42 protein-coding genes are annotated in these 41,684 nt (G+C 66.7%); 24 read left to right on the top strand and 18 right to left on the bottom strand.

Annotation, left to right across the window (positions count from 1 at the left end):
* From WBB14_RS29590 to WBB14_RS29550, 9 genes are all read left to right on the top strand, one after another.
* The coding region (locus WBB14_RS29590; RefSeq protein ID WP_424242915.1) for an MlrC C-terminal domain-containing protein at positions 1 to 803 on the top strand (803 nt) is incomplete at its 5' end.
* A gap of 57 nt (positions 804 to 860) precedes the next feature.
* Entirely contained in the window at positions 861 to 2,441 is a 1,581-nt protein-coding gene (locus tag WBB14_RS29585; RefSeq protein WP_424242914.1) for an ABC transporter substrate-binding protein, read from the top strand.
* A gap of 34 nt (positions 2,442 to 2,475) precedes the next feature.
* Positions 2,476 to 3,411, top strand: a complete 936-nt coding sequence (locus WBB14_RS29580; protein WP_424242913.1) for an ABC transporter permease — start codon at positions 2,476 to 2,478, stop codon at positions 3,409 to 3,411.
* A 19-nt stretch (positions 3,412 to 3,430) separates the two neighbouring features.
* A complete protein-coding gene (locus WBB14_RS29575) occupies positions 3,431 to 4,324 on the top strand; it encodes an ABC transporter permease (protein ID WP_424242912.1) in 894 nt (297 codons plus the stop codon).
* A gap of 16 nt (positions 4,325 to 4,340) precedes the next feature.
* A complete protein-coding gene (locus WBB14_RS29570; RefSeq protein ID WP_424242911.1) occupies positions 4,341 to 5,411 on the top strand; it encodes an ABC transporter ATP-binding protein in 1,071 nt (356 codons plus the stop codon).
* Entirely contained in the window at positions 5,408 to 6,415 is a 1,008-nt protein-coding gene (locus WBB14_RS29565) for an ABC transporter ATP-binding protein (protein ID WP_424242910.1), read from the top strand. Before WBB14_RS29570 ends, WBB14_RS29565 begins: the two co-directional genes overlap by 4 nt.
* Entirely contained in the window at positions 6,412 to 7,824 is a 1,413-nt protein-coding gene (locus WBB14_RS29560) for an amidase (RefSeq protein WP_424242909.1), read from the top strand. Before WBB14_RS29565 ends, WBB14_RS29560 begins: the two co-directional genes overlap by 4 nt.
* A gap of 159 nt (positions 7,825 to 7,983) precedes the next feature.
* On the top strand, positions 7,984 to 8,607 hold the full coding sequence (locus WBB14_RS29555) for a glutathione S-transferase family protein (protein ID WP_424242908.1): 624 nt from the start codon (positions 7,984 to 7,986) through the stop codon (positions 8,605 to 8,607).
* 95 nt (positions 8,608 to 8,702) lie between these two features.
* Positions 8,703 to 9,662, top strand: a complete 960-nt coding sequence (locus tag WBB14_RS29550; RefSeq protein ID WP_424242916.1) for an LLM class oxidoreductase — start codon at positions 8,703 to 8,705, stop codon at positions 9,660 to 9,662.
* A 35-nt stretch (positions 9,663 to 9,697) separates the two neighbouring features.
* On the opposite strand, the gene WBB14_RS29545 is transcribed toward WBB14_RS29550, so the two are convergent.
* Together WBB14_RS29545 and WBB14_RS29540 are read right to left on the bottom strand one after the other, a co-directional pair.
* On the bottom strand, positions 9,698 to 10,924 hold the full coding sequence (locus WBB14_RS29545; protein WP_424242907.1) for a hypothetical protein: 1,227 nt from the start codon (positions 10,922 to 10,924) through the stop codon (positions 9,698 to 9,700).
* Between the two features lie 49 nt (positions 10,925 to 10,973).
* Positions 10,974 to 12,023 (bottom strand): hypothetical protein, encoded by a 1,050-nt coding sequence (locus tag WBB14_RS29540; protein ID WP_424242906.1) that lies wholly within the window; start codon positions 12,021 to 12,023, stop codon positions 10,974 to 10,976.
* A 321-nt stretch (positions 12,024 to 12,344) separates the two neighbouring features.
* Here WBB14_RS29540 and WBB14_RS29535 point away from each other — a divergent pair, with 321 nt between their 5' ends.
* Entirely contained in the window at positions 12,345 to 13,004 is a 660-nt protein-coding gene (locus tag WBB14_RS29535; protein WP_424242905.1) for a glutathione S-transferase family protein, read from the top strand.
* Between the two features lie 19 nt (positions 13,005 to 13,023).
* On the opposite strand, the gene WBB14_RS29530 is transcribed toward WBB14_RS29535, so the two are convergent.
* The 7 genes from WBB14_RS29530 to WBB14_RS29500 all read right to left on the bottom strand — a co-directional run bounded on the left by WBB14_RS29530 (position 13,024) and on the right by WBB14_RS29500 (position 20,927).
* Positions 13,024 to 13,770, bottom strand: a complete 747-nt coding sequence (locus WBB14_RS29530; protein ID WP_424242904.1) for a citryl-CoA lyase — start codon at positions 13,768 to 13,770, stop codon at positions 13,024 to 13,026.
* A gap of 64 nt (positions 13,771 to 13,834) precedes the next feature.
* The gene (locus WBB14_RS29525; RefSeq protein WP_424242903.1) at positions 13,835 to 15,970 is read right to left on the bottom strand and encodes an acetate--CoA ligase family protein; all 2,136 of its coding nucleotides are present in this window, start codon (positions 15,968 to 15,970) and stop codon (positions 13,835 to 13,837) included.
* Positions 15,967 to 16,464 (bottom strand): MaoC/PaaZ C-terminal domain-containing protein, encoded by a 498-nt coding sequence (locus tag WBB14_RS29520; RefSeq protein ID WP_424242902.1) that lies wholly within the window; start codon positions 16,462 to 16,464, stop codon positions 15,967 to 15,969. The genes WBB14_RS29525 and WBB14_RS29520 overlap by 4 nt, the downstream gene beginning before the upstream one ends.
* The gene (locus WBB14_RS29515; protein ID WP_424242901.1) at positions 16,461 to 17,210 is read right to left on the bottom strand and encodes an SDR family NAD(P)-dependent oxidoreductase; all 750 of its coding nucleotides are present in this window, start codon (positions 17,208 to 17,210) and stop codon (positions 16,461 to 16,463) included. Before WBB14_RS29515 ends, WBB14_RS29520 begins: the two co-directional genes overlap by 4 nt.
* Positions 17,211 to 17,270: 60 nt before the next feature.
* Entirely contained in the window at positions 17,271 to 18,236 is a 966-nt protein-coding gene (locus WBB14_RS29510) for a Bug family tripartite tricarboxylate transporter substrate binding protein (protein ID WP_424242900.1), read from the bottom strand.
* A 22-nt stretch (positions 18,237 to 18,258) separates the two neighbouring features.
* Positions 18,259 to 19,722, bottom strand: coding sequence for an aldehyde dehydrogenase family protein (locus WBB14_RS29505; protein ID WP_424242899.1), 1,464 nt, complete (start codon positions 19,720 to 19,722; stop codon positions 18,259 to 18,261).
* 11 nt (positions 19,723 to 19,733) lie between these two features.
* Complete coding sequence (locus WBB14_RS29500; protein WP_424242898.1) at positions 19,734 to 20,927, bottom strand: iron-containing alcohol dehydrogenase family protein; 1,194 nt, start codon at positions 20,925 to 20,927, stop codon at positions 19,734 to 19,736.
* Positions 20,928 to 21,008: 81 nt separating this feature from the next.
* Between WBB14_RS29500 and WBB14_RS29495 the strand changes: the two genes are divergently transcribed.
* The 4 genes from WBB14_RS29495 (at position 21,009) to WBB14_RS29480 (ending at position 25,243) form a co-directional block, all read left to right on the top strand.
* On the top strand, positions 21,009 to 21,830 hold the full coding sequence (locus tag WBB14_RS29495) for an IclR family transcriptional regulator (protein WP_424242897.1): 822 nt from the start codon (positions 21,009 to 21,011) through the stop codon (positions 21,828 to 21,830).
* On the top strand, positions 21,827 to 22,858 hold the full coding sequence (locus WBB14_RS29490) for an NAD(P)H-dependent flavin oxidoreductase (RefSeq protein ID WP_424242896.1): 1,032 nt from the start codon (positions 21,827 to 21,829) through the stop codon (positions 22,856 to 22,858). The genes WBB14_RS29495 and WBB14_RS29490 overlap by 4 nt, the downstream gene beginning before the upstream one ends.
* A 257-nt stretch (positions 22,859 to 23,115) precedes the next feature.
* Positions 23,116 to 24,087: a Bug family tripartite tricarboxylate transporter substrate binding protein gene (locus WBB14_RS29485; protein WP_013396081.1), complete on the top strand. Its 972-nt coding sequence runs from the start codon at positions 23,116 to 23,118 to the stop codon at positions 24,085 to 24,087.
* Positions 24,088 to 24,091: 4 nt separating this feature from the next.
* Positions 24,092 to 25,243 (top strand): acyl-CoA dehydrogenase family protein, encoded by a 1,152-nt coding sequence (locus WBB14_RS29480; protein WP_424242895.1) that lies wholly within the window; start codon positions 24,092 to 24,094, stop codon positions 25,241 to 25,243.
* A 13-nt stretch (positions 25,244 to 25,256) separates the two neighbouring features.
* Here WBB14_RS29480 and WBB14_RS29475 read toward each other — a convergent pair whose 3' ends face one another.
* A complete protein-coding gene (locus tag WBB14_RS29475; protein ID WP_424242894.1) occupies positions 25,257 to 25,745 on the bottom strand; it encodes a sigma-70 family RNA polymerase sigma factor in 489 nt (162 codons plus the stop codon).
* 137 nt (positions 25,746 to 25,882) lie between these two features.
* On the opposite strand from WBB14_RS29475, the gene WBB14_RS29470 reads away from it, so the two are divergent.
* The gene (locus tag WBB14_RS29470; protein ID WP_424242893.1) at positions 25,883 to 26,869 is read left to right on the top strand and encodes a FecR family protein; all 987 of its coding nucleotides are present in this window, start codon (positions 25,883 to 25,885) and stop codon (positions 26,867 to 26,869) included.
* A 126-nt stretch (positions 26,870 to 26,995) separates the two neighbouring features.
* Positions 26,996 to 29,404, top strand: a complete 2,409-nt coding sequence (locus WBB14_RS29465) for a TonB-dependent siderophore receptor (RefSeq protein WP_424242892.1) — start codon at positions 26,996 to 26,998, stop codon at positions 29,402 to 29,404.
* A 10-nt stretch (positions 29,405 to 29,414) separates the two neighbouring features.
* Here WBB14_RS29465 and WBB14_RS29460 read toward each other — a convergent pair whose 3' ends face one another.
* Together WBB14_RS29460 and WBB14_RS29455 are read right to left on the bottom strand one after the other, a co-directional pair.
* Positions 29,415 to 30,401: a Bug family tripartite tricarboxylate transporter substrate binding protein gene (locus tag WBB14_RS29460; RefSeq protein ID WP_424242891.1), complete on the bottom strand. Its 987-nt coding sequence runs from the start codon at positions 30,399 to 30,401 to the stop codon at positions 29,415 to 29,417.
* Positions 30,398 to 30,604, bottom strand: a complete 207-nt coding sequence (locus WBB14_RS29455; RefSeq protein ID WP_424242890.1) for a hypothetical protein — start codon at positions 30,602 to 30,604, stop codon at positions 30,398 to 30,400. The genes WBB14_RS29460 and WBB14_RS29455 overlap by 4 nt, the downstream gene beginning before the upstream one ends.
* Before the next feature lie 109 nt (positions 30,605 to 30,713).
* Here WBB14_RS29455 and WBB14_RS29450 point away from each other — a divergent pair, with 109 nt between their 5' ends.
* The 3 genes from WBB14_RS29450 to WBB14_RS29440 all read left to right on the top strand — a co-directional run bounded on the left by WBB14_RS29450 (position 30,714) and on the right by WBB14_RS29440 (position 32,784).
* Positions 30,714 to 31,421, top strand: a complete 708-nt coding sequence (locus WBB14_RS29450; protein WP_424242889.1) for a GntR family transcriptional regulator — start codon at positions 30,714 to 30,716, stop codon at positions 31,419 to 31,421.
* A gap of 134 nt (positions 31,422 to 31,555) precedes the next feature.
* Positions 31,556 to 32,176 carry an NAD(P)H-dependent oxidoreductase gene (locus WBB14_RS29445; RefSeq protein WP_424242888.1) on the top strand — a complete coding sequence of 207 codons (621 nt, stop codon included), beginning with the start codon at positions 31,556 to 31,558 and terminating at the stop codon, positions 32,174 to 32,176.
* Entirely contained in the window at positions 32,173 to 32,784 is a 612-nt protein-coding gene (locus WBB14_RS29440; protein WP_424242887.1) for a TetR/AcrR family transcriptional regulator, read from the top strand. The genes WBB14_RS29445 and WBB14_RS29440 overlap by 4 nt, the downstream gene beginning before the upstream one ends.
* 10 nt (positions 32,785 to 32,794) lie before the next feature.
* Here the strand turns inward: WBB14_RS29440 and WBB14_RS29435 are convergent, their stop codons facing one another.
* From WBB14_RS29435 to WBB14_RS29420, 4 genes are all read right to left on the bottom strand, one after another.
* The gene (locus WBB14_RS29435; RefSeq protein ID WP_424242886.1) at positions 32,795 to 33,808 is read right to left on the bottom strand and encodes a cyclase family protein; all 1,014 of its coding nucleotides are present in this window, start codon (positions 33,806 to 33,808) and stop codon (positions 32,795 to 32,797) included.
* An 86-nt stretch (positions 33,809 to 33,894) separates the two neighbouring features.
* The gene (locus WBB14_RS29430) at positions 33,895 to 34,575 is read right to left on the bottom strand and encodes a DsbA family oxidoreductase (RefSeq protein WP_424242885.1); all 681 of its coding nucleotides are present in this window, start codon (positions 34,573 to 34,575) and stop codon (positions 33,895 to 33,897) included.
* An 80-nt stretch (positions 34,576 to 34,655) separates the two neighbouring features.
* Complete coding sequence (locus WBB14_RS29425; protein ID WP_424242884.1) at positions 34,656 to 35,564, bottom strand: LysR family transcriptional regulator; 909 nt, start codon at positions 35,562 to 35,564, stop codon at positions 34,656 to 34,658.
* A 9-nt stretch (positions 35,565 to 35,573) separates the two neighbouring features.
* Positions 35,574 to 36,542, bottom strand: coding sequence for a LysR family transcriptional regulator (locus WBB14_RS29420; protein WP_424242883.1), 969 nt, complete (start codon positions 36,540 to 36,542; stop codon positions 35,574 to 35,576).
* A gap of 164 nt (positions 36,543 to 36,706) precedes the next feature.
* On the opposite strand from WBB14_RS29420, the gene WBB14_RS29415 reads away from it, so the two are divergent.
* Positions 36,707 to 37,549: an oxidoreductase gene (locus tag WBB14_RS29415; protein ID WP_424242882.1), complete on the top strand. Its 843-nt coding sequence runs from the start codon at positions 36,707 to 36,709 to the stop codon at positions 37,547 to 37,549.
* Positions 37,550 to 37,625: 76 nt separating this feature from the next.
* On the opposite strand, the gene WBB14_RS29410 is transcribed toward WBB14_RS29415, so the two are convergent.
* A complete protein-coding gene (locus WBB14_RS29410; protein WP_424242881.1) occupies positions 37,626 to 38,387 on the bottom strand; it encodes a sulfite exporter TauE/SafE family protein in 762 nt (253 codons plus the stop codon).
* Positions 38,388 to 38,468: 81 nt separating this feature from the next.
* On the opposite strand from WBB14_RS29410, the gene WBB14_RS29405 reads away from it, so the two are divergent.
* Entirely contained in the window at positions 38,469 to 39,800 is a 1,332-nt protein-coding gene (locus tag WBB14_RS29405; protein WP_424242880.1) for a PLP-dependent aminotransferase family protein, read from the top strand.
* 12 nt (positions 39,801 to 39,812) lie between these two features.
* On the opposite strand, the gene WBB14_RS29400 is transcribed toward WBB14_RS29405, so the two are convergent.
* Positions 39,813 to 40,280, bottom strand: coding sequence for a MarR family winged helix-turn-helix transcriptional regulator (locus WBB14_RS29400; RefSeq protein ID WP_424242879.1), 468 nt, complete (start codon positions 40,278 to 40,280; stop codon positions 39,813 to 39,815).
* 188 nt (positions 40,281 to 40,468) lie between these two features.
* Between WBB14_RS29400 and WBB14_RS29395 the strand changes: the two genes are divergently transcribed.
* The 3 genes from WBB14_RS29395 to WBB14_RS29385 all read left to right on the top strand — a co-directional run.
* A complete protein-coding gene (locus WBB14_RS29395) occupies positions 40,469 to 40,921 on the top strand; it encodes an Ohr family peroxiredoxin (protein WP_424242878.1) in 453 nt (150 codons plus the stop codon).
* Between the two features lie 12 nt (positions 40,922 to 40,933).
* A complete protein-coding gene (locus WBB14_RS29390) occupies positions 40,934 to 41,065 on the top strand; it encodes a hypothetical protein (protein WP_424242877.1) in 132 nt (43 codons plus the stop codon).
* A gap of 54 nt (positions 41,066 to 41,119) precedes the next feature.
* The coding region (locus tag WBB14_RS29385) for a cytochrome c biogenesis protein CcdA (RefSeq protein WP_424242876.1) at positions 41,120 to 41,684 on the top strand (565 nt) is incomplete at its 3' end.

Raw genomic sequence — 41,684 nt, 5'->3', positions numbered from 1 at the left:
GCATCAAGGCGCTGGAAGGCCGCGACGGGATCCTGTCGATCTCGGCCGCGCAAGGCTTTGCCACCGGCGACGTGCCGGAGATGGGCACCAAGGTGCTGGTCTACGCCGATGGCGATGCCGCCCGCGCTCAAGCCCTGGCACGCCGCCTGGCCGACGAACTCATCGGCATGCGCGAACAGCTCATGGTGCCGTACCGCAGCGTGGACCAGGCGCTGGACGAAGCCCTGGCCTTCGGCGACGGTCCCATCGTGCTGGCCGACCGGCCGGACAATCCCGGCAGCGGCGCGCCGGGCGACGCCACGTTTGTCCTCGGCCGCATGCTGGAACGCGGCGTCACGAATGCAGCGCTGGGCCCCATGTGGGATCCGGTATCGGCGCGCATTGCCTTCGACGCCGGCCCCGGCGCGGAGCTGGATCTGCGCATCGGCGGCAAGGTCGGCCCGCTGTCCGGCGACCCGCTGGACCTGCGCTGCACGGTCAAGGCGATCAAGGCCGACATGATCATGACAGGCCTATCCGGCGCGCCGGCGGCCATGGGCGATTGCGCGCTGGTCGAGACTCAGGGCATCGAGATCCTGCTGACCTCGCTGCGCAACCAGGCCATCAACATGGACCTGTTCACGCAGCTGGGCTGCGATCTTGCTTCCAAGCAGATCGTGGTGGTCAAGTCCGCCCAGCATTTCCATGCTTCGTTCTCGAAAGTCGCGCGCCACATCATTTATGTCGGCGGCAAGGGCGTCGCCACGCCCGACTGGAAGACGCTCACGTATCGCAACATCCGGCTGCCCAAGTGGCCGCTCTAAGAACCTGCCGGCGCACAGACGCCGGCGCATCCACCAACACGATGGGAGCCTAGCGCGATGAAAAAACGCCTGCTTTGCCTGTTCTCGACGGCCACGCTCGGCCTGGCCTTCACTTTTGGCGCCGCCCCGGCGCACGCGCAGGCCAAGACCCTGCGCATCGTGCCGCACGCCGACCTGAAGGTGCTGGATCCGACCTTCACCACCGCTTACATCACGCGCAACTTCGGCTACATGGTGTACGACACGCTGTTCGCGATGGACTCGCACAGCAAGCCGCAGCCGCAGATGGTCGAGAAGTACTCGGCCAGCGATGACAAGAAGACCTGGACCTTCACCCTGCTGCCCGGCCTGAAGTTCAGCGACGGCCAGGCGCTGACCACCGCCGACGTGATCGCGTCCTTGCAGCGCTGGTCCGCGCGCGACAACATCGGCCAGGCCATCACGCGCGCCGGCGGCAAGTGGGAGGCCGTGGACGACGGCACCTTCAAGCTGACGCTGGACCAGCCGTTCGACCTGGTGCTCGATGGCCTGGCGAAGGTGTCCAGCTACCCCGCGTTCATCCTGCCCAAGCGCCTGGCCTCGCAGCCCGCCGACCGTCCGCTGACCGAAGTCGTCGGCTCCGGCCCCTACGTCTTCAAGCGCGCCGAATGGGTGCCGGGCAGCAAGATCGTGTTCGAGCAGAATCCCAACTACGTCGGTCCCAAGGCGCAGGCCGACGGCTTGGCGGGCAACAAGACCCCGCGTATCCCGCGCGTGGAATGGCGCGTGCTGCCCGACTCCAACAGCGCCACGGCCGCGCTGACCAATGGCGAAGTCGACATGATCGAGCAGGCGCCGGCGGACTACATCGACGCCTTGCGCGGCAACAAGAACGTCAAGATCGGCGTGATGGAACGCGCCCAGGGCTACATCATCCTGAACCAGTCCATGCCGCCCTTCGACAACGAGAAGGCGCGCCAGGCGGTTGCGCATCTGGTGGACCAGGACAAGTTCACCGCCGCCATGGGCTACCCCGACGACCTGCGCATGAAATACTGCGCCACGGTCTTCATCTGCGGCGGACCTTATGACACCGCCGCCGGCGCGGCGCCTTACGCCAAGCCCGACCCCGCCCTGGCCAAGAAGCTGCTGGCCGAAGCCGGATACAAGGGCGAGAAGCTCGCGATCCTGCTGCCCACGGACCTGGCCTACCTGAACTCCGCCACGCTGGTCGCTATCCAGGCGCTGCAGGACATCGGCGTCAATCTCGACATCCAGTCCATGGACTGGGCCACGCTGACTGCCCGCCGCGCCCGCAAGGAGCCCATCGACAAGGGCGGCTGGAACATCTTCCTGTCGGCCGCTTCGGAGTTCAACGTCGACTCGCCCATCAGCAACACCTATCTGGGCGCGGTGTGCGGCAACAGCCTGCCGGGCTGGCCTTGCGACAAGAAGCTGGACGAATTGCGCGCCCAGTGGATCGCGGCCACCAGCTCGGACGAGCGCAAGCGCGTGCTCGACCTGTTCCAGGAGCGCGCCTATGAAGCCTTCCCCGCGATCTCGGTGGGCCAGTACTCGCGCGCGTTCGCCTCGCACAACAGTCTGAAGAACGCGGACAAGATCTGGAGCCTGCCCAACCTGTGGGTGCTGGACAAGTAGTCCGCCGCCAGCCCAATCGATACGCGAGACCACCATGGGTTACATCATCCGGCGAGTGCTAGCCATCGTGCCAGTCATGGCAGTGGTGGCGGTGATCGTCTTCCTCCTGATCCACCTGTCGCCCGGCGACCCGGCGGCACTCATCGCCGGGGACTTCGCTTCCGCGGAAGACATCGCCAAGCTGCGCGTGGCGCTGGGCCTGGACGAGCCGCTGTGGCGGCAGTTCGGCCTGTGGGCGGGCAAGTTGCTGCAAGGCGACCTGGGCACGTCCATCTTCACCCACGTGCCCGTGACGCAGCTGCTGGCGCAGCGGGTGGAACCCACCTTGTCGATCGCCGCGCTCACGATGCTGGTGTCCATCATCGTGGCGGTGCCGCTGGGCGTGCTGGCCGCCTACCGGGCCGGCACCTGGATCGACCGGCTGGTCATGCTGTTCGCGGTGCTGGCGTTCTCCGTGCCGGTTTTCCTGGTGGGCTACCTGCTCATCTACGGCTTCGCCATCAAGCTGCAATGGCTGCCGGTGCAGGGCTACGTCAGCCTGTCCGAGGGCATCGCCCCCTGGCTGCGCAACCTGACCCTGCCCTGTATCAATCTGGCGCTGGTGTACATCGCGCTGATCACCCGCATGACGCGTGCGACGGTGGTCGAGGTGCTGCACGAGGACTACATCCGCACGGCGCGCGCCAAGGGACTGGCGGTGCTGCCGGTGCTGGAGCACGCGCTGCGCAACGCCGCCATTCCCATCGCCACCACGGTGGGCGTGGGCATCGCGTTGCTGATCGGCGGCGTGGTCGTGACCGAGACGGTGTTCGCCATTCCTGGCATCGGCCGGCTGGTCATCGACGCGGTCCAGCACCACGACTACCCGGTGATCCAGAGCGTGCTGCTGCTGTCGGCTGGCGCCTACGTGCTGATCAATCTGCTGATCGACCTCAGCTACCGGCTGTTCGATCCCCGCATCCGTTACTGAGCCGCCGCAGGAAGAAATCATGTCAGATAGTTCGATTTCCACCAGCCCACCCATCGTGCTGCACGAGGCGCTGAGCGCCAGCGGCCGCCGCTGGCGCTGGATACGCAAGCATCCCACCCTGATCCTCGGTTTGGCGCTGCTGCTGATCGTGGCGGGCCTGGCGCTCGCCGCGCCCTGGATCGCCACACACAACCCCGTCAATATCAATCCCCTGCAACGCATGAAGCCACCCTCGGCCGAGCATTACTTCGGCACCGACGCGTTGGGCCGCGACGTATTCAGCCGCGTGGTCTGGGGTGGCCGCGTGTCCCTCGTGGTCGCCATCGTGGTGGCGCTGGTCGCTACCGCCGTCGGCGTGGTGCTGGGCCTGGTGGCGGGATTCGTGCGCTGGGCCGATGCCATCATCATGCGCATCATGGACGGCATGATGGCCATCCCCGACATCCTGCTGGCCATCGCCCTGATGGCGGTGATCCGCGCCAGCCTGACCACGGTGATCATCGCCATCGCGATTCCGCAGGTGCCGCGCGTGGTGCGGCTGGTACGGTCCCTGGCGCTGACGCTGCGCGAGCAACTCTACGTCGAGGCCGCCCATGCCGTGGGCACGCGCCTGCCCGTGATCCTGCGCCGCCACGTGCTGCCCAACATGGTCACGCCGCTGGTGGTGCAGGCCACGTTCATCGCCGCCACCGCGGTGCTGACCGAGGCCGTGCTGTCGTTCCTGGGCGTAGGCGTGCCGGCCCAGGTTCCCAGCTGGGGCAACATGATGGCCGACGCCCGCAACTACGTGGCGGTGGCGTTCTACACCATCCTGTATCCCGGCATCCTGCTGGCCATCACCGTGCTGGCGATCAACCTGATGGGCGACGGCCTGCGCGACGCGCTCGACCCCCGCCTGACCAACCAACGCTAAGACCCAGGAGCACGCCATGGCAATCTCTCCCGCCGCCGTCGCCCCTGGCGACGTGCTGCTCGAAGTCGACAATCTGCGCACCTACTTCGATACCGTTTCCGGCACTGTGCGCTCAGTGGACGGCGTGTCCTACCAGGTGCGGGCAGGCCGCACGCTGGGCGTGGTCGGCGAGTCTGGCTGCGGCAAGAGCGTCACCGCGCTGTCCATCCTGCGGCTGATTCCGACGCCGCCCGGGCGCTATGCCGGCGGCCAGATCCGCTATCGCGGCACCGACTTGCTGGGCCTGACGGAAAAGCAGATGCGCCAGATCCGCGGCAACCGGATCTCGATGATCTTCCAGGAGCCGATGACCTCGCTGAACCCCGTGCTGACGGTCGGCCGCCAGATCGCGGAAACGGTCATGGTGCACCAGAAGCTCGGCCGCCGCGAGGCCTATCGCCGCGCCGAGGACATGCTGCGCCTGGTGCAGATCGCCGAACCCGAGCGGCGCGTGCACGAGTATCCGTACCAACTGTCCGGCGGCATGCGGCAGCGCGTGATGATTGCGCTGGCCCTGGCCTGCAACCCCGAGGTCCTGATCGCCGACGAGCCGACGACGGCCTTGGATGTGACCATCCAGGCGCAGATCGTCGACCTGCTGCGCAGCCTGCAACAGAGCCTGGGAATGGGCATCGTGCTGATCACCCACGATCTGGGCGTGGTGGCCGAATCCTGTGACCGCGTGGCCGTGATGTATGCCGGCCGCAAGGTCGAGGAAGCGCCCGTCGCCGAATTGTTCGACCGCCCCTTGCACCCGTACACGCGGGCGCTGATGGCGTCGATGCCGTCGATGAACACCTCGAAGCAGCGGCTGGCCGAGATCCCCGGCATGGTGCCCGCGCCCAGCGAACTGGGCAAAGGCTGTAGTTTCGCCCCGCGCTGCGCCTACGCCACCGAGCGCTGCCGCGCCGAAGCGCCGCAACTGATGCAACATGGCAGCGACCACGTGGTGGCCTGCCACGAAGCGGCGCGCGTCGCCGCGCAACCCGCCCCGCAGGCGGCGGCTTCGGCCGCGCCTGGCGCCGCCCACACTGGAGTCCAAGCATGAGCGCCCGCAACGAGCCCGCCGCCGCGGCCACGCCCTTGCTGGAGGTGCGCGACCTGAAGATGCACTACCCCGGCGCGGGCGGCTGGTTCAAGCCGCGCCGCAAGGTCATCCAGGCCGTGGACGGCGTGTCCTTCACCGTGGCCAAGGGCGAAACCCTGGCGCTGGTGGGCGAGTCCGGCTGCGGCAAGACCACCACCGGCAAATCCGTATTGCGGCTGATCCAGCCGACCTCGGGATCGGTGCGGCTGGAAGGCGAGGAAATCCTGGCATTGACGCCCGAGCAGATGCGCGGCCGCCGGCGCGATATGCAGATCATCTTCCAGGATCCGTACGCATCGCTCAACCCGCGCCTGACGGCGGGCGACATCGTCGGCGAACCGCTGCAGAACTTCCCTGCCTCGGGCGGCCGCGCCCGCCCCGACGAGATCGCCTGGCTGTTCTCCAAGGTCGGTCTGCGTCCGGAAGCGATGAAGAAGTTTCCCCATGAATTCTCCGGCGGCCAGCGGCAGCGCCTGGGCATCGCGCGCGCCCTGGCCTTGCGGCCCAAGCTGATCGTGTGCGATGAGCCGGTTTCCGCGCTGGACGTGTCGGTGCAGGCGCAGGTGATCAACCTGCTGATGGACCTGCAGGAAGAGATGGGCATCGCCTACCTGTTCGTCGCCCACGACCTGGCCGTGGTGCGCCACATCAGCCATCGAGTCGCGGTGATGTACCTGGGCCGCATCGTCGAGGTCGCCGACCGCGACACGCTGTTCTCGCGTCCGCTGCATCCCTACACCGAGATCCTGCTGTCCGCAGTGCCGGTCCCGGATCCGCACAAGCCGGCGCAGCGCAAGCTGCTGCAAGGCGATCCGCCCAGCCCGGCGAATCCGCCCAGCGGCTGCCGCTTCCACACGCGCTGTCCGCTGGCGCAGCCGGTCTGCAAGGACCAGCAGCCTGCCTTGACGCAGCGACCCGGCAATTCGGAGGCGGGACAACAGTGGGTAGCGTGCCACTTCCGATGAACGCGCCGCGCCTGCTGGCAGGTCCGCTGCCGGACCACGATCCGGTCTGTGGCCGCGGCATCGCCGAGCTGCGGACGGCCATGGCGGCCGGCAGCCTGAGCGCCATGGACCTGGTGCGCGCCTACCTGGCGCGCATCGCGGTTCATGACCAGGCCGGACCGGCGCTCAATGCGGTGCTCGCCTTGAATGGCCAGGCGCTGGCCGAGGCCGCCACGCGGGATGTGGAGAGGCAACGCGGCGCGCAGCTGGGCGCCCTGCACGGGATTCCCATCCTGCTCAAGGACAACATCGATACCGCGGGCATGCCTACCACCGCAGGCTCGCGGGCGCTGGCTGGCCGCCGGCCGCAGCGCGATGCCGACATCGTGCGCCGGCTGCGCGAGGCCGGGGCCATCGTGCTGGGCAAGACCACGCTGCACGAACTGGCCTGCGGCATCACCAACGTTTCTTCTCTCTCCGGCCGTACGCGCAACGCCTACGATGCCACGCGCGTGCCGGGCGGGTCCAGTGGCGGCAGCGCCGTCGCGGTGGCCTCAAGCTTCGCGGCGGCCGCGATAGGCACGGACACCAGCGGCTCCATCCGCATCCCGGCCGCCTTCAACCAGGTATGGGGGCTGCGGCCCACGGCCGGACGCTACAGCAACGCCGGCGTGGTGCCCCTGTCGCCGACGCTGGATACCGTCGGCCCCATGGCCCGCAGCCATGCCGATCTCGAAATCCTGTGGTCGGTGATGGCGGATCCGGATGGACAAAGCAAAGACGCATGCCGTGCAGGCCAGGGCTGGCGCATCGGCACGCTGGACGCATTCTTCGGTTGTGCCGACGCGGAACCAGAGGTATCCCGGCATGTCCGGGCGGCCCTCGCGGGCTGGCAAGCCGACGGCGCGCACATCCAGCCGGCCGCGCTGCCGCTGGAAGACGCCCGCCTGACCGCCGCCAACGTCACCGGCTACGAATTCCGCGATGCGCTGGCACGCTGCCTGCGCGATGCCGACCTGCCCGTGCGCAGCCTGACCGACATCCTGGACGGCGGTTATGCCCATCCGGAAGTCGCGCCTCTGCTGCGCGAGCGCGATGCGCTGCGCGATCCGGATGGCGGCGCGCGCCTGGCGGTGCTGGCACGCGCCAGGACGCTGCGCGATGACGTGCTGACGGCCATGGACCAAAGCCAGTTGGACCTGCTGGCCTACCCCAGCGTGCGCGGCGCGCCAGTGCTGCTGGGCGAACCACAGCGTGGCGGCAATGGCTTGCTCGCCGCGGTGACGGGACTGCCGGCCTTGAGCGTGCCCATAGGCTTCACGGACAGCGGCATCCCCGTCGGCCTGGAACTGCTGGGCCGCGCGGACGGCGAGCGCCTGCTGTTGCAGGCTGCGCGGCGCTTCGAGACGGGAGAATCCGTCGCGGTGTAGGAACAGGTGCGCGGCGTTTGCAGGGAGACGCCGCAGTCACTTTAGATTTCCTAAATTCAAGACTGAGAAATGATCGTTGTACTCGCTCTCGCATGAGAAGGAGAATTTCCGGATCGCAACGGATCCTGAATATTCAGCCCTTCCTAAATGAGCAAGCGCATGTTGAATCTTTACACCGATAGTTCTCCGAATGGCTACAAGGCCACCATCGCCCTGGAAGAACTGGAACTTCCCTACCGCCTGCATCACGTGCGCATCGCGCAAGGCGAACACCGCCAGCCGAACTTTCTGGCGTTGAACCCGCATGGCCGTATCCCGGCCCTGGCCGATGAAGAAACCGGCGTCGTGCTGTTCGAGTCGGCGGCCATACTGCTTTACCTCGCCGAAAAAACCGGGAAGCTGCTTCCCGCCGACATCCAGGGACGATGGGAAGCCATCAAGTGGCTGCAATTCCATTCCAGCAGCGTCGGCCCCATCATCGGGCAGCGCGTCAATTTCGAAGTGTTCGACAAGGCGCGCAACCCCGCCGCGCTGGAACGCTACCAGCGCCTGACCGAGGACGCGCTCGCGGTGCTGGACCGCAGGCTGGCCAACCATTCCTACCTTGCCGGCGACACCTACTCCATCGCCGACATCGCGCATTTCGGCTGGAGCCATATCGCGCGGATCATCGACTTCGATTTCAGCCATCACCAGCACCTGAGCGCATGGCACGAACGCGTGGCGGCCCGGCCTGCGGTCGCCAAAGGCATCACCGTGCCTGCGCCGGCAACGGGCGCGTAAGAACGAGGACCATCGGAATGGATACCACTCATACGCTCCACGACACGACGGGAGCGTCATACTTCGCCTTCTCCGCGCATCCCGGTTATCGGCGGATGTTCGCGCCAGACCGCCTGACCCTGGGCATCTTCCTGCCGCTGCGCTTTTATGAAGGCAGCATGGCGGTCCTGGCGGGGCAGGCGGAACTGGTGAAACAGATAGACCGGCAGGAATTTGCCGCCGTCTGGGTACGCGACGTGCCCTTGTACGCCTCCTCCTTTGGCGACGCCGGACAGGTCTTCGATCCGTTCACGTATCTGGCTTTTCTGGCGGGGCACACGAAAAATATCGCCTTGGCGACGGGCAGCGCCATCTTTTCCCTGCGCCATCCCATCGATCTGGCGAAGGCTGCGAGCACCATCGACCAATTGTCGGGCGGCCGGCTGGTGCTGGGCATAGCCTCGGGAGACCGGCCTGTCGAATTTCCCGCTTACGGGCTGGAGCATGGCGAACGCGGCACGCGTTTCGCCGAGGCTGTTTCGTACTTCCGCCAGCTGATGCGCCCAGGGCCTCTGGAGATCGATTCGGCGCTGGGACGCTTTAACCGCGCGGAGTTCCTGCCCAAGCCCGCTGCCGGCAGCATTCCGCTTGTCGTCACCAGTTCCTCGGGACAGTCGCTGCCATGGATAGGCGAACATGCGGATGGCTGGCTGACCTATCCCGACGCCACGGACAACCCGCTGGGACCGCAACGCCTGGCGGCAAAAATCCGCGCCTGGCGCGCGCTGATACCCGACGGCGGCTTCCGCCCGCACATGACCAACGAATGGCTGGACCTGACCGACGACCCCGACCATCCGCGCACGCCCTTGCACAACGGCTTCGTGCTGCGCACCGGCAGGAAGGGCTTGATCGCGCTGCTGGAGGAATGGCAGGCGGCGGGCGTCAATCATGCCGCGCTCGGCATCCAGTTCTCGCGACGGCCGGCGGCCGAGGTGCTGCAGGAACTGGCAGAGGAAGTGCTGCCGCATTTTCCTTCGCACCAAGGCCCAGCCCCGCTTCCGGCTGCGTGGTAGCCGCCCAGCCAAGACGTACGGGGCGTGCGCCAGACTCAGTTGTCCAGCAGCTTCACCGTCTGCGGGTTGTAGCCGAAGTATGCGCCGCCGCAGCCCGTATGGGGCTTCGCGGCGGCGGGCAATCCAGTCGCGCGCAGGGAAGTTTCACCGCGCATGCGGATCAGCCTGTAGCGCTCGGCCGCCACGGTTCCGTCCGGCAGGAAATACAGGCGCACGCGCAACAGGCCCTTGTCCGGATCCTTTTTGCTCGCCGCGCTGAAGGCCGGCACGGTCACCGCCACCTCGCGCCAGGCCCCGGGCTCTTCCATCGTCTGCCAGCGCACCCGCACGGGCTGCTCCAGATCGAGCAAGACCGGGCTGCCGCCGCGCACCGGATCGCAAGGCCGCGACAAGAGGCTGCGGTCGGCATGCGAGCCCATGTCGTAGGTCTGGCCACCGATTTCCACCCTGGCGATGGTCTGCGGCGTGAGGTTCTCCAGGCCGAAGATCGCCAGCCCCGGAATGCCAGCCGATTCCATCTCATCCTCGGTCATGCCCGAGAAACGCGCGATGCCCGGCGCAACCTCGACGTGATCGGCATAGTGGAAGTAGTGGTAGACCACCAGCGCGGCTTCGCCATACGAGAACGCGGAGGGCAGCTTGCCCAGGTCGGGATACGGCAGGCGGCGCAGTGGCACGGCTGCGCCGGGCGTTCCGTCCTGGCTGGAGTACACGTAGCGGTCCACGCCGTCCTTCAGGCGCGCACCCTCATAGGAAAACTGCTCGCCGGCCGCGGGCCCCTGATTCGGATAGCGGCGAAAGCGCAAGAACATGCGTTGCTCCGCCGTCCCGGGTTCCAGGTATGACGATGCGCCGGCAGACAAGCTCCCTCCGCGCCGGTCCGGCCAGATGGTGCGGCTGCTCAGATTGACGTGCGTCTCCTCGATCGCCGGGTGCGACTCGCGAAAACTGTCCTGCCTGCTGCGCTCGATGGAATCGCTGACGGGCACGATAGCCGCCGCCAGCAACGAGGGCAGGAACAGCAGCGCGTGGACACGCCCAGGCACCTGGCCCTTGTCGCGCACCATGTACACGATCCAGCAGAGCGCCAGCACCACGGCCAGCGGCCCGCCGAACAGCACGCCATAGCTCAGCAGCGCCTGCGCGCCCCAACCGAGATTCGGGGTGGAAACGAACACGACGCCCAGGAATGCCAGCAGTCCCGCCAGCAGGAGGGAAACCGCGATGCCGAACCAGTAGTGCCGGGTCTTTTTCAACTGCATCGTCCTTGTCGGTTGCGGTCCGGCAGCGTTGCGCCGCCGCGCTCCCCGCCTACTTGGCCTTGCGCAGCGACAGCGGCACGCCCCAGACCGGGTCTTCCATGCCCTGTTTGCCCAGCGGCGTGATCTGCATCGGTATCATCGTCGACAGGAGCTTACGGTGCTCATCGCTCACGTTCTCAAGCCGCTCCATGTACTTCTGCGTGAACTCCATGGGCGCCGGGCGAGTGTAGACGGTCAGGTCTTCAAGCGGGCATTCGATCATCTTGGGATCGACCGCGCGGCAGGCGGATTGCCGGTACTTGTAGCTCGGCGTCTTCAAATGCATGCGCTGGCTCAGCACCAGTTGGCCGCCCTTGAGCGTGAAGCTTGCCAGCGCCTGCTGCGGCGGGATGCGGGCCTGCACCTTGATCGCGGGAATGTCGCGGGAGTCGGTCTCTTCGACGTAGCCCGCCGCACCGAGCTGCGTGGTCTCGCTGTACTGCTGTTCGCCCCAGCTCACGCAGGCGCCCGACGCCATGTGCACGGCGGTGCAGACCTTGCGCGTCTTGGTTTCGGTGCCATAGGTGGCATCGCGCCAGTTGGTTTCCCGGTAGAACTCGCGGTAGAGCTCGGGCGACAGATAGGCGGTGCCGTTGGCGCCGCGGCCCGAACCCACCTTGCCGCTCGGCGCGCCGACCTGCTCAAGCAGCGCATTCAGCTTGTAGTCGTCGCCGCCGGTCAGCAGGTACTTGCCGGGCGGCAGGATATGCACCTCGAAGGCCTGGAACAGATATGTCGCCTTCTTGTCCCGCTGCAGCGAATTGGTCTCGAAGCGGCGGCTGAAGGTTATCCGCGGGTCCTTTTCGAACATCCAGATGACGTGCGAGGTCCACTTGGTCATTTCCAACGCGTCGCCCAGCGAACGATGCGGCATGATGTCGGCCACCAGCACCACGGCCATATCGTCCTTCAGCGCCGCGTCGATCAGGTCCAGCAACTGGGCGTAGCGCGGATCGTTCCGGGTGCCCTCGGCGCTCAGGAACGGGTGGGGCGCGCAGCCCGACAGGGCCAGCGTGAGCGTCAGGGCGGACAAGGCAAGTCGCGGTCGCGTCAGGGTCATGGAGCGGTCCTTGGTGTAAGCGGAATCGGTCTGTCGAGCGCGGATACTACTGGCTCGGGGCCGGATCGCAATACTTGCGTGAAAGCTGAAACATGGCGCCAGGCGGGCTCGCCCGGACCATTGCGGCCGCGCGCGAGCAGCCACGCACGAATTGCGGCCGCAACGCCAGCACCGGCGCGGGCTGCGGGCGCATCGCGCCTGGCCGCCACCAGGATGCGCCAGGGCCGGTGGCACCCGCCGTTTGAAATTCTTTGTTGCGATTGTTTCGCACCTGAGGGATGCCGGGTATCGTCTGTAGCGATTCCGTCAGGAGACCCCACCATGTCGCTCGCGCTATACGGCCATCCCTTCTCCTCCTACACGCAGAAGGTGCTGATCGCGCTGTATGAAAACGGCACTCCGTTCGAGTTCCGCTGCATTGGTCCCGACACGCCGCAACACGCGGCGGAATGGCTGCGGCGCTGGCCTCTGCACAAGTTTCCGCTGCTGGAAGACGGCGATCGCAACGTCGCCGAGACCAGCATCATCATCGAGCACCTGCAGCTGGAGCATCCCGGTCCGCAACGCTTGCTGCCCGCCGATGCCAAGGCCGCCCTGGAAGTACGCTTCCTGGATCGCTTCTTCGACCTGCACGTCATGAGCTGGACGCAGCATGCGGTCGGCGGCGCACTGTCTGGCGACGAGGCCAAGCGGCGGGAAACGCTGGCGTTGGCCGTGGAAAAACTGGAAGTCGCCTACGCCTGGCTGGAAACGCATCTGGCCGGCAGGACCTGGGCCGCCGGCGCAGACTTCACGCTGGCGGACTGTGCCGCCGCACCCTCGCTGTTCTATGGCGACTGGACGCACCGGATCGCCGATACGTATCCCGTGCTGCGCGCCTATCGGGCGCGCCTGCTGGCGCGCCCCTCGTTCGCGCGGGCCGTCGAAGAAGCGCGGCCATACCGGCCGCTGTTTCCGCTGGGCGCGCCGGACCGGGACTGAAGCCGGCCCGCCCGGGGCCTCATTCGTTGCCGGCGGCCATGTCCCATACCTTCTGGGCGATGGGGTTCTTCTGTTCCTCGATGATGTGGGCCATCAGGCCCACCGAACGCCCTATCATCGTCAGCGCCTTGCCCAATTCTGGCGTAAGGCCCATGTCCAGCACGATGGCGCCCTTGGCCCCGGTGGCGTTCAGCGGGATCTTGCGGCCCGACTGGCGAGCGGCCGCGGCAGCCAGTTCCACGGCAAAGCGCGAATAGTTGCCGTAATAGCCGCAGTCCCTGGCGATCTCGAACATCTTTTCGCAACGGGGATCGCCATCGACGTGTATCGGGTGCCCTACGCCAGGAATCTTGCGCTTGGCCGCCTTGTTGGCCTTGACGCATTCCTCGGCATAGTGGCGCAGTTCCTCGTCCGTGTAGCTGTCCTGTTGGGGCAAGGCGTCGCGCAGAAAGCGCGCGGCGTATTCGATCACGCCCAGGAAGCGGCTGCCGGCGCCCAGCAGTCCCGCCGCCAGGGCGCCCTGCATGGCCTCGGGCGCGCCATGCAGGGTCAGCCGCGCCGACAAGGCGCTGGGCGTGAGGCCGTGGTCGGTCGCGCTCACCAGGAACAGGTTGAGCATGGTCTTGAGCTGGGGCGTGGGGAACTCGCCCAGCAACTCCAGGGCCAGCACGTCGATGAAGTCGCGCTTGAACAGGTCTTGCACCAGGTCGTGGCCGCGCACCAGGATGGTATGGGCGTCGCCGCCTCCGATCTTGCTGTCGAACATCTGAAATCTCCGTATTTTTTGGACAGCGGCCGCGCGGATGGCGGATGGCCGCTGCACCGGTTCGCTATTCGATGACCGCGTCCAGAGCCACCACGCCCTGGCCCTGGTCGAGCACCACCAGCGGGTTGACCTCCAGCGATTGCACGCCATCGCCCAAGGCGGTGAACAGGGCCGCGATGCGCTGCACGGCGTCCACCAGGGCTGCCTTGTCCCGCGCCGGCAGGCCACGATGGCTGGCCAGGCGGCGAGCGATGCGCGTCTGCTCCAGCGCCTGCTCGATCTGCGCGCGGCTCGCCGGCAGATGGCAGCGCGCCACGTCGGCCTCGACCTCCACCCACACGCCGCCCGCGCCCACGCTCAGCACCGGGCCGAAGACTTCGTCGCGATGCAGACCCACCAGCATCTCCACGCCGTCCACCACCATTTCCGACACCAGCACGCCGCGAATGGCGGCGGCCGGCACCTGATGCCGCGCCGCGTTCGCGAGGATGCGTTCAAAGGCCTCGCGCACCTCGGCCTCGTCGCGCAGCCGCAGCTGCACGCCGCCAATCTCGCTCTTGTGCAGCACGCCGTCGGCCACCAGCTTGAGCGCCACGGGAAAGCCGATGGCGCGCGCCGCCGCGGACGCCTCTTCAGCGGAAGCAGCTTGGGATTCCCGAGGCGAACGCACGCCATACTGCGCCAGCAGCGCCTTGGCCTGCGCTTCGTTGCAGGGCAGCTGTACGGCAGGCGCGGCAGTCGGCAAGCCCGTGGGCGGGACGTCCTGAATGTCGTTCAACGTTAGATCCGCATACCAACTGACGCGCTTGAGCGCCTGCATGGCGTTGCGCAGGCTGTAGACGGGCGCGAAGCCTTCCTGGATCAGCAGGTCATGCGCCGGGCCGCGGCGGCTGCTCATCCAGACGGGCACGAAAGCCTTGGCGCCGCCCTGCGCCACCGCCAGCATGTTGCGCACCAGGCCTTCGGTGCTGGCCGAATAATTGGAAGTGATGGGATAGAGCACCGCATCGACGCCCGGATCGGCGAACAGCGGCGCCAGGCAGCGCCGCGCCAGGTCCGGATCGGTCAAGGCCTTGGTGGTCAGGTCCACGGGATTGGTCAGGGCCGCGTAGGCGGGCGCGTGACGGGCCATCTCGGCCACCGTGTCCTCCGCCAGCACCGCCATGGCCAGACCGGCTTCGCCCACCTTGTCGGCCGACAGCACGCCCGCGCCGCCCGACGACGAATACACGCAGATGTTGCGCAGGCTGCGCACGCCCACGCGCGATATCAGGCTGGCCACATCCAGCAGCTCGTCCAGGTCTTCCACGCGGATGACGCCGTACTGCGAGAACACGGCGTCGTTGACGGCATCCTCGCCAGCCAGGGACGCGGTGTGCGACTGCGCCGCCTTCTTGCCGAAATCCGAACGGCCGATCTTCAGCGCGATCAGCGGCTTGCCCGCGCGGCGGGCGGCGGCCGCGGCCGCAATGAAGCGCGGACCGCTGCGTATGCCTTCCATCACGGTGCAGATCAGGTCGGTGCCCGGGTCATGCGCCAGCCAGTTGATGAAGTCCGCGCTATCCAGGTCCAGCTCGTTGCCGGTGGAGAACCAGCGCGAGAAGCACACGCCCCGCTCGTTGCCCTGCATCAGCGAGCGGCCCAGGCCGCCGCCCTGCGTCACCAGGCCGATACGCGAAAGCTTGCCGGTCCTGCCGTCGTTGCGGAACTCGGTGGAAAAAGTCAGGCCCAGGCGCGGCGCCAGCATGGTCATGCCCGCGCAGTTGGGGCCGTACAGGCGCATGCCGCTGCGCTGGGCCACGGCCAGCATCTCGGCCTCGACCGAGCGCCCCGCCTCGCCCAGTTCGGCAAAGCCGCCCGTGAACACGATGACGTAGCGCACGCCTTTCGCCGCGCAGGCGCGCAGCGTGGCAACGGCCGATTCGGCCGGCACCAGCAACAGGGCCACGTCGATGCCATGGACCGGCACCGCGTCCACGCTGGCATGCAAGGGCTTGCCGAAGAGCTCGCCGCCCTTGGGGTTGACCAGATGCACCTCGCCGTCGAAATCCGAATGCTCCAGCACGTTGACCACGGTCGTGTGGCCCAGCGTGCCAGGCTTGCTGGAAGCGCCCACGATCATGACCGACCGCGGCCGCGTCAATTCCACCAGGTCGTCGAAGCTTACGTGGGGATCGAACTGGGAAGGACTCGCGCTCATGCGGCCTCCGGTCGGCATTTCATCAAGGTGGTCCATTCCGATTCCACCACGATCTCGCCATTCTGGTTCTTGACCGTGCGCAGCATGGCCACGCGGCCCGTGCCGGGGCGCTTCTGCGACAACGTCTTCTCGCCTATGCTCAGCTCGACGTGGATGGTGTCGCCGATGAGCACCGGCTTGCGCCATAGGCAGCGCAGTTCGGTCAGCGCCAGCCGGGTGCCGTCCATCAGGCGGTACACCGGCATGCGCGTGGTCAGCCCCGAAGCGATGGCCAGCGTCAGCATGCCGTGCGCGGCGCGCTGGCCGAAGGGATGGCCGGCAGCGAATACCGCGTCCGTGTGCAGCGCGTTGTAGTCGCCGGACAGCCCGGCGAACTGCACCACATCGGCCTCGGTGACCGTGCGGCGCGGGCTTTCCCAGGACTGCCCGGAGGCCAGGTCCTCGAAGTACAGGCGCCGGCCCAGGTGTTCGTCCAGATCGAATGGCGTGCTCATGCGTAGCGCCCTCCCGTCACGTGCACGGTTTCGCCCGTGGTGAAACCGGCCAGGCGCGACGCCAGGAAGGCCACCGTGGCGGCCACGTCGGCCGGATCCCCAAGACGGCCGACCGGCGTGTTGGTCTTGGCGCGTTCGGTCAGATCTTCATAGTCGGGGCGCTTCTGCATGCGCGGAGTCGAAATGACGCCGGGCGCGACCGCGTTGGCAGTGATGCCGAACTTGCCGGACTCCAGCGCCAGCGACCGGGTGAAGCCGATCAGCCCGGCCTTGGCCGCCGAATAATTGGTCTGCCCCGGATTGCCCAGGTGGGCGCGCGAGGCGATATTGATGACACGGCCGAAGCGCTGCTCCATCATCAGCGGCAGCACGGCGCGCGAGCAATGGAAGGCGCCCAGCAGCGTCACGTCCAGCACCGCGTGCCAGTCTTCCTCGGACATCTTGGTCAGATAGCGGTCGCGCGCGAAGCCCGCGTTGTTGACCAGGATGTCCACTTTCTGCCAGCGCTGCGCCGCCTGTTGCACGGCGCTGCCCACCTCGTCCTTGTTGGTGACGTCGGCGCGCACGCCCAGCACCTGCCCGCCCAGGGCCGACAGTTCCCTGCAGGCGGATTCGATCGCCTCTTCATTGGCGTCGCACACCACCACATTGCAGCCTTCCTGCACGAAGCGCCTGGCCATCGCCATGCCCAAGGTGCCCGCGCCGCCCGTGATGAAAGCGGTGCAACCCTTCAGTTCCAGATCCATGATGCCATTCCATTCGAGTTTCAATGTTCCTGCCGCGCCGGGCCCGACCGGGCCCGGCGTTCAATCGACCTGCAAGCGCGCCTGTTCCACCAAGGCCTTGGCGCCCGCCCTTTCCTTGGCCCAGAACGCTGCGAAGGCTTCGGGCGTGCTGCCCACCAGCGGCGTGTAGATGCGCGCAAAGCGCTCCCGCACCTCAGGCATCTGCAAGGTTTCGCGCAGTGCCCCCGAGAACTTGTCCACGATGGGCTGAGGCGTGCCGGCCGGCATGACCACGGCCTGCCAGGTCGTCACCTTGAAGCCGGGCACCCCGGATTCGGCCACCGTGGGCACGTCGGGCATGTCGGACACGCGCTGGTCGCCGCTGACCGCCAGCGCACGCAACGCGCCTTCCTTGATGAAGGGCGCGGTGGTGGAGCGGCTGTCCACCATGAAGGACAAGCGCCCGGCGATCAGGTCCTGCAAGGCCGGCGCGCTGCCCTTGTAGGGCACGTGCGTCATGGGCGCGTTCAGAGCCAGCGACAGCGCGGCGCCAGCGACGTGCATGGAACTGCCATGTCCGGCGGACCCGTACGACAGCCCGGCGTCGGTCTTCCTCACCGCCTGCACCAGGTCCTGCATGGTGTGGAACGGCGAGGACTTCGGCACCACCACCACCAGCGGCGAATCGGTCAATTGCGTGACCGGCACGAATGCCTTGCCCGGATCGACCTGCACGCCCTTGTAGAGATAGGTGTTGATGGCCAGCGGTCCGACGTTGGCCCACAGCGCCGTGTAGCCGTCGGGGTCGGCCGTGGCCACGGCCTGGTTGGCGATATTGCCGTTGGCGCCCGGCTTGTAGATCGGCACGATGGGCTGCCCCAGCTTTTTCGACAGTTCGTCCTGCACCATCTTGAAAGCAATGTCCGAAGCGCCTCCCGGCGCGAAACCGATGACCATGCGGATGGGCCGGTCAGGCCATTCCGCGTGCGCGCCCGCCGCCAGCATGCAGGCGGCCAGGCCCGAGGCCAGTTTGACGATGAACTTCATGCTGTCTCCCCTGTACGCCACGCTAGATGGTGGTGTCGTACTTGACGTTCTTGAGCTGTGTGTTTTCGTAGATGGCTTCCAGCCCGCGCTCCTTGCCGATGCCGGACTGCTTGTAGCCGCCGAAGGGCGCGTCGAACGACGTCCGCAAACCCGTATTGATGGCCACGCTGCCCGATTGCAGGCCGCGCGCCATGCGCAGGGCGCGGCCGCCGTCGCGCGTGTACAGCACCGCGGCCAGGCCGTAGCGCGTGTCGTTGGCGATGCGCAAGGCGTCGGCCTCGTCGCTGAAGCCGATGACGGATTGCACCGGGCCGAAGATTTCGTCCTGCGCGCTCTGCATGCGCACATGGGAGTTCAGCAGCAGCGTGGGCGACACGAAGTAGCCCTTGGCCGTGTCGCCTTCCAGCTTCGCGTTCCCGTAGTGCGCCGGCAGCGCGCCCTCTTCTTGCGCCAGCGCCACGTACTGCTCGACGCGTTGCTTCTGGGCCGCGCTGACCAGCGGCCCCATCTCGGTGGCCGGGTCGGCGGGCGAGCCGATGCGCACGGCGTCCAGGCGTTGCGTCAGCAGGCCCAGGAATTCCTCGCGCACCGATTCCTGCACCAGCAGACGGGTGCAGGCGATGCAGACCTGGCCGGAGTTCTTGATGATGTCGCCCGCGGCCACGGCCGCGGCCTTGTCCAGCGGCGCGTCCTCGAACACGATCAGCGGCGACTTGCCGCCCAGTTCCAGCGTGACCCGCTTCACGTCCGCAGCTCCTGCCGCCAGAATGCGCGCGCCCGTTACGGTGCCGCCGGTGAACGACACCCGCGACACCAGCGGATGGGTGACCAGCCGTTCGCCCACCGTGGCGCCCGGGCCGTTGACCACGTTGACCACGCCGGGCGGAAAGCCGGCTTCCTCGAACAGCCGCGCCAGCGCCATGGTGGACAGCGGCGTCACCTCCGAGGGTTTGAGGATCACCGTATTGCCCGCGGCCAGCGCCGGGCCAAGCTTGTTGACGGTGAGCGTCATCGGGTAATTCCACGGCATGATGAGCGCGCACACGCCCAGCGGCTCGCGTATCGTGAAATTGAGCACGTCGATGTTGCCCACGGGAATGGTCTCGCCGCGCAGGGCAGGAATGATGCCGGCGAAGTACTCCAGCGATGCCGGCATGCCCTTGAGCGAATCCAGCGAATGCGTGATGGGCTTGCCCACATTCAGCGTTTCGATCCAGGCGAGTTTCTCGCGGTCGCGCTCGAACAGCTCGGCCAGGCGCCGCAGCAGCTTGCCGCGCTGGGCCGGCGTGGTTTTGCGCCAATGCGTCTCGAAGGCAGTGTGCGCGGCCTGCACGGCGGCGTCGACGTCGGCGGCCGATGCCTCATGCACATGGGCGAGCACCTGCGCCGTGGCCGGATTGAAGGTCTCGAACGTGCGGCCTTCGGCGCCTGCGCGCCAGTTTTCCCCGATCAGCAGTTCGTAGGGGTGGGAATCTATGACATCCATGCGGGCGCTCCTTACGCGGCCATTTGCAGGTATAGGGATTGGATTTCTTCGGGTGCCAGGACGCGCGGATTGATGGGCATGGAGGCGCTCAGCATGGCCTGGCTGGCAAGCTGCGCGGCGTCCTGCGCCGACAGCGCCAATCCAGCGAAGCGCAGGGGAATGCCCGCCAGCCGCGCCAGCGACTCGACCGCCTCGATCAGGGCCAGGGCGTCCTGTTGTTCGTCTGCGCTGGCGGCAATGCCCAGGGCGCGCGCGGCCTCGGCGTAGGGAGCGGCGGCGGTCTGCGCCGTGTGGCGCGCCACCACGCTGAAGATCGGACCCAGCACTTCCGCGTGCGCCATGTGGACGCGCGATTCCAGCGGCGTGCACATGGCGTGCACCGCGTCCACCTTGCTCATGCCGATGGCAAGTCCCGCCATGTAGGCGCCCATCTGCATGTCGGCGCGCGCGCGCAGGCTGTCCGGCGCGCGCAACACTTCGGGCAGTGCGCGCATGCACAGGCGCAAGGCCTGCAAGGCCATGGCCTTGCCGACGGGAGAAGGATCGGTGTTGATCCACGCGCCCAAGGCATGCAGCACGGCGTCGAAGCCGCCCTGTGCGGTAGGGCGCGGCGGCAGGCTGAGCGTCAGATCGGGCTGCAACGTCACCAGCGACGGACGGGCGCGGTTCGAGCGGTACAGGCGCTTGCGGCCGTCGTCGCCCTGGATCAACGCGGCCGAACTGCTTTCGCTGCCGGTGCCCGAGGTCGTGGGCACGGCGATGAAGAGCGGATCGGCGCCGTCGGCGGTGGAGTTCAGCCAGGCCTGTCCGCGCGGCGCCTGCAATTCGTCGGCATCGAAGCCGCCCGCCAGGCAGGCGTAGACCGCTTTGGCCACGTCGATGGCGCTGCCCCCGCCCACCGCCAGCACGCTGGCGCAGCCTTGCTCGCGCGCCACGCGCAGCGCGGCCCGCACCTGATCCAAGGCAGGATTGGGCACCACGCCGTCATATACATGCCATTGCAGTCCCGGCACGGCCGCAAGCGCCACCGCGACGGAAGCGCCCACCGCGCCCCAGGTGCCGGCGTCAGTCACCACCAGCGGCAGGCGCAGGCGCGGACCGGCAGCGGCGAGGGTTCTGGCCAGGGCGTCCGCGCCCCAGTGGCAAACGCCCGGCCAGGCCATCACGCCCTGGGCCTGAAGCGCACAATCTTGCTGACCGCTCACATCGTCCTCCTGATCTTGCATAATTTGCTATGCGAATTTATAATTCATTTAGTGAATTGATAATAGAAAAGGAGCTTGTCCATGTCAAGAGCCTCATCCCGCACGCCCGCCCCCAACGCAGCCGAAGACGCCGCCGAACCCGACCGCCAGTTCGTCACCGCGCTTGCCCGCGGACTGGAAATCCTGCGCTGCTTCAGCGCCGAACGGCGCATGCTGGGCACGACGGAACTGGCTCATCTGACCGGCCTGGCCCAACCCACGGTCTGGCGGCTGTGCCATACCCTGCAAAAGACGGGATTCCTGACCGCCGTGCCGGGCAAGGACAAGCTGCAGCTGGGCATCGCCGCCATCGCGCTGGGCGGCGCCGCGCTGGCGGGACAGGAAGCGCTGGACGTCATCCGGCCGCTGCTGCAATCCCTGGCCGACCGCTACCAGGTCGCGGTGGCCCTGGGCCGGCGCGACGGCGACAGCATCGTCTACCTGCTGCGCTGCCAAGGGAACTCGCCGCTGCTGATGAACCTGCGCGTGGGTTCGCGCATTCCGCTGTTCCACAGCGCGATCGGCTGGGCCTACCTGGCCTGCTGCTCGCCCGAAGAACGCGAGACCCTGCTCCAGGAAGCCCGCGCATCCGGCAAGGCCGGCGATACTGCGGAACAACAGGCCATCGCCGAGGCCATCGCCCTGTATGCGGAGCGCGGCTTCGTCTATCACGAGCGCCCCGCCTACCAGATCAATACGGTGGCCGCCGCCATCGAATTGCCCGCCGGCGAACGCTACGTGGTCAGCTGCGGCGGCCCTGCAGCGCTGCTGCCCCGATCGCTGATGCTCGACGAAGCCGGCCCCACGCTGCAGCGGCTGGCAGGCGAGCTGCAACCCATTCTGCTGATGGGGAGGCACGTGTGAACCAGGCTTTCTCGCCGACCAGCGCCCCCGTCGTTCCGCAACGCTGGCCCACCCGCATCACCGAACTGATGGGCATACGCTGGCCGCTGCTGTTGGGCGGCATGATGTGGTTGTCCGATGCGCGTCTGGTGGCGGCCATGGTGCGCGCCGGTGGCATGGGCTTCATCACCGCGCGCAGCTCGCGCACCGACGAGGACTTCAAGCAGACGCTGCGCGACTGCGGCGAGCTGACGGGCGGCCTGCCCTTCGGCGTCAACCTCACGCTATCGCGTCGCGCGGCCCACAACGACGCCATGCTGACGCGGCTGCGCATCGCCCTTGAAGCAGGCGTGCGTCTCTTCGAAACGGCGGGGCTGCCGCCCACGCCGCTACTGCCCGCCCTGCGCGAGGCCGGCGCCATCGTCATCCACAAGTGCGCGCACGTGCGCCACGCCGTCGCGGCGCAAAAAATGGGCGTGGACGCCATCACCCTGGTCGGCATGGAAGAAGGCGGCCACCCGGGCAGCAATCAGCTGCCCACGTTCCTCAACGGCGCTTACGCCCTGGAACAGCTGCGCATTCCGCTGGCGCTGGGCGGCGGCATCGGCCACGGCCGGCAGATCGCTGCGGCGCTGGCGCTGGGCGCCGACGCGGTGGTGATGGGCAGCGTCTTCACCCCGGCGCTGGAAACCCCGGCGCACACCGCGTACAAGCAACGGGTGGTCGACACCAGCGAGCACGGCACCCGCGCCGTGCTCGGCAGCCTGGGCGACACCTGGCGCATCCTCGACAACGAAAATGCGCGCAAGGTCGCCGCCCTGGAGCAGGCCGGCGCAAACAGCTACGCGGACTTCGGCGAACTGATCAGCGGCGAGCGCACCCAGGCCCTCGCCTATCAGGCGGGCCAACACGAAGAAGGCATGCTGTCCATGGGACCGGCGGTGGGTTTTGCCCGCGGCATCGAGCCCGTGGCAAGCATCGTCCGGCGGCTGCAGCAGGAATGCGTGCAGGCCAGCGCGCGCTTCCGGCGGATGGTCGATTCCGCCTGAGGTCCGCCCCGCGCCAGCGGGATATTCCGCACCCTGGATCCCTGCCCCGCCCTTGCGCGCGGCAGGGATTTTTCATGCGCATGCACGGCCGATTTGGCCGCCGACAGGAAGCCCGTTATTGCGGCGTCCTGGCGGCCGCAGTATCATCAATTCATTAAACGAATTAATAATTCGCACAATGAATTATTAAGCAGACCACCCAAGAGTCTGCCCCGCGCATCGCAAGCGCGCTCAACCCAGAAAAACAGGAGACAGGAATGAAGTTCAGCAAGTTGGTCGCGGCAGCCCTGCTGGCCGCCGGCTTCGCGACGGCGGCCACGGCCGGGGAATGGCCGGACAGGCCGATACGGGCGGTAATCGGCTTTGCGCCGGGAGGGCCTTCCGACATCGCGTTCAAGATGATGCAGGACGAGTTGAGCAAGAAGCTCGGCCAGCCCGTCATCCCGGAATACAAGCCGGGCGCCAACGGCAACCTCTCGCTGCTGGCCGCGGCCAGCGCCCCCGCCGACGGCTACACCATCCTGTGGACCAACGCCGCCACCATCGCCGTCAACCAGTACCTGTACAAGGACCTGAAGGTCGATCCGGCCAAGGCCTTCGCGCCCGTGGCGCAACTGACGGATTCGCCGCTGGTGGTGGTGGTGCCCAAGGATTCGCCGTACCAGACCATGGCGGACCTGATCGCCGCCATCAAGGCGGACAAGCAGGCCACGCTGACCTACGGATCGCCGGGCTACGGCAGTTCGGCGCACACCGCGGCCTCCTCGCTGGCGCTGGCGCTGAACACCAAGCTCACGCACGTGCCGTACAAGGGCAGCGCGCCCGCGCTGCAAGACCTGATCGCCGGACGGCTGACCTTCATGATCGACAGCCGCTCCAGTTCCCTGCCCTACATCAAGGACGGCATGCTGCGCCCCCTGGCGGTCAGCGGCGCCGCCCGCGTCAAGGATCTGCCGGACCTGCCCACCATCGCCGAGTCCGGCGTTCCCGGCTTCAAGGTCACCACCTGGCAGGCGGTGGTCGTCCCCGCCGGCACGCCCAAGCCCATCATCGACAAGCTGGCCCAGGCCCTGGAAGAAACCGCCGCCATGCCCATCGTGCAGGAACGGTTCGAGCGCATCGCCACGCCGCTGGTCAGCAGTTCGCCCGAGGCGTTCGCCAAGTTCTGGGCGGAGCACCGCGAGGTCACCCGCGACCTCGTGGAACGCGCCAACCTGAAGCTGGAGTAAACGCATGAGCAACATCGACCTGACGCCCGAACAACAGGAACTCCAGCACAGCATCCGCCGCTTCATGCTGGCGGAAGTGGCGCCCATCGTCGCGCAGCACGAAAAGGCGCGGACCTTTCCGTTCGAGCTCATGCCCAAGCTGGCGGAACTCGGCTACCTGGGCGGCAACCTGCCGGAAGACCAGGGCGGGCACGGCATCGACATGCCCACCTGGGCCATGATGATGGAAGAGCTGGGCTACCACTGGCTGTCGTTGCGCACCATCGTCAACATCACCAACGGCTCCATCAAGCGCCTGGCCGCCCATGGCTCGCCGGCGCAGAAGAAGAAGTACCTCGGACCGCTCATGTCCGGCCGCCTCAAGGCCTGCACCGGCCTGACGGAACCGAACACCGGCTCCAACATCGCCGGCATCCAGACGCGGGCCGAGCTGGTGGGCGACGAATGGGTCCTCAACGGCCGCAAGCTGTGGATCACCAACGGCTGCGACGCGGACTTCGCCATGGTGGTCGCGCGCACATTCAGCCCCACCTGCGACGGCAAGCTGTCGACCTTCATCGTCGAACGGGCGCTTGCCAGCTATGACGTGCGCAAGCTCGACACCATGGTGCTGCGCTGCACCGGCACGGCCGAACTGGGTTTCACCGACGTGCGCATCCCGAAGGAAAACCTGGTCGGCGTCGAAGGCGCGGCGCTCGCCGGCACCCTCAAGGGCCTGGACGCCGCGCGCCTGAACATCGCCATGGGCGCCGTCGGCGCCGCGCAGGCGGCCTTGGACATGTCCATCGACTATGCCAAGCAACGCGAGCAGTTCGGCCGCCCCATCGGCAGCTTCCAGCTGGTGCAGAAGCACATCGTCGACATGACGGTGCGCGTCGAAGCGGCGCGCGCCCTGGGCATGCGCGCCGCCCACGCGCTGGAAGCCGGCAAGGACGTGCGCCAGGCCTGCTCCATCGCCAAGCTCTACGCCACCGAGGCCGCCCATGAAGTGGCCAACATGGCGCTGCAGGTGCACGGCGGGCTGGGCTATTCGGAGGAGTACCCGATAGAGCGCATCTTCCGGGATACGCGCGGCGGCATGATTCCCGAAGGCACGACGGAGATCCAGACGCTGATCGCGGGGCGGGAGATCCTGGGGATGAACGCGATCAGCTAGGCAGCGGAAAAGCCTACACCCCGGCGTCGTGCTCCCAGGCACGCATCCGGGTGCGGCAATGCCGCAGCGCACGCGTGAGATGCTTGTTCACCATGTCGGTGGATATGTCGAGCTTGCGGGCGATCTCGCCGTGAGACATGCCTTCGACCTGCCGCATCAGGAATGCTCGGCGGCAAGCGGACGGCAATTCGTCCAAGGCCCGCTCCAGACGCGTCAATTGCTGACGGCGGTACAGCTGTTCTTCCTGCAGCGGCGCCTCGCATCGCACGGCTTCCGCTTCGGCATCGAGCGGCAGCGCCTGGATGCCGCGCCGGCTGCGGTACAGATCAGAGCAAAGATTGAGTGCAGCGCGAAACAGGAAGGCCCGCGGCTGGACGATGACGCAATCAGCGTTGCGGTCCAGCACGCGCGCATAAGCCTCCTGGGCCACGTCGGCAGCGTCGTTCGCGTCGCCGAGCTTGCGCCCCAAAAACCGCAGCAACTCTTTGTAGTACTGCTCCATTCGGACATTCCCCCGCGATGATTCCGAATAAGGCGCGACTGGTGAAATCCTGGATAATCCCACCTGATTCCATGCGTTCCACCCCTCGGCGCCGCAGCGCGACCGAAGTGTAACAAATCTCATTCATATTAACTGCCATGGCCGTCCCTCCCACGACTTTCTCCGGCAAGCAGGATGATCTCCTGACCGAGCAGGCCGTCGAATGGTGCGTGCGCATACACGACGAATCCTGTTCCGAACAGGACCGCGCTGCCCTGCAGGCCTGGCTCGAGGCGGATCCGCGCCATGCCCGCGAATACGAAGCGGTGCGTGATCTGTGGTCGCTGTCCCGGGAACTGCCGGCTGCTCCGGCGACCGGAGCGGCTCCCGCCCGGGCATCGCGCACGCCGCGTCCCTACACCCGCTGGGCGCTCGGCGCCTGCGCGCTGGCTCTGGGTTGTTGGGCCGCGGGCTGGTGGTTCGCCCTGCTCCCCAGTGCCTACCATCGGTATGCCAGCGGCACACAGATGACCACCGTCACACTGGGCGACGGCACCGAAGTCGACATGAACATCGACACCTCCATGGTGTATCGCAACTACCGCGACACCCGGCGTGTGCGCCTGAGCGACGGCGAGGCCTATTTCCGCGTGTCGCACGACGCCGACCACCCTTTCGTCGTGGAGGCGGGCCGGGGCACCATCACCGTGACAGGCACCGCATTCAATGTCTGGAAATCCGGCGACACCGTCGTCGTCACCCTGCTCGAAGGCAGCGTCGACTTGCGCACCGACACAGGCGGCAGGAAGGTCAGCATGCAAGCGCTGACGCAGGCGCGCTACACCGAACGCAACGAGCCCCAGACCCGCAGCGTCAACGGCACAGCGTCGACCGCCTGGCGCAACGGCAAGCTGGTGCTCGACAACACCACGCTGCGGGACGCCATCATGCAGATCAATCGCTACCTGCCCGTCGAGGCGCGCTACACGTCGATCGACCCCGCGATCGCCGGCCTGCGCCTTGGCGGCACCTACGAGGTACGCAATGTTGCCGAGCTGGCCCAGGCCCTGCCCAACATTCTTCCCGTCCGCTCCTTGCGGCGTCCGGACGGCAGCCTGGCCCTGGTGGCTGGTCCGGCTCCATAGCGCCCGGCCAACGCCTACTCGGCGTTGAAGTTTCATTTGGTTTCAATTTCCCATTCCTAGCGCGACCGCGAATTTCGTCTCAGAGATTGATAACGGTAATTATTTTCAATCTCTTTTGGACAGCCCATGCGAGCCAGATCGACCGCGTCCCTCCGCGCACCGCTTGTTCCCTTCATCCCCCGCCGTTCCCTCCTGCCGCTGCTGGGGGCATGCGCGTGGCTAGGCGCCGCTTGCGCGCAGGCGGCACCGGTCGATATCGACATTCCATCCCAGAGCCTGTCGCGTGCCTTGCACGAGCTTGGCAATCAGGCCCGGCTGCAGGTCCTGTATAGCCAGGACCTGGTCGAAGGCCTGCGCAGTCCGAACGTACGCGGCCGCATGGAGCCGGCAGAGGCCTTGGAACGCCTGATAAACGGCCGCGGCATTCGCTATTCGATCCAGAACAACACGGTTACCCTGACCCCGCAGCCCCACACGGCCACGCTGCCGGCGGTGAATGTCGTGGGGACATTGCCCGACTCTGAAACCTATGTGGCCACCGCCACGCTGGCCGGCACCAAGACGGATACCCCGCTGATCGAGGTGCCGCAATCGATCTCGGTGGTCACGGCCGCGCAGATCCGGGAACAGAACCCGCAGACACTGGGCGATGCAGTGCGCTACATCCCCGGCATCGTGGTGCAGGAAGGCTTCAACCGCACCGATGATCCGTTCATCATTCGCGGCTTCGATGTCCGCACCAACCCAGGCGTAATGTTCCGCGACAGCCTGAAAGTGCCGCTGCCACACTACAGCGCAATGTCCGAGCCCTATGCGCTCGATCGCATTGAAGTCGTGAAAGGCCCCGCGTCGGTCCTGTATGGCCAAGCCTCGCCTGGCGGGATTGTCAACGTGGTGTCGAAGCGGCCGACCGATACGCCCTTGCACGAACTGCAACTCAGCGGCGGCTCGCACAACAACAAGCAACTGGCGGGCGACTTCGGCGGTCCTCTCGATGACGCAGGGCGGCTCACTTACCGATTGACCGGCCTGGTGCGCGACGCCGACACCATGATCGACCATATTCCGGACGACCGTCTCTACCTGGCGCCCGCGCTCACCTGGCGCATTGCGCCCGACACCTCTCTGACCTTGCTTGCGAGCTACTTGAAGAACAAGACCATCAACAACGCGGGTTATCCGCTGGAAGGGTCGGTGCTGCCCAATCCCAACGGCCGCATCTCGCGCGACCGTTTTACCGGCGAACCCGACTGGAGCAAGTGGAACCAGGAAGTGGGCAACGTGGGATACCAATTCGCGCACCGCTTCAACGAAACATGGCAGTTCAGGCAGAACCTGAACTACGCCCAATCCCGCAACCGAGTGAACCATGTGTACTGGAACACCTGGGTGCCTGGCAGCAATTTCTCGACAGCCGAACGCGGCGCCTACCGGCGCGACGACGACGCGCATGGCGTCAGCGTCGACAACCAGTTCGAAGCAAAGTGGGAGACCGGCCGCTTCAAACAGAACGTGCTGTTCGGCCTCGATTACACCGAGACCTCTTTCACACGCAAGCAGTATGCCGGCTACAACAACCTGACGCCGATCAACTTCTTTGATCCCGTGTATGGGTCATCCGTGGCACTGCCGGCCGAGCCCAACACCTACACGAACGAGAAGCGCAGCCAGGTCGGCCTGTACTTGCAGGACCAGATCAAGTTCGACGACAAACTGGTGCTGGTCCTCGGCGGCCGCTACGACAGCGCCGACAGCAGGACGCTCAACAAGCTCAATGACAGCAATACGCGCACTGACGACAATGCGTTTACGTACCGCGTCGGCTTGCTCTACCTGGCGGAAAACGGCGTGGCTCCATACGTCAGCTACTCCACCTCATTCCAGCCCCAGACTGGCACCACCTCGCCCGCGCGCGGCACCGCCCCTTTCGACCCCACCAAGGGAAAGCAATGGGAAGCTGGCGTGAAGTACCAGCCCAGTGGCTCGAACTCCTTCGTCACCGCGTCCGTGTTCGAACTCACGCGTACCAACGTGCCCACGACCGATCCCGACAACTCCATCTACAACGTGCAGGAAGGCGAGGTCCGGTCGCGCGGCCTGGAACTGTCCGCTACCGCCAATCTGGCCGCGGGATGGAACCTGATCGCGGCGTACACCTACACGGATGCCGAAATCACCAAGAGCAATTCCAACACGCTGGGCCGCACGCCCGAGGCCGTGCCGCGCAACATGGCCTCGCTTTGGTCCGACTACACAGTGCAATCCGGTGCGCTGGCGGGGTTGAATGTCGGCGCCGGCGTGCGCTACATCGGTTCTTCCTTCAACGGCGCCAATAGCGCCAAGGTCGGCGACTACACGTTGTTTGACGCCGCGCTGCGTTATGACTTCGGCACGCACAGCCCTGCGCTGAAGGGCTGGATGGCCGATGTGACCGTGCGCAACCTGTTCAACAAGGACTACGTGGCTTCGTGCACGTACGCCTGCTTCTTCGGAGAAAGCCGGACGGTGCTGGGCCGGGTGACGTACAAGTGGTAGCGCCCCCGCGTCACTCCAATTTCAGCCGCGACACCATCGGGCCGAACTGCGCGAACTGCCCCTTCAGCAAGGTATTCATGTCGGCGGGGCTGGATCCGCGCGGTTCGGCGCCCAGTTCGGCAAGACGCTGACGGATGGCGGGCTGCTGGACGGCCTTGGCCACCGCCTCGCCGATGCGCGCCACGACGGCGTCGGGCGTCTGCGCCGGTGCAAGCAAGCCGTTCCATCCCTCGGTGTCGATGCCGGTAAAGCCCAGCTCGCTGGCGGTGGGCGTATCCGGCAAGGACGGCGAACGCTGGGGTGAGGTGACGGCCAGCGCGGTCAGGGAGCCCGCCCGGATATCGCTCAGCGAGGAAGACAGCTGGTCACCGCCCATCTGGATGCGGCCCGCCAGCATTTCGCTCTTCAACGGCGCGGCGCCCTTGAAAGGCACGTGGGTCATGGCGGCGCCAGTCTGCTCCTGGAACCATATGCCGAACACGTGGATATAGGAGCCGGGACCCGTGGAGCCGTAAGCGTAATGCGTGGAAGGGTTCTGCTTGAGCAGCTCGGCGAACTCGCGCAGGTTGCGGGCCGGCACCGAAGGCGTGGACGTGATCACCAGCGGCACGTTGGCCACCACGCTGACGCTGCGCAGATCGGCCAGGGGATCGAAGTTCAGCCGCTTCGCGCCCTGCGCCACCAGCGCGGCCAAGGGGTAGGAAATATTGGCCATCAGCACCGTATAGCCGTCGGGCGCGGCCTTGGCCACGGCATCGGCGCCCAGCAGGCCGCCCACGCCCGGACGGTTCTCGACCACCACTGGCTGTCCCAGCTCCTGCGACATGGGCGTCGCGATCAGCCGCGCGATCAGGTCGGTGGTTCCGCCGGCGGCAAAGGGCACGACGATCTTCACGGGCCTCGCCGGCCAATCCGCGGCGCTCGCCACGCCCAGGCTGGACGCCAGGCCCATGGCCAACAGCAGTCTGGCCCAACGGCGCCGGGCGGGGTTCGTCACGGATCGGTACACCAAGCAACTTGCGATTCGCATTTCTGGAGCTCCAAGAGGGGATCGTGGCCGCGCGCCCCGACGCCATGCATGGCGCCGGAGTTTCTGGATACCTGATGAAAAACCTGGGCTGAGGGCGTCTCGTCGCGGATGCGCTTGCGCAACATGCCGTTGTGTTCGATATCGACCTCGACCGTATCGCCGTCCTTCATGTAGCGCTTGGGATGATGGCGGCTGTCCGGAGAATATGTAGTCACATTAAATATATATATTCTGGTTTTCCCTCTATGATTTTCATAGACAAAAACCCTATCGTTCCTCATGACTTCCGCCTCCCCCCCTTTCCGGACCGCGGCATCGGCCCTGGCCAATGACATCCGCGCAGACATCATCACGGGCAGCCTGCCCCCTGGGGCGCGCCTGCGGATCAAGGATCTCTGCGACCGCTACGACAGCGGCGCCATTCCGCTGCGGGAGGCGCTCTCGCGCCTGGCCACCAGCGGATTCGTGGTGGCGGAAGACCAGCGCGGTTTCCGCGTGGCGGACGTGTCGGCGGAAGAACTGCTCGACATCACCGAAACCCGCATCCATATCGAATGCGAAGCGCTGCGCCGCGCCATTGCGCGCGGCAGCCTGGACTGGGAAGAGCGGCTGGCCGGCGCGCACCACCGCCTCAGCCGCCTGCCCCTGCATGCGCCGGACGGATCGGGGCTGTCCGCCGAATGGGAACAAGCGCATTCCGCCTTCCATTCCGCGCTGATCAACGGCAGCGACTCCAAGTCGCTCATCGCCATCGCCGAGTTGCTGCGCGACCAGACGGCGCGTTACCGGTACCTGTCGGTGCAACGGAATTCCGGCGCCAAGAACGCCAGGGCCCCAAAGAAGAGCAAGGAACGCGACATCGCCGGCGAACACCGCGGCCTACTGGAAGCCGCGCTTGCCCGCGACGCCGGCGCGGCCGCCGAACTGCTGGCCCAGCACCTGCGCCAGACCACCCAACTGGTGCTGGCGCAGATTCCAAGCCACTAGAAGCAGACCTGGTCTTCGACCGAACGCCGGCGTCGCGCCCCCGGGGAACAACCCGGCGCTCCACATCAAAACCACAACCTACCAAAAGTAAGTTACTATTGGTAGGTTAACTATTTTGATGGAGTCGATACGCCATGCACGCGCTCATTGTTGTCGCACATCCCGACCCTGCATCGCTTACCCACGCGGTGGCAGAACAGATCGCGGAAGGAATTTCCGCGTCCAATTCCGAGCATTCCTTCGAAGTCGCCGACTTGGCCGCGGAAGGTTTCGATCCTAGATTCACCCAGCCAGACACGGCGCTGGCCATGGGCCGGGGCGAGCCGCTCGCGGAAGTCGCCGCGGAACATGCGCGACTCGAACGCGCCGACGCGCTGGTGCTGGTCTACCCCGTGTACTGGTGGTCCTTCCCGGGCTTGCTCAAGGGTTGGATCGATCGCGTGTTCACGCAGGGCTGGGCCTATGAAGACGCGGATGGCAAGCTGGTCAAGAAGCTGCAGCGCCTCAAGGTGCATCTGGTGGCGCTGGGCGGAGCCAACCAGCGCACCTATGCGCGGCACGGCTACTTCGGCGCCATGAAGACGCAGATCGACCACGGCATCTTCGGCTACTGCGGCGCCCAAGTGCTCAGCTCGGACTTGCTGCTGCCCTCGGACGCCGGTTTTCCCGCCGCGCATCTCGCGACCGCCCAGGCGATCGGCGGGAAGATTTTCTCCTCGCGTGCTGTAATCCGCGAGGAGGAAGTCGAACCATGACAGCAAAAGCACCAAGCACCGCCAAGGCCGCCACGCAGCGCCGCCTGTCCCGCGACGAGCGCCAGCGCCAGTTGCTGGATGTCGCCTGGAAACTGATCAGCGACGAAGGCACGGACGCGCTGACCCTGGGACGGCTGGCGGCGGAAGCAGGCATCACCAAGCCCGTGGCCTATGACCACTTCGGCACGCGCAATGGCTTGCTGGTGGCGCTGTACCAGGACTTCGATGTGCGCCAGACCGCGCTCATCGACGCCGCGATCGCCGCCAGCAAACCGGCCCTGAAGGAAAAAGCCCGAGTCATTGCATCGGGCTACATCGAATGCGTCATGACCCAGGGGCGCGAGATTCCCGGCGTGCTGGCCGCTCTGGGCGGCTCGCCCGAACTGGCCGCGGTCAAGCATCAGTACCAGCAGGCCTTCATCGAGAAATGCCAGGCCATACTTGCGCCTTACGCCGGACCCGCGGGAATTCCGGCCGCCGGCATGTGGGCGATGCTTGGCGCGGCCGATGGCCTGGCGCACGCGGCCGTGGCCCAGGACATCAGCGTGGAGCAGGCGCGCGACGAGTTGATGGAAACCATCGTGGCGATGGTCAAGCGCAGCAAGTAATCCAGATTCCTCAGCGCAACGGCATCGCCACCGGGCGCAGCGGCGCCGCATCGCCGCCGCGGATCTTGAGCGGCCCGCCGATGAAGGCGAATTCATAGACCTGGTCGCGCGACAGCTCGTCCAGCGCAGCGAGTTCGATGATGGGCACGCCCTTCTGCGCCAGCAGATAGGTATGCAGCGGCACATAGTCGTCGGACACTTCAGAGGGGAAGGTCTCGAAGCTGAGGTTGTCGGCGCCCAGGATCATGGCGCCGCCTTCCTCGACCAGGTAGCGCGCCGCATCCAGGCCCATGCCCGGCGGCTTGGCCATGTAGGCCGCCGGATCGTTGTACAGCTTCATGCGGCCGGTGCGGATCAGCACGATGTCGCCTTCGCGCAGCTCGGTCTTCTGGCGCGCCAGCGCGGCCTTCAGGTCCTGCCGGGTGATGCGGTACTGGTCAGGCAACATGTCCACGCCCTTGAGCGCGGCCACGTCGATCAGGACGCCGCGCGCCACCAGGGGCGGGAATTTCTCGATGCCGGTGCGCTTCCAGCCGCGGTCGCCCAGATGCTCATCGGCACGGAAGCCGTTCCAGATCTTGCCGTGGATGCCGAAATGGTTGAGCGCGTCGATGTGCGTGCCGGTGTGGCTGTACATCGAGAACGCCGTGCCGGTGTAGCTGCGCATGGCGTTCATGTCCTGTCCCACGCCCATGGGGTCGTCGACCTCGGTGCCGCGCGGCGTGTGCGTCATCCAGAACTGGTAGTGGGGATCGCCCGCGTCCTGCCAGCTGGGCATGCCCACGTAGTATTCCGTGGCCAGATCGTAGACCTTGCCGCCGGCCACGCGCGACATGACCGCGGCGCGCGACTCGGGCGTGATCAGATTGAGGCGGCCGATTTCGTCGTCCGGGCCCCAGGGGCTGATGCCCACCTCCTGGCCGGACGCGGGCGCCCGGGCCGGCGCGCCATGCGCGAGGACGTTGAGGCTGAGGGCGGCGCCCAGCGCCAGGCCGAGCAGCTTGCGGGTGTAGCGGATAGTCATGATGCACCTTGTGCGTGTAGCTGCCGTCCTGCGGACGGCAAGAATGGAAAGAAAGAAAACGTGGGCGACGTCGCGGTACGCGGCGATCAGGCCCCGGCGGCAGCCGGCATCAGCGCTCGCAACCGGTCCCGCAGATCAGCCGTCGACATGGTCCGCAGGCGGGCACGGTGCGGCCCGGCGATCAGCGTAGGAATGGAATCGATGGCCATCCGCGCGGCGGCCGCGCGGTCGGCCTGCACGCGCCGCAGCGCCTCCTCGCCCTGCATCAACGCGGCGAATTCGCCGCGCTCGTGGCCCAGCGCGGCGGCGATATCCAGCAGCACGGCGCTATCGCCGATGTTGCGGTGCTCGCTCAGGTGGGCGTACTGGATCGCGTCGAACATGTCCCAGTGGCCCCCATCGCCGGCCAGCAGGTGGGCAGCCTGGCAGGCCAGCGCGCCCGCCATGCCGCTGGGATAATCGAATGGTTCGGCGCGCATGCCCTCGACATCGATGCGGGGCTGGTCGTCATGGCGGGCGCAGGCTTCCCAGTGGCCCAGGATCACCTGCTTGGCGCGCTCCATCGAGCCAAACACCTGGCACATCTGTTCGGGCGAGTCCTGCAGCACGAAGCTGCGCTGGCGCACGGCAATGCCCAGTTCGGCTGCTACCTGGCGCAGGCGCGGGGACATTACATAGCACCAGCCGCAGACCACGTCATGGAAGAAGTCCACGGTCAGCGGCGCGGCGGGTGCGTAATCGGGGGTCGAAGTCATGATGGCGTCCATCTCGTTTCAATGGACGCCAGCTTAAGGACGGGCCGGCGCGGGAGTAAGGTGTCCGCCGGCAGGACTTTATTAACTGGCCGTCAACAATCGCCTTGCATCGCCGCCGGCAGGTGCGCCACCAGGAAATCCACGAAGGCCTTGACCTTGGGCTGCAGGTGGCGGCTGGTCGGATAGACCGCGTATACGTGGCGCGGCGCGGCCGGCAGTTGCGGCAACACGCGCGCGAGCCGGCCGCTGGCGATGGCCGGCGCGGCCAGAAACGACGGCAGCGCGCCTATGCCCAACCCCGCTTCCAGCAGGTCCCGCAGCATCAGGCTGTTGTTGACCTGCACCTGCGCGGGTCCGGCGAGCGGATCCGCCTGCTGGCCGGCTTGCTCGTCCGCAACGGCGCCGGGGCTTTCGGCCAGGCTATAGCTGAGGATGTCATGCCCCCGCAGCGCCTCCACGCTGTCCGGACGGCCGCGGCTGTCCAGGTAGGACGGCGCCGCGCACAGCACCTGCGTCAGCGACGCCAGCCGGCGCGCGATCAGCGACGAATCATCCAGCTGGGCGCGCAGCCGGATCGATACGTCGAAGCCCTGCCCCACCGCGTCGACCAATCGGTCTTCCATGGCCAGGTCCAGCCGCAGTTCGGGATACTGGCGCAGAAAACGCGCCAGCAGCGGCGACAGCACGCTCAGGGCGAACGAGACCGGCGCGTTCACGCGCAGCCGCCCCGAAACCAGCCGGGATTCCCGCTTGACGGATTTTTCCAGGGCGTCCAGCTCGTCCAGCAGCCGGCAGCATTCGGCGTAATACGCCGCGCCAGTGTCGGTCAGGCTCATCTTGCGGGTGGTGCGCTGGATCAGCACGGCGCCCAGGTGGGCTTCCAGCGCCCGCAGCTGCTTGCTGAGGCCGGCGGACGACATGTCCAGATCCTCGGCGGCCTTGGCGAGGCTGCCCAGTTCCACGATGCGCCGGAAGGCGCGCATGTAGTTGAAGGTGTCCATGCTTGCGGTTCAGTGTTTGCGTGCGCGGGCTTTGCGTCTGCCTTGCGCCGCTTTCAATTCCTCGTCCGACAGGGTGTGCTGGGACGAATCCATCAGCCGTTCGACGGCCAGCTCCACGAAGGCCCGCGCGCGCCGCGGCGCCGAGCGGCTGCCATAGTAGACGTACACGCCCAGATGGTCGCTGACATGCTCGCACAGCACCGGCACCAGGCGGCCCGCGCGGATATGCGGAGCCGCCATGACGCCGGTCAGTTGCGCCATGACCTGGCCGGCCAGGGTGGCCTGAAGCTCCAGGTCCATGTCATTGGTGCATAGCGCCGGCGCGAGATCGTATTCCGCCCAATTGCCGCCGGCACGCACGGTCCATGGCATGGGCTTGCCTGTGTTCGGATGGCGGTAGACGCTGCAACGGTGCGCTACCAGCTCGGCAAGGCTGGCCGGCATGCCATGCCGCGCCAGGTACTGCGGCGCCGCGCAGATGACGAGCTGCAGCGGAAACAGCCGGCGCGCAATCACGCCATCCGCGGGCGCGGTGCCGGTGCGGAAACCCACGTCCACGCGATCCATCACCCAATTGCCGATGTGATCGTCCAGCTGCACGTCGGCTTGCACTGCGGGATACAGGGTGCAGAACTCGTCCAGCACCGGCTGCAATACCGATAGAAAGGTAGATCGCGGGCCGGCGATGCGCAGCGGACCGGCGATTTCCTCGCGCGCGCCGCGCACGCCTTGCACGGCCTTCTGCAGCGCAATCAGGCCGGGTTGCGCCGCCTCCAGAAACTGCTGCCCGGCATCGGTAAGCGCCATATTGCGCGTGGTGCGATGAAACAGCCGGGCGCCCAGGAATTGTTCAAGCTGGGCGAGCGCCTGGCTGGCGGCCTGCGGCGAGATGCCCTGCGCGATCGCGGCCTGGCGCAAGCTGCCCAGCTCCGCCGCCTTGGCAAAGATCGTGATGGCGCGCAATTCGTTGATGGGCATGGAGTGGAAGTCGGCAGGATGTCACGCGATTATCAAGTAAACCTTGTCTATTTAACAAGGGAATAGGCAGTAGTTGATTGTCGGTCTCGTCGGTACAGTCCATCTCATCGCTTCTACCCGGAAGCGGCTGAAACGAAGCACCCCACCCTCGAAAGGACTGACCCATGACTACCTCTTCCTCCCAACGCGTCTGGCTCATTACCGGCGCATCGCGCGGCTTCGGCGCCCGCATCGCCCGCGCCGCCCTCGACCGCGGCGATGCCGTGGTCGCCACCGCCCGCAAGCCCGAAGCCGTGACCCGGGCGCTGGGCGCGCATCCCGCCCTGCTGCCGGTGGCGCTGGACGTGACCGACGAAGCGCAGGCGCAACGCGCCGCCGCCGCTGCCCTGGAGCGCTTCGGCCGCATCGATATCCTGGTGAACAATGCCGGTTACGGCCTGCTGGGCGCCGTGGAAGAGGCCAGCGCGGATGAAGTCCGCCGCCTGTACGAAACCAACGTCTTCGGCCTGCTCAACATCACCCGCGCCGTGCTGCCCGCCATGCGCCGGCAGCGCATCGGCCGCATCGTCAACTTCTCGTCCATCGGCGCCGTGCGTGCGGCTGCAGGCTTCGGCGTGTACAGCTCGACGAAGTTCGCCGTGGAAGGCCTGTCGGAGGCGCTGCGCGCGGAACTGGCCCCGCTGGGCATTCACGTGAGCTCGGTGCAGCCCGGCTACTTCCGCACGGATTTCCTGGATTCGAGCTCATTGGCCGTATCGCCAGCGACGATCGGCGATTACGCCGCCACCGCCGGCCGGGTGCGCGACGCCGCGCGGGACCTCAGCCACAAGCAGCCCGGCAACCCCGAGCGCCTGGCCGACGCCATCCTCGCCCTGGTCGATGCGCCGAATCCGCCCGCGCGCCTGCCCTTGGGCACGGACACGCTGGACGCCATCGGGCAGCGATTGGCCGAGGTCGAGCGTGAGACGGAACAGTGGCGCGCGGTTGCTGTGTCCACGGATTTCTAGGCCCGGTTTCACCCGTCGCCCCTCGGGCCCGCGGTCCTTCTGCGCCGCTGGCAAGGGCGGCGGCGCCCATGGCCTCTCAGCCGGGCATATACCCCGACAGCCCATCCCACAGCAGTTTCAAGGCCGTGACGATCAACAAGCAATAGCAGGCCTTGTACATCTGCCGCTGATCCAGCTTCGCGTGCAGGCGCCAGCCCAGCCACACGCCTGCGGGTATCGCCGGAAGGCAGATCGCCATCAAGATCCAGACGTTCCCCGCCGGCTGCGCCAGCGCCAGCCAGGGTACGGCCTTGATGAGATTTCCCACCGTGAAGAACATGCTGGTGGTGCCGGCATAGACCTGTTTGCTCAGGCCCAGCGGCAACAGATACATCGCCAGCGGCGGTCCGCCCGAATGCGCGACCATGGTGGTGATGCCGGACGCCACGCCGGCGGCCACGGCCTTGGGACGCGAGCGCGGCCGGATTGCGACCTGACCGCCGCGCATGAACCACAAGCCCACGAATGCCAATGTGATAGCTGCCATCACAATGGCGATTGCGCGGTGGTCCAGCCCGCGGAACACGAGGTAGCCAGCCCCGATACCGAGGACCAGGCCGGGCAGCAGCAAGGCGAGATCGGGCCTGGACCATGTGGATGGCCGCCAGTAGCGCAGACCATAAAGATCCATCGCGACGAACAGGGGCGCGAGCAGGCCGCCGGCCGTCACGGGATCCATGACGAGCGAGAGCAGCGGAATGCCGATGATGGCGAAGCCGCCTCCAAACGCGCCCTTCATGAAGCAGATCAGGAAGACGCCCGCGAAGGTGACCAGGATGGTGCCGACGGTCAGTTCCATGTCGTCCGTCAATCAAGGAAAAGAGGCATCGTATGCGCGCATATCAGTACAATCAAATTATTGTCATGGATACATTTCATCATGCCGCAAGCGCGCTACAAGCAGTTGGTGGACCGCCTGGCCGATGACATCCGCCAGGGTCGGCTGAAGCCCGGAACGGCGCTGCCGACCCACCGCCAGTTGGCGGCGCGCGAACGCATTTCGCTGGCCACCGCCACGCGCACCTATGCCGAACTGCGGAACATGGGCCTGGTCGCCGGCGAGGTGGGCCGCGGCACCTATGTGCGGGAACCGCTGCCCTCCAGCGAAGAAGTCGGGATGCATATCGCCAGCGGCGATCTGGCGGACCTCACCTTCAACTACCCGGCCTTGCCCACGCAGACCGAGCTGCTGCGCACGGCGCTGCGACAACTGGCCTCAACGGGCGAACTGGAATCCGTCCTGCGTTACCAGCCACATGGCGGCCGGTCGCACGAACGGGCCATCGTCGCGGAACATTTGCGGAGCCGGGGCCTGTCGGTCGCCGCGGATTCCGTGCTCATCGTCAATGGCGCCATCCATGGGCTCGCCACCGTCGCCATGTCCTTGCTGCAGCCCGGCGACGTGGTGGCGGTGGACGCCCTGAGCTATCCCGGCATCAAGGTGGTGGCGGAGCAGTGCAGGCTGGAGCTGGTCGCGATCCCCGCAGGCAGGGGCGGCCCCGACCTGGAAGCGCTGCAGGCGCTATGCCGCAACCGCAAGGTCCGGGCCTTGTACTGCATGCCTACGCTGCACAACCCGCTGGGTTGGGTCATGTCCCAGGCCGAGCGCGACGCCCTCATTGCCGTGGCGCGGCGCCATGGATTGCTGCTGCTGGAGGATGGCGTCTACGCCTTTCTGGAAGCCAAGGCCCCCCCTCCCCTGGCTGCGCTGGCGCCCGACATCACCGTCTACGTATCCAGCCTTTCCAAGAGCGTCGCCGCGGGCCTGCGCTTCGGCTTCGTGAGCGCGCCGGCGGCCTTCGTCCCAAAGATCAACCGCGCCATACGCGCCACCGCCTGGAACACGCCCAGCCTGGTGACGTCGCTCTGCTGCGGCTGGCTGCAGGACGGCACGGTGGCGCGGCTGGAACGGGAAAAGCGCCGCGATGCCGGCGCGCGCCAGGCCATCGCCGCCAAGGCGCTGGCCGGCTTGCAGACCGTGCGTCATCCGGCGTCCTACTTCGTCTGGCTGCCCATGCCGGGCGAGGTGCGCTCGGACGCGGTCGCCAAGCGGCTCAGGGAGGAAGGCGTCCTGGTATCCACCGCGGAACCCTACGCCATGGGCGGACACCCCCCGCATGCCATCCGGCTGGCACTGGGCTCGGTCACCCACGCCAAACTACGACAGTCCCTGGAGACCGTGGCTACCACCGTGTTCAGCCTTGACTACTGACGGCTGCCCCGCCTAGCCCCCGTTCGAGCGAGCCGCCTCAACCAGGTTGTTGCGCAACGCGACGACCTGCGCCCTCAGGGATGCGAACTGATCGCTCGTGAGCCCGCATGCATCGCTCAGGTTGATGCCCGCGGTCTTCTCGCGCAACAGTCTGCCTTCGTCGGTCAGGCAGATCCGCACCTGCCGTTCGTCCGCCGAGTCGCGCACCCGCTCCAGATAGCCCATGCCTTCGAGCTTCTTGAGTATCGGCGTGAGGGTATTGGATTCCAGGAAGAGCTTTTCGCCCAGGCCGCTGACGGTCTGCGCGTCTTCCTCGAAGAGGGCAATCATCGTCACATATTGCGTGTAGGTCAGCCCGAGCGCGTCGAGGATGGGACGGTATACCCGGCCGAACGCCAGGTTGGTCGAATAAACGGCGAAACAGAGGAATTCCGCGAGCTTTCTCTGCGACGGATCGGTGGCGGTCTTGGGCTTCTTCATCTGCACCTCGTGGAGATCTGGTCTGGTCAATGGCGCCACTTTACATCGCATACGATGCTGTCGCAAACGATTTGATACCAATTTCCCTTCGAACACTCTTGACCTGGACATTCTCGATCTTTACCATGCGCCTAAATCGCATACGATTTAATCGAATTCGATCAAAAACTCAATCCCAGGAGCTCACCATGCCCACCCGAATCCAGAAAGTCCTCTTGACCGGCAAGACCCATACGACCCTCGCCCGCAGCTACGCCTCCCAAGGCGGCGAGGAACGGCTCGACATCCGTCTTTCGACCCCCAACAACCCGGATCTGGTCCACGCGTTCGAAGATATCCAGCCGCATCCGACGGCGGAACAGCTTTTCGCCGGCGCCTGGTCCGCCTGCTACACCAGCGCGCTGGAAGTCATCGCCAAGCAGATGAAGGTGCAATTGCCGGCCGATCGCGCGGTGGAGGTGGAAGTGGACCTGGGCATGTCGGGCAGCGCCTACTTGCTGCAGGCCCGCTTCAACGTGTTCCTGCCCGGACTGGATCCGGCCCTCGCCGAACAGATTGCCCACGCGGCCGACGAAATTTGCCCGTATTCGAAGGCCACGCGCGGCAACATCGACGTGAGCTTGAGCGTTCATGTGTCCTGAACGGGAATCGACGTGCGCAAGCTCTTGCTCGTCCTCATCCTGTTCGCCGGCGGGCTGGCGCACGAGCTGCGCAACCCGCTGAGCTGCCAGACCATCACGGCGCGCAAAGACGTAGGCACGCGCCGCCAAAAGCGAGAGTCCTGAACCAGAGCCAGGGTCTCGCGCCCCTTCCCCACTCTGCACATAGCGGTGCATCCCATGCTGATCATTCTTGTGGCCTTTCTCGGCGGCGTCCTCACCATAGCGAGCCCGTGCATCCTGCCCATCCTGCCCTTCGTGTTCGCGCGCGGCTCGGGTTCATTCCGGACTCATGCCTTGCCGCTCCTCGCCGGCATGGCGGTGGCCTTTGCGGCGGTCGCGAGCCTCGCGGCTGTCGGCGGAGCCTGGGTCGTGACGCTCAACGAGGGCGCGCGCTACGCCGCGATGGGATTGCTGGCGCTTTTCGGGCTGGCGCTGCTGCTGCCCGCCGTGGGCGACTGGATGAGCAGGCCCCTGGTTGCGCTGGGCAACCGCTTGACCGGCGCGGCGTCCGGCTCGCCGCGCGCGGCGCCGTTGCTGTCCCTAGGACTGGGCGTGGGCACCGGCCTGCTGTGGGCGCCGTGCGCCGGACCCATCCTGGGGCTGCTGCTCACCAGCGCGGCGCTCAACGGGGCGAACGTCCAGACCTCCTTGCTGTTGCTGTCATTCGCTTGCGGCGCGGCGGTGGCGCTGGCCGCGGCGCTCTGGCTGGGGCGCGGCATGGCGACCGCCCTGCGCCGCATGC

The organism is Achromobacter sp., assembly GCF_049647645.1.
In the GTDB taxonomy this organism is placed as follows: domain Bacteria; phylum Pseudomonadota; class Gammaproteobacteria; order Burkholderiales; family Burkholderiaceae_B; genus Achromobacter.
The sequence above is the reverse complement of the archived record's forward strand: the minus strand, read 5'-3'. Positions and strand labels throughout refer to the sequence as shown.

Excerpts from the sequence above, each read along its gene's own strand:
- WBB14_RS29580 (WP_424242913.1), top strand. The coding sequence starts at position 2,476 with ATGGGTTACATCATCCGGCGAGTGCTAGCCATCGTGCCAGTCATGGCA.
- WBB14_RS29430 (WP_424242885.1), bottom strand. The coding sequence starts at position 34,575 with ATGGACGCCATCATGACTTCGACCCCCGATTACGCACCCGCCGCGCCG.
- WBB14_RS29470 (WP_424242893.1), top strand. The coding sequence starts at position 25,883 with ATGGCCGTCCCTCCCACGACTTTCTCCGGCAAGCAGGATGATCTCCTG.
- WBB14_RS29575 (WP_424242912.1), top strand. The coding sequence starts at position 3,431 with ATGTCAGATAGTTCGATTTCCACCAGCCCACCCATCGTGCTGCACGAG.
- WBB14_RS29405 (WP_424242880.1), top strand. The coding sequence starts at position 38,469 with ATGCCGCAAGCGCGCTACAAGCAGTTGGTGGACCGCCTGGCCGATGAC.
- WBB14_RS29540 (WP_424242906.1), bottom strand. The coding sequence starts at position 12,023 with ATGACCCTGACGCGACCGCGACTTGCCTTGTCCGCCCTGACGCTCACG.
- WBB14_RS29425 (WP_424242884.1), bottom strand. The coding sequence starts at position 35,564 with ATGGACACCTTCAACTACATGCGCGCCTTCCGGCGCATCGTGGAACTG.
- WBB14_RS29420 (WP_424242883.1), bottom strand. The coding sequence starts at position 36,542 with ATGCCCATCAACGAATTGCGCGCCATCACGATCTTTGCCAAGGCGGCG.
- WBB14_RS29415 (WP_424242882.1), top strand. The coding sequence starts at position 36,707 with ATGACTACCTCTTCCTCCCAACGCGTCTGGCTCATTACCGGCGCATCG.
- WBB14_RS29395 (WP_424242878.1), top strand. The coding sequence starts at position 40,469 with ATGCCCACCCGAATCCAGAAAGTCCTCTTGACCGGCAAGACCCATACG.
- WBB14_RS29455 (WP_424242890.1), bottom strand. The coding sequence starts at position 30,604 with ATGAAGGACGGCGATACGGTCGAGGTCGATATCGAACACAACGGCATG.
- WBB14_RS29565 (WP_424242910.1), top strand. The coding sequence starts at position 5,408 with ATGAGCGCCCGCAACGAGCCCGCCGCCGCGGCCACGCCCTTGCTGGAG.
- WBB14_RS29465 (WP_424242892.1), top strand. The coding sequence starts at position 26,996 with ATGCGAGCCAGATCGACCGCGTCCCTCCGCGCACCGCTTGTTCCCTTC.
- WBB14_RS29515 (WP_424242901.1), bottom strand. The coding sequence starts at position 17,210 with ATGGATCTGGAACTGAAGGGTTGCACCGCTTTCATCACGGGCGGCGCG.
- WBB14_RS29510 (WP_424242900.1), bottom strand. The coding sequence starts at position 18,236 with ATGAAGTTCATCGTCAAACTGGCCTCGGGCCTGGCCGCCTGCATGCTG.
- WBB14_RS29495 (WP_424242897.1), top strand. The coding sequence starts at position 21,009 with ATGTCAAGAGCCTCATCCCGCACGCCCGCCCCCAACGCAGCCGAAGAC.
- WBB14_RS29485 (WP_013396081.1), top strand. The coding sequence starts at position 23,116 with ATGAAGTTCAGCAAGTTGGTCGCGGCAGCCCTGCTGGCCGCCGGCTTC.
- WBB14_RS29585 (WP_424242914.1), top strand. The coding sequence starts at position 861 with ATGAAAAAACGCCTGCTTTGCCTGTTCTCGACGGCCACGCTCGGCCTG.
- WBB14_RS29410 (WP_424242881.1), bottom strand. The coding sequence starts at position 38,387 with ATGGAACTGACCGTCGGCACCATCCTGGTCACCTTCGCGGGCGTCTTC.
- WBB14_RS29560 (WP_424242909.1), top strand. The coding sequence starts at position 6,412 with ATGAACGCGCCGCGCCTGCTGGCAGGTCCGCTGCCGGACCACGATCCG.
- WBB14_RS29445 (WP_424242888.1), top strand. The coding sequence starts at position 31,556 with ATGCACGCGCTCATTGTTGTCGCACATCCCGACCCTGCATCGCTTACC.
- WBB14_RS29550 (WP_424242916.1), top strand. The coding sequence starts at position 8,703 with ATGTTCGCGCCAGACCGCCTGACCCTGGGCATCTTCCTGCCGCTGCGC.
- WBB14_RS29475 (WP_424242894.1), bottom strand. The coding sequence starts at position 25,745 with ATGGAGCAGTACTACAAAGAGTTGCTGCGGTTTTTGGGGCGCAAGCTC.
- WBB14_RS29530 (WP_424242904.1), bottom strand. The coding sequence starts at position 13,770 with ATGTTCGACAGCAAGATCGGAGGCGGCGACGCCCATACCATCCTGGTG.
- WBB14_RS29570 (WP_424242911.1), top strand. The coding sequence starts at position 4,341 with ATGGCAATCTCTCCCGCCGCCGTCGCCCCTGGCGACGTGCTGCTCGAA.
- WBB14_RS29520 (WP_424242902.1), bottom strand. The coding sequence starts at position 16,464 with ATGAGCACGCCATTCGATCTGGACGAACACCTGGGCCGGCGCCTGTAC.
- WBB14_RS29525 (WP_424242903.1), bottom strand. The coding sequence starts at position 15,970 with ATGAGCGCGAGTCCTTCCCAGTTCGATCCCCACGTAAGCTTCGACGAC.
- WBB14_RS29435 (WP_424242886.1), bottom strand. The coding sequence starts at position 33,808 with ATGACTATCCGCTACACCCGCAAGCTGCTCGGCCTGGCGCTGGGCGCC.
- WBB14_RS29505 (WP_424242899.1), bottom strand. The coding sequence starts at position 19,722 with ATGGATGTCATAGATTCCCACCCCTACGAACTGCTGATCGGGGAAAAC.
- WBB14_RS29535 (WP_424242905.1), top strand. The coding sequence starts at position 12,345 with ATGTCGCTCGCGCTATACGGCCATCCCTTCTCCTCCTACACGCAGAAG.
- WBB14_RS29450 (WP_424242889.1), top strand. The coding sequence starts at position 30,714 with ATGACTTCCGCCTCCCCCCCTTTCCGGACCGCGGCATCGGCCCTGGCC.
- WBB14_RS29440 (WP_424242887.1), top strand. The coding sequence starts at position 32,173 with ATGACAGCAAAAGCACCAAGCACCGCCAAGGCCGCCACGCAGCGCCGC.
- WBB14_RS29545 (WP_424242907.1), bottom strand. The coding sequence starts at position 10,924 with ATGCAGTTGAAAAAGACCCGGCACTACTGGTTCGGCATCGCGGTTTCC.
- WBB14_RS29400 (WP_424242879.1), bottom strand. The coding sequence starts at position 40,280 with ATGAAGAAGCCCAAGACCGCCACCGATCCGTCGCAGAGAAAGCTCGCG.
- WBB14_RS29555 (WP_424242908.1), top strand. The coding sequence starts at position 7,984 with ATGTTGAATCTTTACACCGATAGTTCTCCGAATGGCTACAAGGCCACC.
- WBB14_RS29480 (WP_424242895.1), top strand. The coding sequence starts at position 24,092 with ATGAGCAACATCGACCTGACGCCCGAACAACAGGAACTCCAGCACAGC.